General features: G+C 71.9%; 49 protein-coding genes and 2 pseudogenes (1 of these 51 only partly in view). 24 read left to right on the top strand and 27 right to left on the bottom strand.

Translation table 11 applies throughout. The annotated features are described in order from the left end of the window. The 3 genes from ACFYW9_RS12535 to ACFYW9_RS12525 form a co-directional block, all read right to left on the bottom strand. Positions 1–1,271, bottom strand: the 5' portion of a protein-coding gene (locus tag ACFYW9_RS12535) for a hypothetical protein (RefSeq protein WP_389148277.1). The gene continues 376 nt to the left of window position 1, outside the view; 1,271 of the gene's 1,647 nt are visible here — the first part of the coding sequence; its start codon is at positions 1,269–1,271; the stop codon falls past the left edge of the window. A gap of 122 nt (positions 1,272–1,393) precedes the next feature. Continuing rightward, positions 1,394–2,689 carry a M18 family aminopeptidase gene (locus tag ACFYW9_RS12530; protein ID WP_389148274.1) on the bottom strand — a complete coding sequence of 432 codons (1,296 nt, stop codon included), beginning with the start codon at positions 2,687–2,689 and terminating at the stop codon, positions 1,394–1,396. A gap of 151 nt (positions 2,690–2,840) precedes the next feature. After that, positions 2,841–4,667 (bottom strand): acyl-CoA dehydrogenase, encoded by a 1,827-nt coding sequence (locus ACFYW9_RS12525; protein ID WP_389148361.1) that lies wholly within the window; start codon positions 4,665–4,667, stop codon positions 2,841–2,843. 142 nt (positions 4,668–4,809) lie between these two features. On the opposite strand from ACFYW9_RS12525, the gene ACFYW9_RS12520 reads away from it, so the two are divergent. The 3 genes from ACFYW9_RS12520 (at position 4,810) to ACFYW9_RS12510 (ending at position 7,738) form a co-directional block, all read left to right on the top strand. Continuing rightward, complete coding sequence (locus tag ACFYW9_RS12520; RefSeq protein ID WP_326786670.1) at positions 4,810–5,301, top strand: SseB family protein; 492 nt, start codon at positions 4,810–4,812, stop codon at positions 5,299–5,301. A gap of 177 nt (positions 5,302–5,478) precedes the next feature. Beyond that, positions 5,479–6,450 (top strand): pirin family protein, encoded by a 972-nt coding sequence (locus ACFYW9_RS12515; protein WP_351871121.1) that lies wholly within the window; start codon positions 5,479–5,481, stop codon positions 6,448–6,450. Between the two features lie 151 nt (positions 6,451–6,601). Then, on the top strand, positions 6,602–7,738 hold the full coding sequence (locus ACFYW9_RS12510) for an AI-2E family transporter (protein WP_389148270.1): 1,137 nt from the start codon (positions 6,602–6,604) through the stop codon (positions 7,736–7,738). 71 nt (positions 7,739–7,809) lie between these two features. Here the strand turns inward: ACFYW9_RS12510 and ACFYW9_RS12505 are convergent. Further along, positions 7,810–10,041: pseudogene (locus tag ACFYW9_RS12505) on the bottom strand (SpoIIE family protein phosphatase); the annotation flags it as partial. Positions 10,042–10,208: 167 nt separating this feature from the next. Here ACFYW9_RS12505 and aspS point away from each other — a divergent pair. The 5 genes and pseudogenes from aspS to ACFYW9_RS12480 all read left to right on the top strand — a co-directional run bounded on the left by aspS (position 10,209) and on the right by ACFYW9_RS12480 (position 14,842). Continuing rightward, complete coding sequence (gene aspS / locus ACFYW9_RS12500; protein WP_351871117.1) at positions 10,209–11,972, top strand: aspartate--tRNA ligase; 1,764 nt, start codon at positions 10,209–10,211, stop codon at positions 11,970–11,972. 194 nt (positions 11,973–12,166) lie between these two features. Beyond that, the gene (locus ACFYW9_RS12495) at positions 12,167–13,129 is read left to right on the top strand and encodes an intradiol ring-cleavage dioxygenase (RefSeq protein ID WP_389148267.1); all 963 of its coding nucleotides are present in this window, start codon (positions 12,167–12,169) and stop codon (positions 13,127–13,129) included. A gap of 185 nt (positions 13,130–13,314) precedes the next feature. Continuing rightward, the gene (locus ACFYW9_RS12490) at positions 13,315–14,298 is read left to right on the top strand and encodes an intradiol ring-cleavage dioxygenase (protein ID WP_389148264.1); all 984 of its coding nucleotides are present in this window, start codon (positions 13,315–13,317) and stop codon (positions 14,296–14,298) included. 196 nt (positions 14,299–14,494) lie between these two features. After that, a pseudogene (locus tag ACFYW9_RS12485) lies at positions 14,495–14,650 on the top strand (transcriptional regulator); the annotation flags it as partial. Then, the gene (locus ACFYW9_RS12480) at positions 14,630–14,842 is read left to right on the top strand and encodes a DUF397 domain-containing protein (protein WP_389148358.1); all 213 of its coding nucleotides are present in this window, start codon (positions 14,630–14,632) and stop codon (positions 14,840–14,842) included. The pseudogene ACFYW9_RS12485 and the gene ACFYW9_RS12480, both read left to right, overlap by 21 nt. Positions 14,843–14,875: 33 nt before the next feature. Here the strand turns inward: ACFYW9_RS12480 and ACFYW9_RS12475 are convergent, their stop codons facing one another. From ACFYW9_RS12475 to ACFYW9_RS12450, 6 genes are all read right to left on the bottom strand, one after another. Next, positions 14,876–15,352: a hypothetical protein gene (locus ACFYW9_RS12475; RefSeq protein ID WP_387299106.1), complete on the bottom strand. Its 477-nt coding sequence runs from the start codon at positions 15,350–15,352 to the stop codon at positions 14,876–14,878. Positions 15,353–15,596: 244 nt separating this feature from the next. Next, positions 15,597–18,677, bottom strand: coding sequence for an FG-GAP repeat domain-containing protein (locus ACFYW9_RS12470; RefSeq protein WP_389148260.1), 3,081 nt, complete (start codon positions 18,675–18,677; stop codon positions 15,597–15,599). Positions 18,678–18,851: 174 nt separating this feature from the next. Beyond that, positions 18,852–20,576, bottom strand: coding sequence for a methionine--tRNA ligase (gene metG / locus ACFYW9_RS12465; RefSeq protein WP_351871100.1), 1,725 nt, complete (start codon positions 20,574–20,576; stop codon positions 18,852–18,854). 172 nt (positions 20,577–20,748) lie between these two features. Next, positions 20,749–22,557: a VWA domain-containing protein gene (locus ACFYW9_RS12460; protein ID WP_389148256.1), complete on the bottom strand. Its 1,809-nt coding sequence runs from the start codon at positions 22,555–22,557 to the stop codon at positions 20,749–20,751. A gap of 243 nt (positions 22,558–22,800) precedes the next feature. Further along, on the bottom strand, positions 22,801–24,735 hold the full coding sequence (locus ACFYW9_RS12455) for an FUSC family protein (RefSeq protein WP_389148253.1): 1,935 nt from the start codon (positions 24,733–24,735) through the stop codon (positions 22,801–22,803). A 59-nt stretch (positions 24,736–24,794) separates the two neighbouring features. Next, on the bottom strand, positions 24,795–25,694 hold the full coding sequence (locus tag ACFYW9_RS12450; protein ID WP_389148250.1) for a hypothetical protein: 900 nt from the start codon (positions 25,692–25,694) through the stop codon (positions 24,795–24,797). Positions 25,695–26,011: 317 nt separating this feature from the next. On the opposite strand from ACFYW9_RS12450, the gene ACFYW9_RS12445 reads away from it, so the two are divergent. Beyond that, on the top strand, positions 26,012–26,563 hold the full coding sequence (locus ACFYW9_RS12445) for an SH3 domain-containing protein (protein WP_389148248.1): 552 nt from the start codon (positions 26,012–26,014) through the stop codon (positions 26,561–26,563). A gap of 95 nt (positions 26,564–26,658) precedes the next feature. Here ACFYW9_RS12445 and ACFYW9_RS12440 read toward each other — a convergent pair whose 3' ends face one another. Beyond that, entirely contained in the window at positions 26,659–27,093 is a 435-nt protein-coding gene (locus ACFYW9_RS12440) for a hypothetical protein (protein ID WP_351871087.1), read from the bottom strand. 167 nt (positions 27,094–27,260) lie between these two features. Here ACFYW9_RS12440 and ACFYW9_RS12435 point away from each other — a divergent pair, with 167 nt between their 5' ends. From ACFYW9_RS12435 to ACFYW9_RS12425, 3 genes are all read left to right on the top strand, one after another. After that, positions 27,261–27,899 (top strand): NAD(P)H-binding protein, encoded by a 639-nt coding sequence (locus ACFYW9_RS12435; RefSeq protein WP_351871084.1) that lies wholly within the window; start codon positions 27,261–27,263, stop codon positions 27,897–27,899. Positions 27,900–28,023: 124 nt separating this feature from the next. Next, on the top strand, positions 28,024–29,121 hold the full coding sequence (locus tag ACFYW9_RS12430) for a PP2C family protein-serine/threonine phosphatase (protein ID WP_389148244.1): 1,098 nt from the start codon (positions 28,024–28,026) through the stop codon (positions 29,119–29,121). A 124-nt stretch (positions 29,122–29,245) separates the two neighbouring features. Next, the gene (locus ACFYW9_RS12425) at positions 29,246–30,541 is read left to right on the top strand and encodes a hypothetical protein (RefSeq protein ID WP_389148241.1); all 1,296 of its coding nucleotides are present in this window, start codon (positions 29,246–29,248) and stop codon (positions 30,539–30,541) included. Positions 30,542–30,562: 21 nt separating this feature from the next. Here the strand turns inward: ACFYW9_RS12425 and ACFYW9_RS12420 are convergent, their stop codons facing one another. Both ACFYW9_RS12420 and ACFYW9_RS12415 read right to left on the bottom strand, forming a co-directional pair. Further along, complete coding sequence (locus ACFYW9_RS12420) at positions 30,563–31,810, bottom strand: amidohydrolase (protein ID WP_389148238.1); 1,248 nt, start codon at positions 31,808–31,810, stop codon at positions 30,563–30,565. Positions 31,811–31,900: 90 nt separating this feature from the next. Beyond that, positions 31,901–32,056: a hypothetical protein gene (locus tag ACFYW9_RS12415; RefSeq protein ID WP_389148235.1), complete on the bottom strand. Its 156-nt coding sequence runs from the start codon at positions 32,054–32,056 to the stop codon at positions 31,901–31,903. Between the two features lie 150 nt (positions 32,057–32,206). Here ACFYW9_RS12415 and ACFYW9_RS12410 point away from each other — a divergent pair, with 150 nt between their 5' ends. Continuing rightward, positions 32,207–33,550: a helix-turn-helix domain-containing protein gene (locus ACFYW9_RS12410; RefSeq protein ID WP_351871073.1), complete on the top strand. Its 1,344-nt coding sequence runs from the start codon at positions 32,207–32,209 to the stop codon at positions 33,548–33,550. A gap of 113 nt (positions 33,551–33,663) precedes the next feature. On the opposite strand, the gene ACFYW9_RS12405 is transcribed toward ACFYW9_RS12410, so the two are convergent. Both ACFYW9_RS12405 and ACFYW9_RS12400 read right to left on the bottom strand, forming a co-directional pair. Then, positions 33,664–34,371: a hypothetical protein gene (locus tag ACFYW9_RS12405; RefSeq protein WP_389148232.1), complete on the bottom strand. Its 708-nt coding sequence runs from the start codon at positions 34,369–34,371 to the stop codon at positions 33,664–33,666. After that, positions 34,361–34,918, bottom strand: a complete 558-nt coding sequence (locus ACFYW9_RS12400) for a SigE family RNA polymerase sigma factor (RefSeq protein WP_389148229.1) — start codon at positions 34,916–34,918, stop codon at positions 34,361–34,363. Before ACFYW9_RS12400 ends, ACFYW9_RS12405 begins: the two co-directional genes overlap by 11 nt. Before the next feature lie 111 nt (positions 34,919–35,029). Between ACFYW9_RS12400 and ACFYW9_RS12395 the strand changes: the two genes are divergently transcribed. The 3 genes from ACFYW9_RS12395 to ACFYW9_RS12385 all read left to right on the top strand — a co-directional run bounded on the left by ACFYW9_RS12395 (position 35,030) and on the right by ACFYW9_RS12385 (position 37,248). Beyond that, positions 35,030–35,980: a L,D-transpeptidase gene (locus tag ACFYW9_RS12395; RefSeq protein ID WP_389148226.1), complete on the top strand. Its 951-nt coding sequence runs from the start codon at positions 35,030–35,032 to the stop codon at positions 35,978–35,980. Between the two features lie 124 nt (positions 35,981–36,104). Continuing rightward, on the top strand, positions 36,105–36,704 hold the full coding sequence (locus ACFYW9_RS12390) for a hypothetical protein (protein WP_389148223.1): 600 nt from the start codon (positions 36,105–36,107) through the stop codon (positions 36,702–36,704). Positions 36,705–37,026: 322 nt separating this feature from the next. Then, positions 37,027–37,248, top strand: a complete 222-nt coding sequence (locus tag ACFYW9_RS12385; protein WP_037614735.1) for a hypothetical protein — start codon at positions 37,027–37,029, stop codon at positions 37,246–37,248. A gap of 83 nt (positions 37,249–37,331) precedes the next feature. Here ACFYW9_RS12385 and ACFYW9_RS12380 read toward each other — a convergent pair whose 3' ends face one another. Beyond that, positions 37,332–38,360, bottom strand: a complete 1,029-nt coding sequence (locus ACFYW9_RS12380) for a hypothetical protein (protein WP_389148220.1) — start codon at positions 38,358–38,360, stop codon at positions 37,332–37,334. A gap of 18 nt (positions 38,361–38,378) precedes the next feature. Here ACFYW9_RS12380 and ACFYW9_RS12375 point away from each other — a divergent pair, with 18 nt between their 5' ends. Beyond that, entirely contained in the window at positions 38,379–38,693 is a 315-nt protein-coding gene (locus ACFYW9_RS12375) for a MerR family transcriptional regulator (RefSeq protein WP_351871057.1), read from the top strand. Positions 38,694–38,974: 281 nt separating this feature from the next. Continuing rightward, positions 38,975–39,178, top strand: coding sequence for a cold-shock protein (locus ACFYW9_RS12370; protein WP_020871138.1), 204 nt, complete (start codon positions 38,975–38,977; stop codon positions 39,176–39,178). 182 nt (positions 39,179–39,360) lie between these two features. Here ACFYW9_RS12370 and ACFYW9_RS12365 read toward each other — a convergent pair whose 3' ends face one another. Both ACFYW9_RS12365 and ACFYW9_RS12360 read right to left on the bottom strand, forming a co-directional pair. Continuing rightward, a complete protein-coding gene (locus ACFYW9_RS12365) occupies positions 39,361–39,783 on the bottom strand; it encodes an ATP-binding protein (protein WP_326786642.1) in 423 nt (140 codons plus the stop codon). A 192-nt stretch (positions 39,784–39,975) separates the two neighbouring features. Beyond that, positions 39,976–40,434, bottom strand: coding sequence for a cupin domain-containing protein (locus tag ACFYW9_RS12360; protein WP_389148215.1), 459 nt, complete (start codon positions 40,432–40,434; stop codon positions 39,976–39,978). Between the two features lie 81 nt (positions 40,435–40,515). Here ACFYW9_RS12360 and ACFYW9_RS12355 point away from each other — a divergent pair, with 81 nt between their 5' ends. Then, complete coding sequence (locus ACFYW9_RS12355; RefSeq protein WP_351871051.1) at positions 40,516–41,448, top strand: FkbM family methyltransferase; 933 nt, start codon at positions 40,516–40,518, stop codon at positions 41,446–41,448. Positions 41,449–41,532: 84 nt separating this feature from the next. Here the strand turns inward: ACFYW9_RS12355 and ACFYW9_RS12350 are convergent, their stop codons facing one another. The 3 genes from ACFYW9_RS12350 to modA form a co-directional block, all read right to left on the bottom strand. After that, a complete protein-coding gene (locus ACFYW9_RS12350) occupies positions 41,533–42,615 on the bottom strand; it encodes an ABC transporter ATP-binding protein (RefSeq protein WP_389148211.1) in 1,083 nt (360 codons plus the stop codon). A 117-nt stretch (positions 42,616–42,732) separates the two neighbouring features. Further along, entirely contained in the window at positions 42,733–43,602 is an 870-nt protein-coding gene (gene modB / locus ACFYW9_RS12345) for a molybdate ABC transporter permease subunit (RefSeq protein ID WP_389148355.1), read from the bottom strand. 117 nt (positions 43,603–43,719) lie between these two features. Further along, the gene (modA, locus tag ACFYW9_RS12340; RefSeq protein ID WP_389148208.1) at positions 43,720–44,568 is read right to left on the bottom strand and encodes a molybdate ABC transporter substrate-binding protein; all 849 of its coding nucleotides are present in this window, start codon (positions 44,566–44,568) and stop codon (positions 43,720–43,722) included. Positions 44,569–44,785: 217 nt separating this feature from the next. Between modA and ACFYW9_RS12335 the strand changes: the two genes are divergently transcribed. Further along, a complete protein-coding gene (locus ACFYW9_RS12335) occupies positions 44,786–45,283 on the top strand; it encodes a molybdopterin-dependent oxidoreductase (RefSeq protein WP_389148205.1) in 498 nt (165 codons plus the stop codon). A 102-nt stretch (positions 45,284–45,385) separates the two neighbouring features. On the opposite strand, the gene ACFYW9_RS12330 is transcribed toward ACFYW9_RS12335, so the two are convergent. Beyond that, the gene (locus tag ACFYW9_RS12330; RefSeq protein ID WP_389148202.1) at positions 45,386–45,781 is read right to left on the bottom strand and encodes a molybdopterin-binding protein; all 396 of its coding nucleotides are present in this window, start codon (positions 45,779–45,781) and stop codon (positions 45,386–45,388) included. Positions 45,782–45,889: 108 nt separating this feature from the next. Continuing rightward, complete coding sequence (locus tag ACFYW9_RS12325; RefSeq protein WP_389148199.1) at positions 45,890–46,480, bottom strand: hypothetical protein; 591 nt, start codon at positions 46,478–46,480, stop codon at positions 45,890–45,892. 162 nt (positions 46,481–46,642) lie between these two features. Here ACFYW9_RS12325 and ACFYW9_RS12320 point away from each other — a divergent pair, with 162 nt between their 5' ends. Both ACFYW9_RS12320 and ACFYW9_RS12315 read left to right on the top strand, forming a co-directional pair. Then, positions 46,643–48,727: a molybdopterin cofactor-binding domain-containing protein gene (locus tag ACFYW9_RS12320; RefSeq protein WP_389148353.1), complete on the top strand. Its 2,085-nt coding sequence runs from the start codon at positions 46,643–46,645 to the stop codon at positions 48,725–48,727. A gap of 97 nt (positions 48,728–48,824) precedes the next feature. Further along, positions 48,825–49,283 carry a (2Fe-2S)-binding protein gene (locus ACFYW9_RS12315; protein WP_389148350.1) on the top strand — a complete coding sequence of 153 codons (459 nt, stop codon included), beginning with the start codon at positions 48,825–48,827 and terminating at the stop codon, positions 49,281–49,283. Between the two features lie 79 nt (positions 49,284–49,362). Here ACFYW9_RS12315 and ACFYW9_RS12310 read toward each other — a convergent pair whose 3' ends face one another. From ACFYW9_RS12310 to ACFYW9_RS12300, 3 genes are read right to left on the bottom strand one after another with little or no spacing between them, the layout of a single operon-like run. Next, positions 49,363–50,688, bottom strand: coding sequence for a dipeptidase (locus tag ACFYW9_RS12310; protein ID WP_389148347.1), 1,326 nt, complete (start codon positions 50,686–50,688; stop codon positions 49,363–49,365). Between the two features lie 35 nt (positions 50,689–50,723). Continuing rightward, entirely contained in the window at positions 50,724–51,161 is a 438-nt protein-coding gene (locus tag ACFYW9_RS12305) for a hypothetical protein (protein ID WP_351871035.1), read from the bottom strand. Continuing rightward, complete coding sequence (locus ACFYW9_RS12300; protein WP_351871032.1) at positions 51,158–52,627, bottom strand: APC family permease; 1,470 nt, start codon at positions 52,625–52,627, stop codon at positions 51,158–51,160. The genes ACFYW9_RS12305 and ACFYW9_RS12300 overlap by 4 nt, the downstream gene beginning before the upstream one ends. A gap of 332 nt (positions 52,628–52,959) precedes the next feature. Here ACFYW9_RS12300 and ACFYW9_RS12295 point away from each other — a divergent pair, with 332 nt between their 5' ends. After that, positions 52,960–53,289, top strand: coding sequence for a hypothetical protein (locus ACFYW9_RS12295; protein WP_389148194.1), 330 nt, complete (start codon positions 52,960–52,962; stop codon positions 53,287–53,289). Here the strand turns inward: ACFYW9_RS12295 and ACFYW9_RS12290 are convergent. Further along, the gene (locus ACFYW9_RS12290) at positions 53,261–54,757 is read right to left on the bottom strand and encodes a hypothetical protein (RefSeq protein WP_389148344.1); all 1,497 of its coding nucleotides are present in this window, start codon (positions 54,755–54,757) and stop codon (positions 53,261–53,263) included. The two genes, ACFYW9_RS12295 and ACFYW9_RS12290, sit on opposite strands and share 29 nt — an antisense overlap. A 281-nt stretch (positions 54,758–55,038) precedes the next feature. Between ACFYW9_RS12290 and ACFYW9_RS12285 the strand changes: the two genes are divergently transcribed. Further along, positions 55,039–56,322, top strand: a complete 1,284-nt coding sequence (locus ACFYW9_RS12285) for a molybdopterin-dependent oxidoreductase (protein ID WP_389148191.1) — start codon at positions 55,039–55,041, stop codon at positions 56,320–56,322. Positions 56,323–56,381: the final 59 nt, after the last annotated feature.

The following is a 56,381-nucleotide window of genomic DNA, read 5'->3' as shown; positions in this document are numbered from 1 at the left end:
TGCGCCCGGTAGTAGCCCTTGTAGGACGTGGCGAAGGTGCCCTTGAAGTTCGCGCCGACGTCCGGCTCGAAGCTGCCGGGTACGACCGTCTTCATCGTCTTCCAGCCGGTCTTCCCGTCGGCCGAGTACTGGAGGTCGACCTGGTTGTACATGTCCGCCGGGGCGGACCTGCCGCTGTTCAGCAGGCCCTTGGCGGTCAGCTGGGCGTACTTGTCCAGGTTCGCGGTGAAGTTGGTGATCGACGTCTTCTGGGCGACGTGCACCTTGACCAGCTGCAGCTCGCTGAACCTCAGAAACGTCCCGGTGAGCACTCGCACATCGACCGTGCCGGACTTCGGCAGCGTCAGTTCTCCGGTGAAGCGGCCGTCGGCGCCCGTGACGGGCCGCGAGGCCACGCCTCTGGACTCGCTGGACCAGATCTCCTCCACCGTGGCTCCGGCCAGCGGTTTCCACGCCCCGCCGACGTACACCTCGGCGGTCCCGGAGACCTTCACCGCCTGCCCGGCCTTGACGCTCAGTTCGGCGGCGTCCAGGGTCACGCGGGTGTCCGACTGGACGGCCCTGACCTCGACGCCCTGGTTGGCCCAGGGCTGGTACCAGGGCTCGTCCGGCCGCAGCCAGGCGCTGACGGTGTCGCTGGACGGGTCGGTGACGCGGTAGGTGTAGGTGAAACGGCCGTCGGCGCCGGTCCGGGTCGCCGCGCCCGGGACGCTGGAGATCCCCAGGTCCACTCGCGCGTCCACCGCGGGAGTCGTCTCGCCGGTGCGCGGGTCGGTGACCGTGAAGCCGCCGGTGACGGTGACGTCCTGGTGCTCGTAGTCCGGATTCTGCGGGGCGGCCCGCAGATCCGTGAGGTTCGCTTCGAGCTCGTACTCGTACCCGGACGTGTCCTGGGCGGTGGTGGTGTCCCCGTCGGCGTCGGTCAGGTCGACCACGACGCGGTAGACGCCGAGGTCGGCCAGGCGCAGCGGGGTGGTGGTCCGCCACAGGTTCGCGAAGCCGGTGCTGGAGTCACGGGTGAAGTCGCTGACCCGGGCGATCTCCGGGGCGTCGGCGGCGGAGCCCGGCGCGTACAGGTGCGCGGTGATCGAGGTGATGGCGGTGTCGGTGTCGGACGAGGCGGACACCCACACCAGGCCGTCACCGGGGTGGTCACCGCTGCCGACGCCGTACAGCACCGGCGCCGGCGCCGCGTGTGCGGCGGGTACCGGGCCGATCAGCAGGGCGGCCGCGACGGAGGCGCAGGCGAGCGCCAGGGATCTCTTTCGCACGTAGTCCCCCACGAGACCGAGTTCGCAGATCATTGAAGATTGAAGCGCAGCGTACGGTGCGACAATCATCTTTGAACAGGTTCAAAAAATAACGATCTCGCAGGGGGACGGGCGGGCGGGACTCACCCCTCCAGGAACGCCACCAGCGCGTTCGTCAGCAGGAACGGGTCGTCGGCGGCGCAGAGTTCGCGGGCGCTGTGCATGGACAGGATGGCCACGCCGATGTCGACCGTCTTGATGCCGTGCCGTGCCGCCGTGATGGGGCCGATGGTGGTGCCGCAGGGCATGGAGTTGTTGGAGACGAAGGACTGGAACGGCACGCCGGCCTTCTCGCAGGCGGCGGCGAACACGGAGCGGCCCGAACCGTCGGTGGCGTAGCGGTTGTTGACGTTCACCTTGAGAATGGGGCCGCCGCCCGCGCGCGGGTGGTGCGTCGGGTCGTGCCGCTCGGCGTAGTTGGGGTGCACGGCGTGGCCGGTGTCGCAGGAGAGGCAGACGGTGCCGGCGAAGGCGCGCGCCCGGTCCTCGTAGGAACCGCCGCGGGCGAAGACAGAACGTTCCAGCACACTGCCGAGCAGCGGTCCGTCGGCGCCGGTGTCGCTCTGCGAGCCGTTCTCCTCGTGGTCGAAGGCGGCGAGGACCGGGATGTACGACAGTCCGGGTTCGGCCGCCGCGGCCGCCGCCAGCGCGGCCGTGGCCGCGTGCACGGACAGCAGGTTGTCCATGCGCGGCCCGGCGAGCAGCTCGTTGTCGCGGCCCAGGTAGGCGGGGCGCTCGATGGAGTGGGTCATCAGGTCCCAGCCGGTGACCTCGCCCGCGGGCACCCCCGACTCCTCCTCCAGGAAGGCGATCAGATCGCCCTCGCGGGCGTCGCCGAGTCCCCAGACGGGCTGGAGGTGGCGCTGCTTGTCGAGCTTGAGCCCTTCGCTGCTGACGGAACGGTCCAGGTGGATGGCGAGCTGCGGCACGCGCAGCAGGGCGCGGTCGATGTTGACCAGACGGGTCGAGCCGTCGCGCAGCGACAGGCGTCCGGCCAGGCCGAGGTCCCGGTCCAGCCAGGAGTTCAGCAGCGGGCCGCCGTAGATCTCCACGGCGATCTGGCGCCAGCCGTGCGCGCCGGTGTCGGGCAGGGGCTTGACCCGCAGGTTCGGGGAGTCGGTGTGCGCGCCGATGATCCGGAACGGGGTGTGCGGCTCGGCGCCCTCGGGCACGTACCAGGCGATGATCGCCCCTCCGCGCAGCACGTACTTCCCGCCGCTGCTCCCGTCCCACGCGTCGGTCTCGGCGACCTGACGGAACCCGGCCTTCTCCAGCCGCTCGGCGGCGGTCGCCACGGCGTGGTACGGCGTCGGGCTCGCCGCGAGGAAGGACATGAGGTCGTCGGTGTGGCCGCGGTCGAAGCGGGTGGGTGCACTCATGGGTTCACCTTAACGACGCACGAGGGCCCGCTCCCGGGGTTGGGAACGGGCCCTCGTAAGGGGGATGTGAAGGGCGGACACCTCGGGACACCTGAACGCCGGGACAGGTGCCCGGGTCGGTGCCCGCCCGTCGGGACGGGGCCGGCGGCTCTTAGAAGGCGGCCTCGTCCAGCTCCATCAGGTCCAGGTCGACGCCCTCGGCGAGCTTGCGGGCGCCGGTGACGCCCGGCAGCACGTTGGCGGCGAAGAACTTCGCGGCCGCGATCTTGCCGGTGTAGAAGGGCTTGTCCTTGGCGGAGGCGGTCTCCAGCTTCTCGGCGGCGATGGCGGCACCGCGCAGCAGCAGGTAGCCGACGACCACGTCACCGGAGGCCATCAGGAGGCGGGTGGTGTTGAGGCCCACCTTGTAGATGTTCTTGACGTCCTGCTCGGTGGCGGCGAGGTCGGTCAGCATGAGGCCGACGATGGCCTCCAGCTCGACGGCGGCCTTGGCGAGCTGCTCGCGGGCGGTGGACAGCTCCTCGCCGCCCGTGCCGAGGGCCAGGAACTTCTTGATGTCCTCGGAGAGGGAGTTCAGTGCGGCGCCCTGGTTGCGGACGATCTTCCGGAAGAAGAAGTCCTGGCCCTGGATCGCGGTGGTGCCCTCGTACAGCGTGTCGATCTTGGCGTCGCGGATGTACTGCTCGATCGGGTACTCCTGCAGGAAGCCGGAGCCGCCGAAGATCTGGAGCGACTGGGCGAGCAGCTCGTAGCCCTTCTCGGAGCCGTAGCCCTTCACGATCGGCAGGAGGAGGTCGTTCAGGGCCTCGGCGGCGGAGGTGTCCTCGCCGGCGGCCTCCAGGACCTGGATCTCGTCCTGGACAGCGGCGGTGTGCAGGACCAGGGCGCGCATGCCCTCGGCGTACGCCTTCTGCGTCATGAGCGAGCGGCGCACGTCCGGGTGGTGCGTGATGGTGACCTTGGGCGCGGCCTTGTCCATGAAGTCGGCCAGGTCGGTGCCCTGGACGCGCTCCTTGGCGTACTCCAGCGCGTTCAGGTAGCCGGTCGACAGCGTGGAGATGGCCTTCGTGCCGACCATCATGCGGGCGAACTCGATGATGCGGAACATCTGGCGGATGCCGTCGTGCTTGTCGCCGATCAGCCAGCCCTTGGCGGGGTGGCGGTCGCCGAAGGTCATCTCGCAGGTGTTGGAGGCCTTGAGGCCCATCTTGTGCTCGACGTTCGTCGCGTACACGCCGTTGCGCTCGCCCAGCTCGCCGGTCTCGAAGTCGAACTCGTACTTCGGGACGAGGAACAGGGACAGGCCCTTGGTGCCGGGGCCGTGGCCCTCGGGGCGGGCGAGGACGTAGTGGAGGATGTTCTCCTCCATGTCGTGCTCACCGGAGGTGATGAAGCGCTTCACGCCCTCGATGTGCCAGGAGCCGTCGTCCTGCTGGATCGCCTTGGTGCGGCCGGCGCCCACGTCGGAGCCGGCGTCCGGCTCGGTGAGGACCATGGTGGAGCCCCAGCGCTTCTCGACGGCCATCGTCGCGATGTGCTTCTGGACGTCGTTGCCCTCCTCGAAGAGGATGCCCGCGAACGCGGGGCCGCTGGAGTACATCCAGACCGCCGGGTTCGCGCCGAGGATCAGCTCCGCGTAGGCCCAGATCAGGGAGCGGGGCGAGGTGGAGCCGCCGATCTCCTCGGGCACGCCGAGACGCCAGTACTCGGAGTCCATGAACGCCTTGTACGACTTCTTGAAGGAAGCCGGGACCGGCGCGGTGTTGGTCTCCGGGTCGAAGACCGGCGGGTTGCGGTCGGCGTCCGCGAAGGACTCGGCGAGCTCGTTCTCCGAGAGGCGGGTCAGCTCCTCGAGGATGCTCTTGGCGGTGTCCGTGTCCATTTCCGCGAACGGGCCGGTGCCGTACAGCTTGTCGCGCCCGAGCACCTCGAAGAGGTTGAACTCGATGTCGCGGAGATTCGACTTGTAGTGCCCCATGGCGACGGCTCCGTAAGGGATCGGCGAGGCACTGACTCCTCGCATCTTTGTCACGTACCAGCAAGTAGCTACGATGATGCTACCCGCCAGTAATAAGAAGCAACCCCGGGTGGGCCATATGTGGCCCACTACTCTTTGACGCATGTACGGCTACGAGCAGAACGCAGGCGCCCAGCAGGGGTACGTCCCGCCGCAGCAGCAGATGCCCGGCCAGATGCCGGACGGGCAGATGGCGGGCGGATACGGCCAGCAGCCGCCCCTGTACCCGGAGCCGTCCCCGCCGTCCCTGCCGGACGCGGTCCGGGCGTTCACCACGGGCGCCATGGCGGCCGAGGACTTCCAGCAGGTCTTCGCCACCTCGAAGGTCTACTGCCCGCGCGGTGACAACCCCGGATTCCTCGCGCTGCACAACACCCAGCAGCCCGTCATCCCGATGTTCAGCTCGCTCAAGGAGCTGCGCCGATACGCGGGCAAGGAGTCCAAGTACTTCGTGATCACCGGAGCCGAGGTGATCGACCTGCTGCCCACGGGCTACGGCTTCGTGATCGACATGGAGGGCAAGCACCGCATGGTCTTCGACGCGAAGGCCGTGGAGCAGATGGTGGACTTCGCGATGCGCCGTATGTACGGCTGACGGTCCGCCGCGGGTGCCCCGGTGCCCGGCGTCCGGTGTTCCGGCGCCCCGGTGTCCGCTCGGCCGGACGCCTCTCGAACCTGTGCCGCCCGGAGGGAATGTCCTCCGGGCGCGCGTCGTTACGGGTAGCAGAAAGTTCAACTCTCAACTAAACTCGAAGCACAAGGAGGTACCGACATGCCCGCAGTGACTGTCGAGAACCCGCTGGCCCTGCCCCGTGTGGCCGCGCCGGCCGACGCGGTGGACCGTCCCGTGCTCACCGTGACGACCGCGCCCCAGGGCTTCGAGGGCGAGGGTTTCCCGGTCCGCCGTGCGTTCGCCGGGATCAATTACCGGCACCTGGACCCGTTCATCATGATGGACCAGATGGGTGAGGTGGAGTACGCGCCGGGCGAGCCGAAGGGCACCCCCTGGCACCCCCACCGCGGCTTCGAGACCGTGACCTACATCATCGACGGCATCTTCGACCACCAGGACTCCAACGGTGGCGGCGGCACGATCACCAACGGCGACACCCAGTGGATGACGGCCGGGTCCGGCCTGCTCCACATCGAGGCGCCGCCGGAGCACCTGGTGATGTCGGGCGGCCTCTTCCACGGGCTCCAGCTGTGGGTGAACCTGCCGGCCAAGGACAAGATGATGGCCCCGAGGTACCAGGACATCCGGGGCGGCACCGTGCAGCTGCTCAGCACCCCGGACGGCGGCGCGCTCCTGCGGGTCATCGCCGGTGAGCTCGACGGCCACCAGGGACCGGGCATCACGCACACCCCGATCACCATGGTCCACGCCACACTGCGGCCCGGCGCCGAGGTCACCCTGCCGTGGCGCGAGGACTTCAACGGCCTCGCCTACGTGCTGGCCGGACGCGGCAGCGTGGGCGCGGACCGCCGCCCGGTCCACACCGGCCAGACCGCCGTCTTCGGCACGGGCTCCTCGCTGACCGTCCGGGCCGACGAGAAGCAGGACTCCAACACGCCCGACCTGGAGGTCGTGCTGCTCGGAGGCCGGCCGATCCGTGAGCCGATGGCCCACTACGGTCCGTTCGTGATGAACACCCGCGACGAGCTCCAGCAGGCCTTCGAGGACTTCCAGAAGGGCCGCCTGGGGACGATCCCGGCGGTGCACGGGATGTCGGAGGGCGGGCTGTAGGCCCTCATGAGGGACAGCGCACGGCAGAGCCCCGTCCGGCGGACCGGACGGGGCTCTGCCGTGCGCCGGGCGACGGGGGTTCCTCGCGGGATCCTCCCCCGTTCGGACTGCCCGGAGCGCCGGTCCGGCTGACGCATGGTCAGCTGGCGGGGTGCAGCTACTCCCCGAGGGTGCCCGGCGGTTGGCGGCCTGGTGTGTCGTGATCCTGCTGGCCGCCGGGGTCGGATGGGTGGGGATCCTGCTGTGCGGGGAGTTCCGGACGGCGGTGGTGCCGGTGCTGCTCGCGCTGCTCGGGACCGCGCTGCTCGGACCGCTGTACCGGCGGATGGTCAAGGCACGGATCAACCGCTCGCTCGCCGCCGCCCTGACCTGCGTCGCGGTGGCCGTCGTGGTCGGCGGCGCCGTCTACGTCGTCGTCGCCGCGCTCTTCCACACCGGCGCCCAGATCGTGTCCTCGCTCCGGCAGGCCTCGCGTTCCCTCGCCGAGCACTTCGGCGCGGCGGGCACCTCGCTCGACGACATCGCCGCCAACTCCAAGGACCTGCTGGCCAAGTTCGGCGGCACGGCCGCGTCCAACGTCGTCAGCGGCGTCAGCGTCGTGGCCGAGACCCTCGCCATGTGTTTCCTCGCCCTGCTGCTCGTGTTCTTCTTCCTGCGCGACTCGCACAAGGTGGCCGGATCACTGCGGTCGCTCGCGCCACGGGGGACCGCCGACGTCGTCGAGGCCATGGCCCGGCGCGCCTACGCGGCCGTCGAGGGCTTCATGCGCGGGACGACGATCATCGCGCTCATCGACGCCCTCTGCATCACCGTCGGACTCCTGGTCCTGCGCGTCCCGGGCGCCGTCGGGCTCGGCGCGCTGGTCTTCGTGGGGGCGTACATCCCGTATCTCGGCGCCTTCCTCTCCGGCGCGGTGGCCGTCCTGGTCGCGCTCGCCGACCGGGGGTTCGTCATCGCCCTGTGGACGCTCGGGCTCGTGCTCGCGGTCCAGATGCTGGAGGGATACGGCCTCCAGCCGATGATCCAGAGCCGGCAGGTGCAGATGCACCCGGCGGTGGTGCTGCTCGCGATCACGGCGGGCGCCTCCGTGGCGGGCGTCCTCGGCATGCTGCTCGCCGTCCCCCTGACGGCGGCGGCCTTCGGCGTCCTGCACGAACTCCGTGTGCGCTACGAGCCGGAAGGGCCGGAGGGGCCCGAAGGACCGTCGGCTCCGGAGGGCTCGAAGGGACCGGGGACGCCGGGATTCCCCGGAGTGCCGGGGGCGTCGGGACCGGCGGCGGACGCGTAGCCGTCGGCCGGCCGGCCGACGTCGGCGGCACTCCGGCCCTCCACGGCGCCCGGATCCGCCGGTCCGTCGAGGTCCACCGCCTCGGCGAACGTGTCCCACGCTCCCGGCGGCGCGGAGTCCTCCGAGGCCCCGGACCCGCCGGAATCCGTGTCCGGGGTCTCGGAGAACTCGAACCAGATGCTCTTGCCCTGGCCCCGCGGGTCCACCCCCCACGCGTCCGCGAGCATCTCGACGAGCACCAGGCCCCGTCCGGACGACGCCAGCTCCCCGGGATGGCGCCGGTGCGGCAGGGCGTCGCTGCCGTCGGTGACCTCGACCCGTATCCGCCGCTTGCCCGGCTCGCCCGTCACCTCGGCGACGAGCAGCGCGTCCGCGTCGGTGTGCACGAGGACGTTGGTGACCATCTCGGAGACGAGCAGGACCGCGGAGTCGAGCTGGTCGGCGGAGGCCCAGTCGTGCAGGAGCTCCCGCAGCTGCTGACGGGCGTCCGCGATCAGCTCGGGTTCGGCCTGCGCCACGGTCAGCATCGTGCGGCGCAGCAGCGGCCGTACAGGTGGCGCCGTGTCGTCGCCGGCACCCTCCAGGGGCAGCCGGGACAGCAGCAGCACCGCTATGTCGTCCTCGCGCCGGTCGGCCAGCGGACCGGTGGTGTGGTGGGAGGAGGGCCCGTGCACGGCCTGGACGAGCGCGTCGGCGAGGGACTCCATGTCGCCGTCGTGGGATTCGAGCGTCCGGCGGATCCGGCGCCAGCCGGTGTCGAGGTCGTGGCCGCCGGTCTCGATGAGCCCGTCGGTGCAGATCAGCATGGTCTCGCCCGGCTCCAGGACGAGCCGGGTGGTCGGGTAGTCGGCGTCCGGGTCGATGCCGAGCGGCAGCCCGCCCGCCGTGGGCCGCATCAGCACGGTCCCGTCCGCCATCCGTATCGCGGGATCGGGATGCCCGGCGCGCGCGATGTCCAGGGTCCCGGTCTCCGGGTCGACCTCGACGTACAGACAGGTCGCGAAGCGCACATCGGCGGGGTCCGCCGGTTCCTCGTCCGCGTCGGCGCCGCCGCTCGACCCGTAGGTCACCGAGTCGGTGACCCCGTAGAGGAAACGCGCCGCCCGTGACAGCACCGCGTCGGGGCGGTGGCCCTCGGCGGCATAGGCGCGCAGGGCTATCCGGAGCTGGCCCATCAGACCCGCGGCGCGGACGTCGTGGCCCTGCACATCGCCGATGACCAGGGCGTAGCGGCCGGCCGGCAGCGGGATCACGTCGTACCAGTCGCCGCCGACCTGGAGGCCGCCGCCGGTCGGGACATAGCGCGCGGCGACGCTCATGCCCGGCATCCGCGGGCCGAGCGTCGGCATCATCGAGCGCTGGAGGCCGTCGGTCAGCTCCCGCGCGGTCTCGGCGGCTCCGGCGCGCGAGAGGGCCTGCGCGAGCATGCGGGCGACGGTCGTCAGGACCGAGCGCTCGTCGGGCGTGAAGGTGACGGGGTAGGTGAAGGCCGCCATCCACGCGCCCATGGTGCTGCCGGCGACCGTGAGCGGCAGAAACGCCCAGGACTGCCGGCCGAAGTGCTGGGCGAGGGGCCAGGACGCCGGGTAGCGGTCCTTGTACTCGTCGGGGGAGGAGAGGTAGACCGCACGGCCCGTACGGACGACCTCGGCGGCCGGATAGTCCGTGGCCAGCGACATGTGGGAGAAGGGGCCCTCGTCGCCCGGCTGGTGCCCGTGGTGGCCGATGATCGTCAGCCGCTCGCCCTCCGCGCCGAAGACGGCGAGTCCGTCCGGGGAGAATCCGGGCATCGACAGTCCCGCCGCCACCCGCAGCACCTCCGCCGTGGACCGGGCCTCGGCCAGCGCCCGTCCGGCGTCCAGCAGGAACGCCTCCCGCGAGCGGCGCCAGTCCCCGATGACAGGGGTGCGCGCGGCGGCGTCCGGAGGCTGCTCGCTGACCTCCTGGAGGGTGCCGATCAGCTCGTACTGCCCGGTGTCGGGGTCGACGAGCGGCTTGGAGCGGCTGCGGACCGTGCGAAGCACCCGGCCGTGCTCGTCCATGATCCGCATCTGGGCCTCGGCGAGCGTGCCCTCGGCCGCCGCGAGGTGCACCACCCCGTCCATCTCGTTCCAGTCGACGGGGTGGACATGCGAGCGCGCGCCCGCCTCGGTGAGGGTCGTCAGCTCCGCGGGAATGCCGATCAGCCGTGCGGCCTCCGCGTCGAAGGTGACGAGTCCCGAGGAGTTGTCCCAGCGCCACACGCCGGTGGCGAGTGCGGCCAGGACGTCCCCCACGGCGGGCAGGGGCTCACCAGTGCGCATGCGCCCACTGTAGGAACAGGTGATCGGTGCCTGCCACCGATGGCCGTCACCGGCGCCCGTCACGGCGTGGAGCGGCTAATGAGGGGGAGGCGGCCTGGGCTGGCCGGTACCCTGGGGGTGTTTCACGTGAAACAGGCCCCCAATCCGCGAAGACTGGATGAACGACGATGCATCGGTACAGGTCCCACACCTGCGGCGAGCTCCGCGCCTCTGACGTCGGCACCGACGTCCGGCTGAGCGGCTGGCTGCACAATCGCCGAGACCTGGGTGGCATCCTCTTCATCGATCTGCGCGACCACTACGGCATCACGCAGCTCGTCGCCCGCCCCGGCACCCCCGCCTACGAGGCCCTCGACAAGGTCTCGAAGGAGTCGACCGTCCGCGTCGACGGCAAGGTCGTCTCGCGCGGCACGGAGAACGTGAACCCGGAGCTGCCGACCGGTGAGGTCGAGGTCGAGGTGAGCGAGGTCGAGCTGCTCGGCGCCGCCCAGCCGCTGCCGTTCACGATCAACGCCGAGGACGGTGTGAACGAGGAGCGCCGTCTGGAGTACCGCTTCCTCGACCTGCGCCGCGAGCGCATGCACCGCAACATCCTGCTGCGCACGGCCGTGATCTCCGCGATCCGTCACAAGATGACGGCGCTGGGCTTCAACGAGATGGCCACCCCGATCCTCAGTGCCACCTCCCCCGAGGGCGCGCGCGACTTCGTGGTGCCCTCCCGGCTGAACCCCGGCAAGTTCTACGCGCTTCCGCAGGCGCCGCAGCAGTTCAAGCAGCTGCTGATGATCTCCGGCTTCGACCGCTACTTCCAGATCGCGCCCTGCTTCCGCGACGAGGACGCCCGTGCGGACCGTTCGCCGGGCGAGTTCTACCAGCTCGACGTCGAGATGTCCTTCGTCGAGCAGGAGGACGTGTTCCAGCCCATCGAGAAGCTCATGACGGAGCTGTTCGAGGAGTTCGGCGGTGACCGTCACGTCACCTCGCCCTTCCCGCGCATCCCGTTCCGCGAGTCGATGCTGAAGTACGGCTCCGACAAGCCGGACCTGCGCGCCCAGCTCGAGCTCACCGACATCACCGACATCTTCGAGGGCTCCGAGTTCAAGGCCTTCGCCGGCAAGCACGTGCGCGCCCTGGCGGTGCCGGACGTGGCCGGTCAGAGCCGGAAGTTCTTCGACGGCCTCGGTGACTACGCCGTCGAGCAGGGCGCGAAGGGCCTGGCCTGGGTGCGCGTGGGCGAGGACGGCTCGCTGACCGGCCCGATCGCCAAGTTCCTCACCGAGGACAACGTCGCCGAGCTGACCAAGCGCCTCTCCCTGGCCGCCGGTCACGCGGTGTTCTTCGGCGCGGGCGAGTTCGACGAGGTCTCGAAGATCATGGGCGCGGTGCGGGTCGAGGCCGCGAAGCGCTCGGGCAACTTCGAGGAGAACGTCTTCCGCTTCTGCTGGATCGTCGACTTCCCGATGTACGAGAAGGACGAGGACACCGGGAAGATCGACTTCTCGCACAACCCGTTCTCCATGCCGCAGGGCGGTCTGGAGGCCCTGGAGACCCAGGACCCGCTGGACATCCTCGGCTGGCAGTACGACATCGTCTGCAACGGCGTGGAGCTGTCCTCCGGCGCGATCCGTAACCACGAGCCCGAGATCATGCTCAAGGCCTTCGAGATCGCCGGCTACGACCGGGAGACCGTCGAGGAGCAGTTCGCCGGCATGCTGCGCGCCTTCCGCTTCGGCGCCCCGCCGCACGGCGGGATCGCCCCGGGCGTCGACCGCATCGTCATGCTGCTCGCGGACGAGCCGAACATCCGCGAGACGATCGCGTTCCCGCTCAACGGCAACGCGCAGGACCTGATGATGGGCGCGCCCACGGAGCTGGACGAGACCCGCCTGCGCGAACTGCACCTCACGGTGCGCAAGCCGCAGCCGAAGTAGCCGCAGCCGAAGTAGCCGCTGCCGAGGTGGCCGCGGCCGAAGTGGCCGCGGCCGAGGTAAGGCAAGCCTTTCAACTGGCTTGATCGCAAAGGGGCTTGAAGTCGACGTCGATTTCAGGTCCCTTTCGCGTGCCCGTGACAAAGACCGCTGTTTTCTCAGCCTGCTGACAGCCTTCCTGCCTAACTTCCCGGCGCATGACAGCGAATGGGCAGCACCAGGAACCCCAGGTCCCCCAAGTACCCCAGGAAAGCGGTGAACTGACGCGCCGCAAGGTCGTGGCCGTCGGCGCGGGCGCGCTCGCGGTGGCCGGCCTCGGCGGCAGCGCCTTCGCGGCGAACGCGGTCGCGCAGGACAGGGAACCGGCAGCCGGGGAGAGCACCGAGGCCTGCTACCGGCTGACGTCGGAGACGGTCGAGGGCCCGTACTACATCGACGCGGACAAGATCCGCCGGGACGTCAGAGAGGACCGCGAAGGCATCCCCCTGCTCCTCGGCCTCAAGGTGATCGACTCCGAGACCTGCAAACCGATCCGGAACGCGGCCGTCGACATCTGGCACTGCGACGCCGCAGGCGTCTACTCCGGCTACGAGAACCAGGGCAACGGCGGCGGTGGCGGCCCCGCTCCCACCGGCGAGCCGCCGACCGGTGCGCCCACGGGAGCGCCCCCGACCGGCATGCCGGGCGGCGGCCACCAGGAGCCGACGGACGACACACGCTACCTGCGCGGCACCTGGCGTACGGACCGGCACGGCCATGTCTCCTTCAAGACGGTCTTCCCGGGCTGGTACCGGGGCCGCTGCGTCCACATCCACACCAAGGTGCACGTGGACGGCGAGTGGACGGACGCCGGGTACGAGGGCGGGCACGCGTGCCACACCGGCCAGTTCTTCTTCGACGAGGAGTCCGTCCTGGCCTCGGCGGTGGTGGAGCCGTATTCCGCCAACGCCGCCGAGCGCACCACGCTCACCGAGGACACGATCTACGACCAGAGCGGTACCCAGGGCGGCCTGCTCAGGCTGCGCTACGACAAGCGGGACATCACCAAGGGCGTCCATGCGTCGCTCACGGTCGGCGTCGACCCTGACGCGACGGAGGACGGTCAGGGCGGGCCGCCCCAGGCGAGTGCGTCGGCGTCACCATCGGCTTCGGCGAGCTGACGGACGGACGGACCGGCGGTCTCCGGTCCCCGCCCTTCACAGCCGGGGACCGGACCCTCCTGGACACCTCACCGGAGCCCCGCAGGAATCCGGAGGACCTTCCCTCGACGCTCTTTTGCGTGCGCAGGGGATTCCACAGGCCTTTCTCACGTCCCTGACAGGGCCGCCTCCTAGCGTCCCTGCCCATGACGGGAAACGCCGAGAACAGCCATGAGAACGAGCAAGGCCCCAAGCACAAACGCGATCTGACGCGCCGTAAGGTCGTCGTCGCCGGTGCCGGTGCGGTCGCCGCTGTCGCTGTGGGCGGGACGGTCGCCGCCGGCGCCTTCGCCGGGGAGACGAAGGGGAAGGGTGCGACCGCCTCGGCGAGCGCCACCGCCTCCGAGGGCTGCTACAAGCTCACCTCCGAGACCACCGAGGGCCCTTACTACATCGACGCGGACAAGGTCCGCCAGGACATCACCGAGGACGAAGAGGGCATCCCCCTGACCCTCGAGCTCAAGGTGATCGACGCGGACACCTGCAAGCCGGTGAAGAACGCGGCGGTCGACATCTGGCACTGCACCGCGCTGGGCGTCTACTCCGGTTACGAGGCGATGGGCAGCGGCGGTGGCGGTGGCGGCGGCACCCCGCCCTCCGGCTCCCCGTCCGACGCCCCCTCGGGCACGCCCACAGGTGAGCCCCCGTCGGGCGCTCCCTCCGGCGGCACCGGCGGCGGCCACTCGGAGCCGACCGACGACGAGCGCTACCTCCGGGGCACCTGGAAGACCGACAAACACGGCTACGTCACCTTCAAGACGGTCTTCCCGGGCTGGTACCAGGGCCGCGCCGTCCACATCCACACGAAGGTCCACGTCGACGGCACCTGGACCGACGCGGGTTACGAGGGCGGCCACACCTGCCACACCGGCCAGTTCTTCTTCGACGAGAAGTCGGTCCTGGCGTCGGCCGAGGTGTCCCCGTACTCCACGAACACCGCCACCCGCACCACCCTCACCGAGGACACGATCTATCCCCAGAACGGCCATGAGGGTGGCCTGCTGTACCTCAAGTACGACAAGAAGAACATCGCCAAGGGTGTCCAGGCCCACCTGACGATGGGCGTCGCCCCGGACGAGACCCACGACAGCACGGACACCCAGCCGAGCGCGTCGGCCTCGGCGTCCTGACCCCTCCCGGCACACAAGGGGCCCGGAACCCGTGGTGTTCCGGGCCTCTTGACTCCCTGACAGGCAGGGGCCCGGAACACGCTGGTTCCGGGCCCCTGCCCGTGCGGGGCTTGATCAGCTCTGCTCCGAAGTGCTTTTCGGGGACCGGCGAAACGTTCACGCCGCCGTGGTCAGTTCGCACCAGATGAACTTGACAGCGTTGGACACCGCGCAACGGGACGCACCGTACGGCTCGGTCTTCCTGGATGCCTCCGCTCAACTCCTGGCCATGCGAACGCTCTTCCGTAAGGTGGAGTCGGCATCTCTTGAGCCCGCCAAGTCGCGGGACTTCATGCACCGGCTGGCGAAGGAAAACCAAGTCGTGACTCAGTGGCAGAAGTCCTCGTTCTCCGGACCCGGTGATGGCAACGAGTGCGTGGAGCTCGCCCGTGCCGAGGACACCTTGCTGCTCCGTGAGAGCGATGATCCGGAGCGAATACTTTCCGTCACCCCACAGGGGCTGGCCGCGCTTCTGTGCCGACTCGGGGCGGCCCGTACCGGGTGATTTCCGTCAGGGCCGCGCCGGGAAGGGGGCGGCTCAGGTGTCGTACGTGCCGTCCCACGGTTCGGAGAAGCCGAGGCCGTCCGGGTACAGCTCGGCCCAGGCCTCGCCGTCGTCCACGCCCGTCACGAGGCCGAACCGGACGCCGTCGACGGTGAGCTGAAACGGCCGTATCGCGATGTCCGTGTACGAGCGCCGGGGCAGACTGCGGAGCAGTTTCGCCAGGTGGACCCGGGCGCGTGACAGCACCGAGTACTCGCCCTGGACGGCCCGCTGCTGTTCGGCCCAGGTGCCGGCGCACCAGACCTCCGAGTCGCGGTAGCGGCCCTCGGCATCGAAGGTGTGGAGCACCACGTACAGACGTTTGTGCTCTTCCCAGCCGTCGTCGGGACGGAACCCTTCGGGGAAGGCGTACGTGATCGACGCCAGGAACTGACCGTCCGCGTACCGGCCGATGGTCTCGGTGCGGTGCTTCGGTTCGTAGGCGATCGGAATGACCTCGGGGACTGCCATGGCGGAAACCATACGGGTGACCGGGGGGCTTGTGGCGCCGGGGTCCATTACGGATCGGCGGCATCGGGCAGAGGGTCGCTTTCCCGGCTCTTTGCCGGGGCTTCACCGGGCTCTCACCTGGTCTTCCGTGCTGTCCGGCTAGTCCCGGGCGCCGGGGCGGCGGCCTCGGCGCGCAGGGCCCCGCAGACGCGGAAAAGGGGGCACGGACGTGTTGTCCGTGCCCCCTTTCCGGGGGTGAGGAGCCTCAGGAGATCGACCGGTATCCGCCCCAGCCGGTGGCGATCCTCGTGCGCGAGCCGAACGATCCCTTGCCGTCCCCGCTGTTGCGGTACAGGTTGCCGCCGGTGTCCCGGGAGACCAGGTCGGCCCTGCCGTCGTCGGTGATGTCACCGACCCCGATGACGGCGTTGTAGGAGCCGCCCCAGTCGGCGAACACCTTCACGCGGGCGGCGAAGGTTCCGTCCCCCTTGCCGTTGTAGCGGTAGAGGGTGTTGGACGTGTCCTGCGCGAGCAGGTCGCCGATGCCGTCGCCGTTGAGGTCACCGGCCCCGACGATCTTCTTGTAGCCCTTCCAGTTGTCGTAGAGCTTCACGCGGGCGGAGAGCGTTCCCGTGCTCGTCCCCTTGTAGAGGTAGACGGTCCCGCTGGACGCGACGCGCGCGATCAGGTCGGGGCGGCCGTCACCGCTCACGTCGCCGGGCGAGGTCAGGACGTCGTACTGGGTCCAGCCGCTGCTCGCGAGCGTGGTGTACGACGTCGTCGGCTTGACGGCCGCGTTGCAGCCCGGCTTGTACAGGCGCAGGGCCCCGCTGCTCAGCCGGACGAGCACGTCGTTGCAGCGGTCGCCGTTCGCGTCGCCGAAGGGGACCACCTTGACGGACGTGGGCCAGCCGGTGCCGGTGGTCTTCTCGCCGAACTTGCCCGTTCCCGTGCCCTGCTGGACGGTCAGACCGCCGGAGGAGTTGAGGGTGAGCAGGTCACCCCGGCCGTCGGGCCCGTCGACGCTGCCGTAGTCGTGGCGCACGGCGGCGCCCCGGCTGAGGAAGCCCTCGCCGGTGGCGACCGTGACCGCGGTGGAGGTGCCGGTGCCCGTGGCCTTGAGGGTCCAGGTGAAGAGACCGTTGGGGAAGTAGCTGCCGTCCGTCGTCTTGCCGTACCAGTCGGTGGCCACCCGGGCGGCGGACGCGCCGCCGGTCACCGTGGAGGTGGCCCTGCCCTTGGCACCGCTCTGGACCGAGCTGAAGGTGACGGACCAGGAGGTGACCGGGCGGGACAGCAGCCACTCGCCCTCGAAGCGCATGCCCGGTTCGACGTAGCTGCCGGCGCTCGTCACGAAGGACGTCACGGCGGACGGGGCGATGCGGGTCGTGGCGACGTGCGTCTGTTCGAACGCGTCGAACCAGGCGACCATGCCTGTGTACTCGTCCACGGTCCAGCGGTACCGCCGGTCGGTGGCCGTGCCCTTCTCGGGGAGGTCGGAGGCGATGACACGCGTGGTACCGGTGGCCGCCTCGGTCAGGACCAGCAGGCCGGCGGCGTGGTCGTGGCGGATGGTGAAGCCGTCGCCGAGGAGCACGTCACCGGGGGCGACCGAGCGGGACGTGCCGGCCGCGGAGTCGTACACGCCGGCCGAGCTCGTACCGCACGCCCAGTAGACCCAGCGGCCCGCCGCCTGGAGTTCGCCCGGCACGCAGGACAGGCCTGGAACCGTCACCGTCGCGAGGGTCTTGTCCTCGGTCAGGCTGTACGAGGTGAGCTTGCCGGTGGTGGAGGCGCTCCAGAGGGTCGAGCCGTTCAGCGCGGCGGCGCGCACCGACCGCTTCAGCTTCTGGCCCTGGCCGAACTCGCCGATGTACTGCTCGGGGGCGGCGCCCCCGGAGTCGTAGACCGCGTAGTTGTCCGAGACGTCGACGATGTGGCCGCCCGTGGTGCCGAACTCCAGGGTCCAGTCCGAGGAACCGTCCAGCATGGCGGACAGCCTGTCCTTGCCGGACAGACCGGTGCCGAGGAAGGCGTCCCGCGGGTCGTCGCCGTGGTTGCCCCAGAGCATGGAGCAGGCCACGCCCGTGTACGGGCAGCGCGTGAGCACCTTGTCCCCGGCCTCCTGCGCGGAGGCGGTCAGCTGCCCGCCGACCACGGCCAGCGTGCGCAGCGAGGTGGTGTCCATGGTGCCGCTCGGGTCGTCCTCGGCGACGCGCAGACTGCCGCGGCTGAGGGCCAGGCCGGTCTTCGCGTTCTCCGTCGCCGGGATCCGTGCGAGCTGCTCCAGGCCGGGCGTGCCGTCGGCGGCCGCGGCGAAGCGCCGCACCCACCAGTCGCTCGCGCCGGTGCCGCCGGTGACGAGGGCGGTGTTGCCGGACGGGCGGACGATGTACGCCCCCGCCTTGGCCGCCAGGGTCTGTGCGGAGCCGTCCTTCAGGGAGACGGCCCGCAGCTCGCTGGTGCCGGTGCCGGTGTGCAGCGGGAGCAGCAGCCAGTCGCCGGAGAGCACCGGGGCACCGTCGAGCTGGGCACCGGGCGAGGGCAGGTCGATCACCTGCTCGTCGGCGCCCGGGTCCGTGCGCGGTTTGACACGCAGGTTGCCGCCGACCGGGTCGTACCAGCCGATCCGGTCGTCACCGAGGACGGTGTACGGCCGCGCGTCCATGCCGGAGAAGGCCCTGGTGGCGGTGGCCGTGGCCAGGTCGAGGTAGTACAGGCTGCCGCCGACCTTGAACAGCGCGCCGTGCGCGTCGGCGGCGGTGACGGAACCCGAGGTGATCCGGGTGTCGGCCGGTGCGATGGCGCGGGAGCGCCAGGAGCCGTCGACGAGGTCGTGCACCGACCACTCGGTGAGGACCGTCCGTCCGGCGAGCCCCCGGTACGCCTCGTCCGAGGTGAACGACGACGTCGTCCGGGTCGCCGGGTCCCACAGGGCCACGGAACCGGCCGACGGCAGCGCGACCAGGTCGCCGTCGCTGCCGTACCAGGCGGTGGGGCAGGTCGACGAGCCGAGGCTCTCGCAGGCACCCGCGGGCGTGTACACGCCGTCGGCGGTCCGGACGACGGTGCTCGTGCCGGTGGCGTAGTCCGTCCACAGCAGCCCGGTGATCCCCGTCTGCCGGTGCAGGAAGCCGCTCGCGCCGGCCACCAGCGGGCGGTCGGCGCGCGGCTGCGTGTCGGCGGGGTCGGCCAGGGTGATCTCGGAGATGGTCCCGGCCGGCGCGGCCGGGTCCGCCGAGGCGCCGTTCTGCGGCAGAACGGCGATGGTGGCGGCCGCCACGGCGACCGCTACGGAGGAGACGGCCGCGGCAAGGCCGCGCCGTCTCGGGGCGTGTCTGCCCACGTGAACTGTCCCTCCCCGCGAGGGCCCCCGCCCTCGCACAAGTGCGCGGATGGTAGCAGGAGGTGACGGTTGTACAGATCACGAGGTCGGGATGTCGTCGCAGGTGGGAGCGGTTTCCGGCAGGCGAGGAGCCCGGGAACGGTTCGTTCCCGGGCTCCTGTCGAGCGGTCGCCGTTACTCGGGTGCGCCGCCGAAGCGCTCCTTGTACGACTCCAGGTCCTCGTCCGTGATCTTGGCGAAGAGGACCGGGGGAACGGTGAAGGGGGTTCCGGCGGGCAGGAAGGACAGGGCGCGGGCCTCGTCGGCGCTCACCCAGGTCGCCGTGTCGTCCGCGAGGGCGAAGGCCGAGCGCATCGCGCGGGCGGACGCCGGGATGAAGGGTTCCGAGACCACCGAGTACAGGTGGATCAGGTTCATCGCCGTACGGAGCGTCAGCGCGGCGCCCTCGGGGCTGGTCTTGATCTCCAGCCAGGGGGCCTTCTCCTCCAGGTAGGAGTTGCCCGCGGACCACAGGGCGCGCAGCGCGGCGGCCGCCTTGCGGTACTGGAGGGCCTCCATCTGGGTCTCGTACTCCGCGAGCAGGCCCGCGATCTCCGCGCCCAGCTTCGCCTCGGCCTCGCCGGCCTCCGCGCCCGCCGGGACCTCCTCGCCGAAGCGCTTCTTGGAGAAGGACAGGACGCGGTTGACGAAGTTGCCGAGGGTGTCGGCCAGGTCCTTGTTGACCGTGGTGGTGAAGTGCTCCCAGGTGAACGACGAGTCGTCCGACTCGGGGGCGTTGGCGATGAGGAAGTAGCGCCAGTAGTCGGCGGGCAGGATGTCCAGCGCGTGGTCGGTGAAGACGCCGCGCTTCTGGGACGTGGAGAACTTCCCGCCGTAGTACGTCAGCCAGTTGAAGGCCTTGACGTAGTCGACCTTCTTCCACGGCTCGCGCACGCCCAGCTCGGTGGCCGGGAACATCACGGTGTGGAAGGGCACGTTGTCCTTCGCCATGAACTGCGTGTAGCGGACCGGGTTCTCGCCGGAGTCCGCGTCGTACCACCAGGACTTCCAGTCACGGTTCTCCGTGTCCTGGTCGGACCACTCCTTCGTCGCGCCGATGTACTCGATCGGGGCGTCGAACCAGACGTAGAAGACCTTGCCCTCGGCGGCCAGCTCCGGCCAGGTGTCGGCCGGGACCGGGACGCCCCAGTCCAGGTCACGGGTGATCGCGCGGTCGTGCAGGCCCTCGGTCAGCCACTTGCGGGCGATGGAGGAGGCGAGCTGAGGCCACTCGGACTCGTGGCGGGCCACCCACTCCTCGACCTCGTGCTGGAGCTTCGACTGGAGGAGGAACAGGTGCTTGGTCTCGCGGACCTCCAGGTCCGTCGAGCCGGAGATCGCCGAACGCGGGTCGATCAGGTCCGTGGGGTCGAGCACGCGCGTGCAGTTCTCGCACTGGTCGCCGCGGGCCCTGTCGTAACCGCAGTGCGGGCAGGTGCCCTCCACGTAGCGGTCCGGCAGGAAACGGCCGTCGGTGGGCGAGTACACCTGACGGATCGCGCGCTCCTCGATGAAGCCGTTCTCGTTCAGGCGGCGCGCGAAGTGCTGCGTGATGTCGCGGTTCTCCGGGCTGGAGCTGCGGCCGAAGTAGTCGAAGGCCAGCTCGAAGCCGTCGTACACGGCCTTCTGCGCGTCGTGCGCCTGCGCGCAGAACTCGTCGACCGGCAGGCCGCGCTCCTTGGCCGCCAGCTCGGCGGGGGTGCCGTGCTCGTCCGTCGCGCAGATGTACAGGACGTCGTGGCCACGCTGGCGGAGGTACCGGGAGTACACGTCCGCCGGGAGCATGGACCCCACCATGTTGCCCAGGTGCTTGATCCCGTTGATGTACGGAAGGGCGCTGGTGATGAGGTGTCGAGCCATCGCGGGCTGCTCCCAGGTCGCTGCGTGGGGCGACGATCGCCTCGGATTTCCGGTGGGCGGGCCGTCGCCGGTGAACCTTGAAATCGTAGCCGACATGGGTGGGCCGCCCGCTTCCCGTTTTGAGGCGTGGGAAGGGGCGGCCCGGGTGGTGCGGTGTACGCGGGCGTACGGGTTACGGGCGCCAGTTCTCCAGGACGCCGTCGTAGACCTCGACGTCCGTCAGCTCGCGCGGGGCCGGGCCCGCGTGGAAGAAGGCCGTGTTCCCGGTCTTCAGCTTGCGCAGGTAGTCGAAGGCCTTGTTGTCGTACTCGCCGAAGGCGACGAACGAGAAGAAGACGCCCGGGTGGTCCTTCGCCGCGTCCGTGAGGGACTGGGTGGCGGGGGTCTTGGCGTCCGGGGCGCCGTCCGTCTGGAAGATCACCAGGGCGGGGTCGCCGCCGCCCGACCGCTGGTGGTGGGTGACGACCTCCTCCACGGCGACGTGGTAGCTCGTACGGCCCATGCGGCCGAGGCCGGCGTGCAGGTCGTCGACCTTGTTCTCGTGCTCGGTGAGCGTGAGGGCGCCGGTGCCGTCCAGCTCGGTGGAGAAGAAGACGACGTGGACGGTCGCCTCCGGGTCCAGGTGGGCGGCGAGGGCGAGGGCCTGCTCGCCGAGGGCCTGGGCGGAGCCGTCCTTGTAGTAGGCGCGCATGGACGACGAGCGGTCGAGTACGAGGTAGACCTTGGCGCGCTTGCCGGTGAGGTCCCGCTTCTGGAGCGCGGTGCCCGCTTCCTGGTATGCCGTGACCAGGCCCGGAGCCTCTGTCTTGACCTCGCTCAGCGCGACGGCGGAGTCTCCCGCGGGCTGGGTCTCCGTTTCCGCTTCCGCCTCGGCTTCGCCTTCGGCGTCGTCGTTCCCGCCCGCACCACCCGTGCTGGTCTCGTCTTCGGCTGCTGGTGCCGCCTGTGGGGCCTCCTCGCCGTCGGCGGCCGCGGGCTCGTCGACCTGCGCGGCCACGGGCACCTCGGCCTCGGCCTCGGGCGCGGCCTCAGCCTCGACCTCGGGCTCGACCGCGGCCTCGGCGACCGGCTCGGCCTCGGTGACCGGCTCGGCCGGGGTCTCCGCTTCCGCCTCGGCTTCGCCTTCGGCGTCGTCGTTCCCGCCCGCACCACCCGTGCTGGTCTCGTCTTCGGCTGCTGGTGCCGCCTGTGGGGCTTCCTCGCCATCGGCGGCCGCGGGCTCGTCCACCTGCGCGGCCACGGGCACCTCGGCAACAGCCTCAGCCTCGGGCTCAACCGTGGCCTCGGCTTCCGCCTCGGCGGCGACCTCGGCCTCGGCGACCGGCTCGGGCTCCGCCTCGGCGACCGGAGCCGCGTCCACGACGGGCTCGGCCTCGGCGACGGGCTCGGGGATGACCTCGGCCTCGGGCTCAACGACGGCCTCGGGCTCGACGGCGGCCTCGGGCTCGACGGCGGCCTCGGGCTCAACGACGGGCTCGGCCTCGGCGACGGGCTCGGGGATGACCTCGGCCTCGGGCTCGGCGGTGACGGGCTCCGGCTCTTCCTCGGTCTCGGGCTCCGCGACCGACTCGACCTCGGCCTCGGCGGCGGGCTCGGCTTCCGAGACGGCTTCCGCCTCGGCGGCGGGCTCGGCGACCGGTTCCTCCGCCTGCTCGGCGGCGGCCTCGGGCTCGGTGGTGGGTTCGGGTGTGGGTTCGGCCTCCGGGGAGGAGGTCGTGGTCTGCTTCGGTACCGTCACGTTGTCGAAGGCGGCCGACACCAGCTCCTCGACGACGGAGGGCTCGGACGCGGGAGCCGGAATCTTCGGCTCGGCCTCCGGGGCGGCGGTCGAGGCCGGCTCGGCCTCGGGAGAAAGTGTCGGCTCCGCGGCGGGAGCCGGGACCGTCGCGGTCGACGTGGCCTCTCGCGAGGTCTCCGCGTCCGCGTCACGACCCTTGCGTGAGCGGCCGAACGCATTCCGCAGGAGAGTGAGAATGCCCATGTGCGCAACCCTTCGCGTGAGTTGATCCCGTCAATCCCTGGCCAGGACGGACACGTAAGGTTAGCGGCCATAGATGGTGATCTTCGGCAGGGGCCGCGCACCGGACAACCGCCGCGTCAACCCCTTTACAGCGCCCACGGGTTCACTTTCCTACCACGGTGATTTGTCGGAATTCTAACTTTCGTCCGTCCCGCGCGTGGAGTCGGGACGATGGCCGAATAGTCGGTGCCGACGCCGCCCGTGTCAATGCGGTGAGGTGATCGCCCTGGCCGCCGCGACCTCCTGCCGCACCGGTTCGAGGACGCTGCCCTCGGGTCCGGTGAGGTCGGTGCGGACGGCGAAGAGCACGTCCGTCTCGCGCAGTCCCTCGGACAGCTCCCGCAGCTGGCGCGCGATGGTGGAGATCTCGGCGGCGGACGGCTCGGCCGCGCCCTGCCGGACACGGACCCGGGCCGCGGTCGTCGCGTCCACGATCCGCTCGACGGCGACGACGAGCGGCATCCAGGCCGCGGCGCGGCGCCCGTTCGGCGGCGGTTCGGTCAGCGCGCGCTGGAATTCCGTCCGGATGGAGGAGAGGTCGCGGTACAGCCGGCGCCTGCTCCGGGCGCGGGCCGACGGCTCGGCGGCGTCCCCGAAGGCCAGCTCGACATAGCCGGCGGTGTCGGCGACCGCGTCCGCGAGCCGGTCCCCGACCCGGGCGTGCCAGCTCTCCGGCCAGAGCAGGTATCCGGCCACCAGGGCGATGCCGCAGCCGATCAGGGAGTCGATCAGGCGGGGGACGATGAGCCCGGTGCCCTGGTGGTTGAGGATGTCGGACAACAGCAGGATCACCGGGGTGATGGCGGCGGTCTGGTACCCGTAGCCGCGCGGGGTCAGGGCCGGGATGAGCGCGGCGAGCACCGTCAGCACGGGCACGTCCCACCAGCCGCGCGGCACCAGGGTCAGCACGGTCGCCGCGACCACGAGGCCCGCGACCGTGCCGAGGGCGCGCAGCAGGGCCCGGGAGAAGACGGAACCGTAGTCGGGCTTCATGACGAAGGTGATGGTGAGCGCGACCCAGTAGGAGCGCGGCACCTCGACGGTGGAGACGAGCACCTGGCCGAGGCCGATGCACAGGGCGAGGCGGGTGCCGTAGCGCCAGGAGGCCGCCGACAGCAGGACGTTTCGGGTGGCGCGGGAGGCGCGGACGCGCAGGCGGGCGGGCCGGCCGAGGCGGTCGTCGAGGGTGCGCGGGTCGGGGGACCGGTCGGTCACGACACCGGCGGCGTGCCGCAGGGCGTGGTCGACGGCACGCCCCGTCGCGTCGGCCGGGGCGGGCAGCCGCAGTTCGAGGGGGCCGGTGCCGCCGGTCTCGATGGTGTCGGCGAGCAGGCTCACGGCGGCGGGGATCGCGGCGGGCAGCGGTTCGCCCCGCTGGTGGGCGGCGGGGGCGGCCTCGACGACCGGCGTGACGGCGTTGAGCTGGGCGAGCAGCCGGACGAGGTCGGGGCTGCTGCCGTGGTGGAACGCCCGCCGGGCGAGGACGAGGTCGTACGACTCGTTCAGGGACCGGGTGACGGCGACGCGGAGGCGCTCGTAGTCGTCGGTGCCTCCGGCGGCGAGCAGGTCCGCGACCGTGCGGTAGGTGCTCGCGACGGAGGACCGCTCCGGCACCCCCGAGCGCAGCGGCCAGGCGAGCAGGGTCAGCGCGAGGACGAGGAGCCCGCCGCCGGACATCAGCAGCGGCGCGAGCCACCAGGCGCCGGGCAGCGGAAGTCCGGCGCCGATCACGCAGTTGAGGAGCAGCAGCAGTCCGGTGACGGAGGCGACGGCGCCGATCGACGAGATCATCCCGGACACCAGGGCGATCAGGGTCACCGTCACGACGGTGGTCCAGCCGTGCCCGAAGACCGCGGCGCCGATCGTGACGCCGATCGCGCCGAAGAACTGCGGGACGGCGATGTTGAGGATCCGCAGGCGGTACGCGTCCGCGGTGTCGCTGATGACTCCGGACAGGGCTCCCATGGAGGCCAGGGCGCCGTACGCGGGCTGTCCGCAGGCGAGGCCGATCGCGAGGGGGAGCGACAGGGCCACGGCGGCGCGGGCGGCGGCGGCCCGGTTGACGGGGACCCGCTGCGGTTGGAGGTTCCTGACCAGCCAGTCGGGAGGGGTGAGGCCGATGGGGAACGCGCGGGACATGCCCCAAGTATGTCGGTTTTCCCGGGGCGGACCCGGGTGAGGTCCCGCCGGGCCCCGGGTCAGGCGCCCACGTGGGTCGACTGCTCGGCGGGAATCTGACGGGGCGTCTCGGCCCGCCGCCGCCGGCGGGCGTACGCACCGGCGAGCGCGGCGGTCAGAGCCACCGTCAGACCCATGGCCAGCAGCAGCCAGCTGACGAACCGGAGGGTCTCGGTGAGAGCGTCGTACACCGCGCCCGCGGCCGTACGGGACACATCGGGCGGCAGGTCGTCGAGGGTGAGCCTGCGGCCGACGGTGATCGCGACACCGAGCAGCGCGGCGCCCAGAGCGGTGCCGAGGCCCGTCGCGAGGACCGCCCGGCGGCGGCGCACGGCGATGACGATGCCCGTCGCCGCGAAGACGACCGACGCCGACGGGAGCCAGAATCCGGCGACTTCGAGCACGTGGAACCCCTTCCGGAGCCGGGCCAGGTCCTCGGCCTCGAGCACGGTGACCTCGGTGTGCGCGACCGGGATCCGGCCGGCCAACGGCATGTGGTCGTCGGCCAGCCGGCGCTTGACCCGCTCGGTGACGAGCGCGAGATCGACGGTCACCGCACCCTCGCGGTCCTCGCGCAGCGCCCGCATCACGGCGTCGTGCGCGGCCATGTTGGCGGCCTCCCACGCCGTGCGGTACGCCTCGGTCTCGGTGAACGAGCGCACGGCGTCCCGTACGAAGTGGTTCACCGGCCCCTGGAGTCTTGGCCGGACGTGGACCTCGCGCAGGATGTCGTCGGTGACGCCGGCCGCGATGGCGTCCCGGACGTCGTCGTCGCCGGCGAGCGGCGCCATGGTGGCCTCGTACCGCTCGGAGTCGCCGAGACCGTACGTCGCCCAGGCCGACAGCGCGCCGAGCGGCGCGAGGAGGCAGGCGAGCGCGATCAGCACGGCCGACAGGGCGCTCCGGACACGAGGGGACACGTCTTCAGGCAAGGCCTCCCGGACCCCGTACGCGACCGGGCCGACTGCAAATGGGCGCATGTGACAAGCCGTACGGGGAGCTGCCGCACCCGCCCCGCAGGGCCGGACCACGGCCCCCGCCGGCAGCCCGCCCGATTCCGGCGGCACCCGGTCCGTGCCCCGCCGTTACGCCGTCGGACGGCCGTGCGGGTTCCGCCGGCGCCCTCCGGGACTTCCGCTCACCCCCGTGCATCCCTGTGGCCCCAAGGGCTTTGGCCGCTCAGGTGGAGCCCTCACCCGAACGGGTGTTTCCTGGATCTGGGGAAAAGGAGGCCGATATGCGCACCACCCCAGCCCCGCGGACTCTTGCCGCGGCCCTGCTCAGCGGCGGTGTACTGACCGTCCTGGCCGCCGGTCCCTCCATGGCGGCGACCGGGTCGGCGTCGACCGGCGACGGCTCCGGAAGCTCCGTCCGGGGCACCGTCGTCTCCCGTGGAGAACTGAACCTGCGGCTTCAGCCCAGCACGAACTCGCCCGTCGTCGGCGCGCTCTCCCCGGGCAGCCAGGACCGCGTCCAGTGCGCGGTGAACGGGCAGAGCGTGCTCGGCACCACCGTCTGGTACTGGCTCGTCGGCGCCCATGCCTGGGCCAGCGCGGCCTTCGTCGACACCGACGGCCGGTGGGTGCCGAGTTGCTCGGACCCGTGCCCCGACCAGAAGGACGGGACGTGGCACAACGCGCACTGGGACGACGGGCGCAACCCGCGCAACGACCCCGGATGGAGCGTGACCGCCTCCGGCTCCTGGAGCTTCACCGTCTCCAGCGCGTGGAGCTGGACCGTGTCGGGCTCCTCCTCGAACTCCTGGGACTGGGTCCCAGGTGGTGGGTGAGTAGGTGAGTGAGGGAGACGCATGAGGCCCCGGCGGTGCCGGGGCCTCATGTGCGTGTGCGCCGTCGCGACGAGCGACGGCGCACACGAACGACGTCAGTTCGCCTTTCCCGCCGCGTCCTCGTGGGTGTAATAGCGGTAGAAGGCCACCGCGAACACGCCCACCGCCACCGGCAGCGACATGAACACGGACCGCAGAATGGTCGCGTCGGTCTGGCTGTACAGGAAACCGAACGCGCAGCCCGCGAACACGGCCCACACCAGCGCGTGCGTCTCGCGCCGCATCAGCGGTGCCACCGTCCGGGCGCCCATGTAGGCCGCCGCGAACGCGATGGCGCACACGAAGCCGAACAGCACGTTCCAGCCCGTGATGGCACCTGCGTCCCGGTTGATGGCGGCGGCCCAGTAGCCGTAGACGAGTCCGCCGCCGACGGGCACGGCCCACTTCGCCATCGTGTGGGTCCGTTCCCCGAAGACGTCGGTCGATCCGGATGTACCTGGTGTCCCTGACACGGGTGCGGCTTGAGCCATGGAAGGACTCCTCTCTGCTCGCCCCCGCCTTCCAGGTCACACCTCGCCGCAGCCCCTGGCAAGTCGGGGTCCGCACCCCCACGGCACCCCTCCACTGCACCCCACGACACCCTCCGCGCCGCTTCGCCGGGATGCGGTGATCATGGTCGCGTGCTTCGCTGAGGTGCATGAAGCTCGTACTCTTCGGTGCCACCGGCATGGTCGGCAGCCGTATCGCCACGGAGGCGTCGGCGCGCGGACACCAGGTCGTCGCGGTCAGCCGGTCCGGCCAGTCCCCGGTTCCCGGGGTCACCGCGGCGGCGGCCGACGCCGCGGACCCGGCGAAGGTCGCCGAGCTCGTGGCCGGCGCGGACGCGGTGGGGTCGGCGTGCGTCCCGCCCCGGGACGGCTCGGATCCCCGCGAACCCTTCCTCGCCCTCAACCACTCCCTGGTGGAGGGCGTCCGTGAGGCCGGGGTGCACCGGCTCGTGATCGTCGGCGGGGCGGGGACCCTGGAGGTCGCCCCCGGTGAGGCCGCGTGCGACCAGCCGGACTTCCCCGAGGCCTACCTTCCCGAGGCCCTCGCCCACCGTGACGCCCTCACCTATCTGAGGGCCGACGTCGACGATCTCGACTGGACCTACATCTCACCCGCCGCCGAGATCGGCCCCGGCGAACGCACGGGCGAGTTCAGGATCGGCGGCGACCGCATGCTCACCGACGCGGGCGGCCAGAGCAGGATCAGTGCCGAGGACTACGCGATGGCCTTCGTCGACCAGCTGGAGATGCCCGTCCACCCGCACGGCCGTATGTCCGTCGCCTACTGAGACAACGAGACGGAGGCGGTACGGCGAGGTGGCCGACCGGAGATCCCTATACGACCGGTTACGGCACGCCCTGCGGCCGCGCACCGGGGTGCAGGACGCTTTCCGGCAGTCGACGCCGCTGCGGGTGAACGGGCGCAGCGTCGCCTGGGTGCCCCCGCTGCTGCTGCTCATCGGCATCGCGCTGCTCGACGTCAACACCTCCGGCCGGTTCCGGATCATCTCCTGGCTCGTGCTCGTGCCGGTCATCGCCGCGGCGATCTGCGGAGTGCTGGGCACCCTGGCGTTCGCCGCGCTGTCGCTGCTCGTCTACGGCGCCGTGGACACGTCGTGGCCACACCCGTACCAGAACGGCCTGCCCGATTTCGTCCTGGTCATGGTCGGCAGCGGCCTGGCCGCCCTCGCCTGTTCCGTGCGGCTGCGCGCCGAGCGGCGCATGCTGCACATGCGGGACATCGCCGAGACGACCCGGCGTACCGTGCTGCGCCCGATGGCTCCGGGCTGGGGCGGCCTCGACCACGCGGCCGTCTACCTCGCCGCCGACAGCGAGGCCCGGGTCGGCGGCGACTTCTACGACATCCAGCCCGGCCGGCACGGCACCCGCGTGCTGCTCGGAGACGTCCAGGGCAAGGGACTCGCGGCGGTCGAGGCGGCGGCCGCGCTGCTCAGCACCTTCCGCGAGGCGGGGTACCACGAGCCGGACCTCGCCACGGTCGCCGCCCGGCTGGAGGTCCGGATGCTGCGGCACAACCGCTACCGCGTGGCGCTCGGCCGCAGCGACAGCGACCGTTTCGCGACGGGCGTCCTGGTCGCCTTCCCCGAGGACGCCCCGGTCACCGTGGAGGTCGTCAACTTCGGCCACGAACCGCCGCTCGTGGTCACCCCCGACGGGGTGCGGAGCCTGCCGGCCGGGGACGGACTCCCGCTCGGCATGGGCGAGTTGGCGCCGGCGCCGCCACCGGTGCTCCGGGTCCCGCTCGCCCCCGGCGAGACCCTGCTCCTGGTCACCGACGGGGTGACCGAGGCCCGCGACACGGCGGGCGACTTCTTCCCGCTCCGTGACACCCTCACGAAGGCGCTGCCACGGGACCCGCGCATCGCCGACCCGCAGCGGCTCGTCCGGTTCGTGCGCGACGGCACCCTGGTCCACTGCGGCGGCAGGCTGGCCGACGACACGACGATCTTCGCCGTACGGCGTCGGGCGGGCGGCGGACGAGGGACGTAGCCGTGGTGGCGGACGCGGACTTCGGGGTTCTCGGCCGGGTGGGGGGTTCGTCCTCTTCACGTCCCCTCTTTGCATGCGCAGCCGTTACGGTGCTGATGTGTCCGATCGATGGGGGAGGCAACCTGTGCCCGGAACCGTGCTGCTCCTCGCGGCCTCGCCGGTGGGCAGGGGGTGTCTGGTGGACGCGGCCTCCGTGCTCCCCGTGCTCGCGGCCGTCGCTCCTGCGGTGCTGTCGGGCACCGAGACGGCCAATGTCGTCGAACTGGCCGACCCGCTGGAGCCGCAGGCCGTCCTGACCCGGCTGCGCGCGGCGGCGACGGCGCCCGGACCGCTGACCATGTTCGTGACGGGACAGCTCCAACTGGACCGCCGCCAGCGGCTTCCGCACCTCGCGCTGGCCCGCACCACCCCGGCGACGGTCCGCTACACGGCCTTCCCCTGGCGCTGGGTCGCCGACGAACTCCGGCTGCGCCCACCGGGTTCGACGACCGTCTTCGTCGACCTGCACGCGGACGCGGACACCTGGGAGTTCCTCGCCGGGCGCCCCCTCACGGCGGGCCCGTCGACCGAGCTGTACGGCCGGGTCGCCCCGCCGCCGTCGCGCCGGACGGTGGCACAGCCGGCGTACATGAGAGCCGTCGCCACGCTGCTCCGCAGCGGCCACCGCCCTTCCCCCGACCAGCTTCACCAGCAGGCTCTGACGAGGATCCCGGGCGAGGAGAACGCCCGGCCGGGAGCGGCGGACCTGGTGCTCGCGCCCGGGCGGGCGTGGGCCGGGCAACCCTGGCCCCCGGCTCCGGAGTTCACGACTGTCACGGCTCCGCCGCACGCGCACGCGCCCGCGCATCCACCGCACCCACCGGTTCCACCGCCTGTGTCGCCTGTGTCGTCCGTGCCATCCGTGTCCATGCCGACCGTGCCGACCCCACCGCCCGCGCCGTCCGCGCCGTCCGCGCAGCTTCCCGGTCAGGCCGGCCGGCGAGGGAGTCCGGTCCCTCGCGATCCCCACCAGGAGATCACCGCGGCGGTCCGCGACGGACGCCACGACGACGCGTTCGCGCTGGCGGCGCGGTGGGAGCGGGAGGCGCTGCGGACGCACGGGTCCGGGTCCGAGCCGGTGCTGCACTGGATGGAGGTACGGGCCGACCTCGCGATGTTCGCGGGGGACGCCGAGCGCAGCTGCCGCGGCTGGCTGGCCCTCGCGGCGAACCGGCTGGACGCGGGACAGGCGCCGGGCGCCCCGGAGGTGGAGTCCGCCGTGGACCGCGCGCACCACCAGTGGGGCCTTGTCGACGATCCGGCGCGGGCCCGTGAACTCGGGGCGGAACTGGCCCGGTTGAGACAGCGGGTGCCCGGACGCAGGGAGGGCGCACTGGACCATGTCAGGCGCCAGCTCAGCCAGTTGCAGACGCAGACCTGAGCGAACACGGACCGGGAGGGTTCACTTCCCGGCCGACAGCGAGGCCAGCGCCCCCGACACCAGCGTCCGTACGCCCGGCGCGACCGTGGACAGGTCGGGGGCGAAGTGCGGACTGTGGTTGCTGGGCACGGCCTCGAGCCTGGTCATGAGGTCGTCGCCGCCCGGGGCCGCGTTCCAGACGTCGGCCGGGGTGCCGGTCACGAACCAGTAGGAGTAGGGGATCCGGCCGGCCGCGAGCCGCGGGAAGTCCTCGCTGGCCATGGCGGGACCGGGGTCGAGGATCGTCCCGGCGCCGAAGACCTCGCCGTGCACGGCGGCGATCCGGCGGTCGGTGCCGGCGTCGTTGACGGTGACCGGGAAGTCGTCGCCGACGGTGACCGTGGGCTCGGCCGGGCAGCCGGCCGCCGCGCACTCGCCCGCCGCGACGCGCCGCACGGCGGCGATCATCCGCTCCCGCACGTCCGGCGACTGCGTCCGCAGGTTCAGGGCGATCCGGGCCTCGGACGGGATGATGTTGTGCCGGGTGCCGGCCTCGATCCGTCCCACGGTGAGCACGGCGGACTCCCGGGCCGCGATCTCCCGGCTGACGACCGTCTGGAGCCGCGTCACGATGTACGCGGCCGTCACCACCGGGTCGACGGTCGTCTCGGGCCGCGAACCGTGCCCGCCCCGCCCGTGCACGACGATGTCCAGGTCGGTCGAGGCGGACATGATCAGACCCGGGGAGTGCGGGTACAGCCCGGCGGGGCCGGGCACCACGTGCTGGGCGAGCAGGACGTCGGCCACCGGGAAGCGTTCGTGGAGGCCGTCCGCGACCATGCGGGCCGCGCCCCCGCCGGTCTCCTCGGCGGGCTGTCCGACCAGCACCAGCGTGCCGGACCAGGTGTCCCTCCCGGCGGCGAGCGCGTCCGCCGCGCCGGCGAGCCAGGTGACGTGGAGATCGTGACCGCAGGCGTGCATGACCCCGTCGGTCGCCGAGGCGTACGGCAGTCCGGTCTCCTCGGCGACGGGCAGCGCGTCCATGTCGGCGCGCAGCAGGACGGTGGGCCCGTCCCCGTTCCGCAGGACGCCGACGACGCCCGTGCCGCCCACGCCCTCGGTCGTGTCGTACCCGGCTTTCCGCAGCCGTTCCGCGAGGGCGGCGGCCGTACGGTGTTCGCGCAGCGACAGTTCGGGATTCCGGTGCAGATCCCGGTAGAAGTCCTCCAGGGCGAGGACCGGGAGGTCGGCGGTGAGGTCCAGCGCGGTACGAGCGGCGGTAGAGGTCACCGGTTCACTGTAGGCGCCTCGTTTGCCCCGTACGGGGGATTCGCCGCTGTCGTACGGCTCGGGGAGCGCGTGTCGACGGCCCGCCGGGAGTTACCGCTGACCGGTCGTGTGCGCGGTGGTGTGTGCCGTGGGGGCCGCTTCGGCGGCTCTCGCCGGGCCGACGTTCGCCGCCGTGACCAGCGCGGCGACCGCGATGACGGCGGCGAGAAACCCTCTGGAGTAGCGCGCGGAAATACGTCGGAGCACGGTGACCTCGCAACAACAGCGGCGTATTAAGCATGCTTAATCCGGCGCTTAACGTAGAGGCTCCCGGGCTCCCGTCGCAAGAGGGCTCCGAGGCCGGACAGTAGTCAAAAGCCGGACCGGTTCAACTCGGCTTGATGGCATGCTTGGTTCATGGCGGAGCGGGACGACCCTGAGATCATCGGGCGCAGGGTGCAACAGCTGCGCACAGAACGAGGCCTGACGCAGAAGCAGCTCGCGGAGCCCGTGTACACGCCCGCGTACATCTCCACTCTGGAGGCCGGCCGGGTGCGGGCCTCGGAGCCCGCGCTGCGGCACATAGCCGGGCGTCTCGGGATCGCGTACGAGGAGCTGGCGACCGGGCGGCCCGCCCATCTCGCCACCGGCCTGCGGCTGCGGCTGACGGACGCGCAGCGCACGCTGTCCACCGGAGAGGCCGAGGTGGCCGCCGAGGTCTACGCGGTTCTGCTCGCGGAGGCGGAGGCCCACGGACTGGTCGCCGAGCAGGCGGCGGCGCTTCTGGGGCTCGGCGAATGCGCTCTGGACACGGGGGATCTGGAGACGGCGCAGCGGCGCTTCGAGGAATCGGAGCAGCGGATGGGGGACGCGCCGCTGCCGCAGCGGGTGCCCGCCGTACGGGGCCGGGCGGTCTCCCACTACCTCGCCGGTGAACTCCGTTACGCCTGCTACCTGTTCGAGTCCACCCTCGACGAGCTCAACCGGACGGGCCTGCACGATCCCGAGGCGCTGCTTCTCCTCTACACGGGAGTCATCGGGCCCTACATGGACATGGGCGCGCACGCCCGTGCCGCCCAGGCCGCCGAGTTCGCGCTCGCCCTCGCGCCGCAGGTCCAGGACCCGGCGCTGGTGGCGCGGATGCACCGGTCGGTGGCGCGGACGATGATCGCCGAGGGGCGGATCACCGAGGCCGACGCCTCCCTCGCCAAGGCCGCCGAGCTCTACCGGCAGCTCCAGATCCGCACCGAGCTCGCCAACTGCCACTGGATGCGCGGCTATCTGTACGCCCAGAACGGTGAACTGGATCGCGCGGAGGGCGAGTTGCGTGAGGCGCAGGCCATGCTCTCCGCGAAGCGGGCCGCGCTGTACACCAGCCAGGTCGCGGTGGAACTGGCCGACGTGCTGCACCGGCGCGGCAAGTCCGACGAGGCGGACGGACTGCTGCGGCAGGTGCTCGGTGACCTGAGTTCCGAGCGGGGCGCCATCCACGCCGCCGCCGCGCACCGCCTGCTCGGGATCATCGCGGAGGACACCCGCGACACCGAGGCGGCGGAGGAGCACTACGTGCGGGCGATGAGCCTGCTGGAGCGGGCGGGCGCGGCGGGCGACCTGGCGGACCTGTGCCGGCTGCTGGGCGACCTGTTGCGGCGCACCGGCCGGGTGGAAGCGGCTCTGGACGCCTACCGCACCGGCCTCGGCCACCGCACCGCCCCGGGCACGACGACCCTCGGCCCCGCTCCGGCCCAGCCGCCCCTCTGAGGGCACGCGGGCGCCGGTCGTTCCGGTGAGGGCTGAGGGCCGAGGGCTTCGGGGTGCGAGTGCCGCTGGTGCTGCCGGACTCCGGGGCGTGGCCGTCGGCCGCGAAGGCCGCGTCAGCCGCCCGAGGTCCCCGTTCCCGAGCCGGCCGCCGCGCCCGAGCCCGCCGTCGCCGTGCCCCGGTGCGCCGCCGAGGAGGCCGAGGCGTTGGCCGACGGGCGGATCTCGACCACGGCGCCCGGTTCGAGCCGGTCGTACAGCAGCTTGGCGTCGGTCATGTCCAGGCCGATCCAGCCGTGGTCGGGGTTGGAGAAGGTCTGGTCATCGGGCAGGGCTCCCACGTAGTCCGTTCTGCCGTCGGGACCGGCGAGCCTGACCACCCAGGAGGCCTTGAAGGAGTAGCCGCCGTCGAGGCCGACCGTCTTGCCGGAGACCCTCATGTGGGCGTCCTTCTCCGTGACCGTCGTCCGGACCGCCGGCCCGTTCCCGGTCAGGTTGTCGCCGTGGAGCGTCAGTTCGTGGCCCGCGACCGAGATCACGCGCCTGCCCAGATCGACCGTCGCGTCGGGCGGTGCCACCGGCAGGCTCGGGACGGCGGTGGGGCTCGCGGCCGGCGGGGACTTCCGCTGCGCCCCTCCGTCCAGGCCCACCACGACGACCAGGGCGAGCGCGCCCGCGACGCAGACGCCGCCCGCGGCCAGAGCCGTACGGCGGCGGCGCCGTCGGCCCGACGCCCGGCCGCGGATCTCCGCACCGCTCAGCACCGGAGGCCTCTCCGCCTCGTTCGCCAACTCGCGCAGGGCGGAGGCGAGTTCATCGGACACGGTCGTCCTCCCTCTCGCCCTTGCCGGACGCGCCCGCGAAACTCGACGGGCGCGCGGAGCCGGCCAGGTCCGCCGAATCCTCCGAGAGCACCCGCGCCAGCGCCGCCCGGCCCCGTGAGAGCCGGGCCTTGACCGTGCCGACGGGGGCACCGGTTTCGGAGGCTACCTGCTCGACGCTCAAGTCGCACAGATGGTGCAGAACGATCGCCATCCGCTGCGCCTCGGGGAGCGTGCGTAACGCGGTGACGAGCGCGGTGCGTTCGGGTCCCGGGCCCGGGGCGTGGTCGGCCGGAGGCGTGCGCCGCACCAGCTCCAGCCAGCGGCGGGCCCGGCGCCAGCGGCTCACCGCGAGCCGCGTCGCCACGGTCCGTATCCACGCCTCGGGAGCCCCGTCGGCGAGGAACTCGTGCCGCTTGTCCCAGGCGCGGACGAACGCCTCCTGGACGACGTCCTGCGCCTCGCCGTGGTCCCCCGTGAACGCGTAGAGCTGGCCGGTCAGCCGGGGGAACGCGGTCGCGTAGAACGCGTCGAACTCTTCCTCGGTCATGCCCCCCGCCCGAATGTCCGAAGTTTTTCCGGCCGTGTGCAACCCGGTCGTCCCGGCCGTGCGTACAGGTCCCGTACGTCGCACATCGAAACACACCACAGGGGGATCACCATGACCACGGGACTGCGGGGCCGCGGAGGCCGGTTGGCCCGCGCATGGAGCGCGGCGGCCGTGTGCGTGCTCGCGCTCGCCGGGTGTTCGGCGCAGGCGCTGGCCGACGGCGGGGGCAAGGGGGCCGAGCCGGGGGGCCGGCCTGCCGCCGGAACGGCCGGGGCCACGGGCAAGGCCCGGCCGAAGCCCTCCGCCGCACCGCTCAAGTCCCTGACAGGGGCGCACGTCAACATCGCCGACGGGCAGACCGTGGGTGTCGGCATGCCGATCTCGGTGACCTTCGACCGCCCGATACCCGTGGTCGAACGGGCCGATGTGGAACGGCAGTTGAAGGTGACCGCCGACGTCGAGGGGTCCTGGGGGTGGATCAGGGACCGTAACCTCCTCGACGGACAGCGCGTCGACTTCCGGCCCCGCGCGTACTGGAAGCCCGGAACGGCGGTCACCGTCCGGGCCGGAGCCGGGATCACCAGGCATTTCACGGTGGGCCGCTCCCTCGTCGCCACAGTGGATGTCCGTACACACTTCATGACGCTCGAAACGGCCGGATCGTCGCGCCGCGTCCCGATCACCGCGGGCGCGCCGGGCATGGACACCTGGAACGGCACGATGGTCGTCTCCGACAAGGCGTCCAAGGTCTTCATGGACTCGCGATCGGTCGGCTACGGCGACGCGTACGCGGATTACTACTACTACGCCGTCCACCTCACCGCCTCGGGCACCTACCTCCACCAGAACCCGAAGGCGAACATCCACGGCGGCCGTCGGAACGTCACGCACGGCTGCGTCGGACTCGCCACCGGCGGTCCCGCGAAGCGGTTCTTCGACGAGGTCATCCCCGGCGACGTCGTCAAGGTCGTCGGCTCCCGCGACACGGTCGCCGTCGGCAACGGCTACGGCGACTGGAACCTGACCTGGGACCAGTGGCGGGCGGCGAGCGCCCTCGACTGACGCGCGTCCGCGCGGAGAAGCTCCGGCCGGTGTCGTCCGGCCGGCGGGCGCCAGGAGTCTCCACGGGGGAGCGGCGCCCCTGCACCATCCGAACACCGTTCACATCACGAGGAGTTGTCCGTTCATGGCAGGTACGAAGAAGTACGCGGCGGTCGCCGCGGTCGCCGTCGCGCTGATCGCGGTGCCCACGGCGGCCCACAGCGCCCCGCAGGGGAAGGGGGCGCCCGCCGCCGTCCTGTCGGCGCACGTCACCGGCCACCCGGCGCACGCTCCCGCCCTCCCGGTCGCGAAGACCGCTCCCACGGCCCGGATCGTCGCCCCGGGCGAGCACGTCACGGAGCCCGGCGGCGCCGAGTTCTGGCTGACGGCCGAGGGCAAGCACTGGACGACGCTCGACAACACCGATCCCCAGTTCAGGAGCGTGGTCGACGGGAACATCGACCTCGGCACGCCCGGCGTCTCGGCGCAGGTCGAGGGCACCGCCCAAGGGCACGTCACGCTCTCCGGCCTGTACTACGGCGGCAAGGGCACCGCCTCGCGGGTCACGGTGCGGACCACGGCCGGGACCCTGCGCGCCGAGCTCCTGGAGCTCGCGGGCGACCCCGGCTGGGGCGTCTGGTACGTCAGCACCGACCTGCCCGCCTCCGACGAGGACTTCGGCGTCAAGCACATCGTCGTCCGCGACACCGAGGGCGGGATCTACTCCCGGCTGGACCTGAGCTGAGCACTCGGGCGCGGGGGCCGGCCCTTTCCGGCCGGCTCCCGCGCCCCGCCGCTCCCCCGGTACCGGACGGCCCGGGAACGCGCCGTCGCGGGTTGTCCGGTCCCCGACAGGCTCGCCCGGCGGACGGCTCCGCGCACCGGAAAGATCGTGGAGCCGGAGCCCCGGCGGATGACCTCACGGAACGCGCGGCCGGCCGGGCGGGGAAGGTGCGAGGGGACGCCCGCCCGCCGTGGCCCGGAGTCCGCGGGGACGCCGAGTCGGAGCGGGATCGAGACCATCAAGCCCTACCGCCCGCCGGAATAGGGCCCATACTGGAATCACGATGAGTAAATCCTCCGCGCCCCGGCGCCACCTGCCCACCAGCCCCTTCGCTGCACCCGTCGTCCCCGTGGCCAAGGAGTTCAGCCTCGGAGACCGCGTCTCCCACGACCAGTACGGCCTGGGCACGATCGTCGGCGTCGAAGAGGGCATCGCGATGCTCGTCGACTTCGGCGCCCGCCAGGTCCGCGTCCTGAGCCCCTACACCCGGATGGACCGGCTCTGACGCGCATCCTCTGAACACCTCCGGCCCGCGGCAACCCCGTAACAGGTTGCCCGGGCTGTGGTGTGCCCGGGGCCTGTCGTGACTCAGCCCTGGGTCGGGGCGGGCGACTTTCCGGCCAGCACGTCCTTCAGGCGGTTCGTACCCGCTTCGACTGCCTGTTCAGTGGACTGGTGTTCGGTTCCCGAGAGGCCGCCGTTGGTGAGGGACAGGGCGCTGTCGCCGACCCGCACCGCCGCGAAGTCGAGCGTCAGGGTCTCGGGGTCGCCCTCCAGCTCGCCGCTCATCGTCACCCGGAAGCCCTGGCGGGCGTCCCCCACATCGGGCAGACCGGTCGAGACGACCTGGACCGTCTGCCGGTCGCCCTCGCCGTTGACCGCCGTGAACTGGTCACAGATGTCCGGCAGCGTCTCCAGCCACTTCAGCCGCGTGTCCAGGGCGCTCTTCCCGTACGAGGCGACCTCGTAGCGCATCTGGGCGTCGTTGTCGCTGTCGTCGAAGCCGGTGACGGCGCCGGCCCCCTGCGGCTTGCCCAGCAGGTCCTCCGTGTACAGGCCGTCCAGCAGCTTCTGGCACTCCTCGGCGTCGCCCTTGTCGGTGACGAAGGCCGACGCGTCGACCTTGCTCTTGAGCAGCGCGTCGCGCCAGGCCGCCACGCCCTTCGACTCGTCCCACTGCGACCCCAGGTCGGAGTTGGTGATCAGTGCCGCCCGTGCCTCGGCCTTCGTGAGCGCGCGCACGGAAGGGGAGGGCGAGGCCGACGCGGCGCCGGGCTCCTCGGCGACGGGAGAGGCCGGGACCGTGGAGGCGGGGGACGCGGGGGAGTCCGTGCGGCCGGAGCCGCCGCCGTCACCTCCGCCGTTCGAGCAGGCGGCCGTCGAGAGCAGCATCCCCGCGGTCAGGGCGGAGGCGAGGAGACAGGACGGACGGATCATGCGAGGGCCTCCCGAGGACGGTCCCGAGGACGGGCTGTGTCCCTCCACGCCACCACCGGCCACGGTCCCCCACCAGCGCACCGGGCCGTCCGGGTGAGTGCGGCGGCGGATGTCACCGGGCAGGTGCCGGGTGCCCGGGTCGGCACCGGCGGGGATCTGCCAGAGTGGAAGGTGATGCACGCGCCCCAGGGAAGCACCATGAGCCCCACCGACCGGTTCGAAGACGACGACTACCCCGCCTACACGATGGGACGTGCGGCCGAGCTGATCGGCGCCACCCCCGCGTTCCTGCGGGCCGTCGGGGAGGCCGGGCTGATCACACCGCTCCGTTCCGAGGGCGGCCACCGGCGGTACTCCCGCAACCAGCTCAGGATCGCCGCCCGCGCCCGGGACCTCGTCGACCAGGGCACGCCCGTCGAGGCCGCCTGCAGAATCGTCACGCTGGAGGACAGCCTCGACGAGGCTCTGCGGATCAACGAGGAGCTGCGCGGCTCCACACCGCAGGGCGCGTGAAGGGGACGGCAGAGGCCCTCTGGCGGCGTTTTCCCGACGGGGCCCGGATATCTGCTCCGGCCGGTACAGAATTTGGTGCACGGGCCCACGAGGTTTTGATATTCCCCGCGCCGGAGTGAGATAGTGCGCCCGCTTCGGGACGGTCGACGTGCTACTGTCGATTTCAGTTGCAGTTGTGGTTCCCAAAGTTTTTACCGGTGCATTCCGGTTGGGGCAATCATTGCGGCGACGCAGGTCCACACAGTGTGGACCTTCGAGCTTTGCCCCGAAGGAGATTTGACATGGCTACTGGCACCGTGAAGTGGTTCAACGCGGAAAAGGGCTTCGGCTTCATCGAGCAGGACGGCGGCGGCGCCGACGTCTTCGCTCACTACTCGAACATCGCCACCTCTGGCTTCCGTGAGCTCCAGGAAGGCCAGAAGGTTACCTTCGACGTCACGCAGGGCCAGAAGGGCCCGCAGGCGGAGAACATCGTCCCCGCCTAGTCAGGGACACCGGACGGCCGGCGTCCGCACCTCAGGGTGCGGGCACCGGCCGTTCGTTTTTTTGCGGTCATGGAAATTGCGATGAATTTTCGGTGCCCGTTCCCATTTTCGGCGGCGTCAAACCTGGATCGCCGGCTTGATCGCCGTGAAGGAATCGCCGGGCACACGCCGCTAAGGCACCGCTAACGCACCGCCAGGACCGCGCGTACGGTCTTGCCGCCGAAGCCCGTACTGACGATCTCCAGGCTGTGGGCGAGCTGCTGGACCATGGCCAGGCCCCGGCCGTTTTCCGATTCCGTGTCCAGCGCGCCGATCCGCGGTCGTCCGGGACTGTCGTCGTGCACCTCGACGGTCACCCGCCCGTGCCCCAGTTGCAGCCGCAGCCGGCAGCCGCTGCGGCCGTGCCGCACGGCGTTGGCGACGAGCTCCGAGGCGATCAGTGTGGCGTCGTCCACCTGGTCCGCGGTCGGCGACGCGAGCCGTGGCCGTGGCCGGGTCAAGAACGCCGTCGTCAGCTTGCGGGCCCTGCCCGCCGAGACGGCCGTACGCGGCAGTGTGTACTCCACGCGGGCGGTCGGCCGGACGGTGCGCTGGTGCGCACGCATGACTGACACCTCTCTTCCCCCTCCAGGACAACCGGCACCCGGCCGACGGCTCCGTCCCCGTCGACCGGGACCCCGCGCGAAACGGTGCGCGGCCGGTCCTGCCCTCGGGTGATGCCCCACCCGAACGGCCCGCAACCAACGACCTGCGTCACAAAGCCGCCAAGAGAGGTCCGAGGGCGCTCAACGGCCGCTTCAGCGACCGGAGTCCAGCAGGCGGAAGTCGTCGTAGTCGAAGCCGGGCGCCACCACGCAGCTGACCAGAACCTCCTCGTCGCCGGCCGGCCGGGCGGACTGCCAGACGCCGCCGGGGACGAGGACCTGAGGGCGCTCCCCCGCCTCGACACGCGGGCCGAGCCGGACGACCTGCGGGGTGGACTGGGGGCTGGTCCCGTCGCCGCCGAGCAGCACGTCGAGGGGGCCGCCCCGGTGCCACAGCCAGAGTTCGTCCGAACGGACGGTGTGCCAGGCGGAGGTGTCACCGGGCGTGAGAAGGAAGTAGATGGCGGAGGCGGCGGCGCGCGGTCCGGGGTAGCCGTCGGGCAGGAAGGCCTGCGGCGCCGTCCAGGTCTCGACGAACCAGCCGCCCTCCGGGTGGGGGTGCATGCCCAGGGCGGCGGCCAGGTCCGGGATTTCGGTCTCAGGAGAGGTCACCCCCTGCCTCTATCACGTGGGCGAAAGGGGGTTCAACCAACTCCCGGTGGACACGCGTGGATGTCTGACAGGGTGTGGTCCATGGCGACCCTTCACAGAAAGCTGCTCGGTCTGCTTCCCCGCGTAGGGGTGCAGGTGCTGGATCTCGGATCGGGAGCCGCGGTGGTCTACCGGCGCGGAGTGCGCAGACGGGTCGCCCTGGGCAAGGGCGCCGATCTGGTGCTGCGGGGGCGGACGGCGGCCTGGAAGCAGGTGCCGCTCGGCGGCACCGGTGCCCGGCTCCTGCTCGACGAGAAGGAGACGGCGGCCGACGAACGCAAGTTCCAGCTCTCGGCCGCTTCCTATCTCTGCGGGCAGCACGTCACGGCGCTGCTGGACAGGTACGAGGTGAACTGCGTCTTCGACGTGGGCGCCAACTCCGGCCAGTACGGACGTCAGTTGCGCCGCCTCGGCTACACCGGCCGCATCGTCTCGTTCGAGCCGACGGCGGAGGCCTTCGGAAAGCTCCGGCAGGCGGCCGAGGGAGACCCCGACTGGCAGGTGCACCGGATCGGTCTCGGCCGCGAGGACACCACCCAGTCCATTCATGTGGGCTGGAACACCATGAACTCCCTTCTTCCGCCCAGCGATTACGGCAAGGACCGCTACAAGCGCTTCGCCAAGACCCGTACCGAGGACATCGAAGTCCGGCGTCTCGACGGGATGATGGACACGGCCCTCGCCGGGATCGACGACCCCCGCCCCTATCTGAAGATGGACACCCAGGGCTACGACCTGGAGGTGTTCGCGGGCGCCGGGGACCGTGCGGAGGACTTCGTCGGGATGCAGTCGGAGGTCGCGACACTGCGGCTGTACGAGGGCAGTCCCCGCATGGGCGAGGCCATAGCCGTGTACGAGGAGCGCGGCTTCGAGATCACCGGCATGTACCCGGTGTCACGGGAGGAGGCGACCGGCCGGGTGGTGGAGTTCGACTGCGTGATGGTCCGCGCGACGGCGGTCCCGGCGGGCGAGTAGGCGTCCCGGGGCCTGTCCCGTGTCTCCGGCCGGTCCGCCGGAGGCGCTTGGCCCACCGGAGGCGCGCTTGGTCCGCCGGAGGCGCTAAGCCGGATAGGCGTGCGTCTGGGCCGCCTTCACCGTGGCCCAGACGGCGGAGCCGGCGTGCAGGCCGAGTTCCGCCGCGGCGACCGTCGTCAGGTCGGCGGCGAGCGGGAGTTCGCCGGACAGGGCCACACGGATCTGGTCGCCGTGCGTCTCCAGACCCGCGACGCGGCACTGCCACAGGTTGCGGGCGCTGGAGCCGGTGGGGCGGTCGCGGTGGAGGGTCACGGCGCCCGGCGGGAACGCCACGAACACGGGCCCGTCCAGCCGCTCGGTCGTGGTGATCGCCGGGCCCGCCTCCAGCCGTACGGTGTGCCCCTCGGCCTCGCCCCGGTAGAGGTTGAGCCCGACCAGCCGGGCGATGTAGTCGGTGCGCGGCCTGCGGGCGATGTCCGACGGCCCGCCCTCCTGGACCACCCGCCCGTCCTCGACGACCACGAGCCGGTCGGCCAGCACCATCGCGTCCAGCGGATCGTGCGTCACGAGGACGGCGACGGCCTCGAAGTCGGCCAGATGGTGCCGGAGCTGGGCCCGCACGTCCAGCCGCGTACGGGCGTCGAGCGCGGCGAGCGGTTCGTCGAGCAGCAGCAGCCGGGGGCGGGTGGCGAGGGCGCGGGCGACGGCGACGCGCTGCGCCTGTCCGCCGGAGAGCCGGCGCGGCCTGGTCCCGGCGAACTCGGCGAGGCCCATGCGCTCCAGCCACGCGGCGGCCTGGATCCGGGCCTCCGCCTTGGGCAGGCCCTGGCAGCGCGGTCCGAAGGCGACGTTGTCGAGCGCGGACAGATGCGGGAAGAGCAGGTAGTCCTGGAAGACCACGCCGACCGGGCGGGACTCCGGCGGCGTACGGTCCAGACGGGCGCCGTCCAGCCACAGCCGGCCGCCCTCGGACAGCGGGGTGAGCCCGGCCAGCGCGCGCAGCGCGGTCGTCTTGCCCGCGCCGTTCGGACCGAGCAGCGCGACGACGTCACCGGGGGCGGCGGACAGTGCGATGTCGAGGTGGAACGAGCCGCGCCGGACGACGAGCCGGGCGTCGAGGCCCTTGCCGGACGGCGCGGCCGCCGCTTTCGGGTTCGCCTCGGTCATGACGCGATCACCTCACCCTCGTACGCACGGCGTCCGTCGTACGCGTACCTGTGTCCGTGTCCGCACCTGTGTCCGCGCCTGTGCGCGTGCCGGTGTCCGTGTCCGTGTCCGTGTCCGTCATGAGGCAGCCGTCATCCAGCGGTCGCGCAGTCCGGCGAGAACCGCGATCGACACCAGGAGCAGGACCAGACTCAGGGCGATCGCGGCGTCGGGGTCGCTCTGCAGGGCCAGATAGACGGCCAGCGGCATGGTCTGGGTACGGCCCGGGAAATTGCCCGCGAAGGTGATCGTCGCGCCGAACTCGCCGAGGGCGCGGGCCCAGGCCAGCACCGAGCCGGCGGCGATGCCCGGCGCGATGAGGGGCAGGGTGACCCGGCGGAACGCGGTGAAGCGGGAGGCGCCGAGGGTCATGGCGGCCTCCTCGTACCGCGGGTCGGCCGCCCGCAGGGTGCCTTCCACGCTGATCACCAGGAAGGGCATCGCCACGAAGGCCTCGGCCACGACCACCCCGGCCGTCGTGAACGGCAGCGTGATCCCGAACCAGGAGTCGAGCAGTTTCCCGACGACGCCGTTGCGGCCGAGGGCCAGCAGCAGCGCGACACCGCCGACCACCGGGGGCAGCACGAGGGGCAGGGTGACCAGGGCCCGGACGAGTCCGCGGCCGGGGAACTCCGTGCGCGCCAGCAGCCAGGCGAGCGGCACCCCGAGCACCAGGCTCACCGCGGTGGCCGCCGTGGCCGAGAACAGGGACAGCTGGAGGGCCTGCCACACCTCGGGCTTGGACAGCTGTTCCGGCATGCTGCGCCAGGGCGCCCGTACGAGCAGCGCGACCAGCGGGAGGAGCAGGAACACGAGCCCGACGAGGGCGGGCAGCAGCAGGGGAAGCGGGGCCCCGCCCCGCATCCGGCCCGGTGTCCGGCCGCGCCCGCGCCGCGGCCCACCGGCGAGGGTGTCGGCCGGGGCGCCGGACGGGTCGGGCGGGGTCACGGAATCACTCACGGCTTCAGGAGACGGGGTGCGGCGCGTCCGTTTCAAGGGGCGCGCCGCACGGGAGAGGCGCCGTGCGGCGGGCGCCGGGACACGGTCGGGCGGGGACGGCCGGGGTCAGGACGTGGGCTTCAGGAAGCCGGCCTCCGTCAGCACCTTCTGGCCCTCCGGGGACCGCACCAGCTCGATGAACGCCTTGGCCGCGTCGGTGTTGGGCGCGTCCTTGAGCAGGGCGATCGGGTAGTCGTTGACGGCCTCGGCGGACTCGGGGAACTCCACGCCCTCCACCTTGTCACCCGCGGCCTTCACGTCGGTCTTGTACACGACCGCCGCGTCGGCCTCCTTCAGCTCCACCTTGGTCAGGGCGCTCTTGACGTCCTGCTCGTAGGAGACGGGGGTGAGCTTCAGCTTGCTCGCGTCCAGCGCCTTCTGGGCGGCGGCGCCGCACGGCACGGTCCTGTCGCACAGGACGACCTTGAGGCCGGACTTGGTGAGGTCCTTCAGGGAGGAGATCCTGTCCGGGTTGCCGGGCAGGGTGGCGATCTCCAGCTGGTTGCGCACGAAGGTGGCGGGGGCGGTCGCCGCGTCGCCCTTGTCGGTCACGATGGCCATCGTCTTGGGGCTGGCCGCGGCGAAGACGTCCGCGGGCGCGCCGCCCGTGATGCTCGCGGCGAGGCTGTCGCTGCCGCCGAAGCTGAAGGTGACCTCGGTGCCCGGGTGGGCCTTCTCGAACTGCTCGCCGAGGGCCGTGAAGCTCTCCTTGAGGGAGGCGGCGGCGAACACGGTCACCGTGCCGGAGAGCTTCGGCGAGGAGGACGTCGAGGCCGATCCCTTCGCCTTCTCCGCCGCGTCGGACGAGTCGGAGGAGGAGCAGGCGCTCAGGGCCAGCAGCGCGGCGGCACCGATGCCGGCCACCCGCAGGGGCCGGGTGGTGCGGCGGGTCCGGCGCGTGGATCGGGTCGTCACGGATCTACTCCCTCGAAGACTCTGAGGCTCGCTGAAGCCTCCGTCGTGATCCCAGGTCCTGGGCCCACGTTCTGCCATGGCCTGATCATACTTCCGCATATGCGAGCTGTAAGTCTCCTGTCGCATCGCATGAGCTGTGCCCAATGGCTTCGGATGTACGCATGTGCGTTTGCCTCGGGCCGCCCGCGGGGTACCGTCCACCGGGAGGTGCTGTCCAGTGAGCCAGTCCCTGACACAGCCGACGCCGCCGGCTCCCCCGCTCGCGGAACTCGCTCTGACCGGTGACCTCGCCCGGCCCGCCCTGCTGACCGTGCCGGACCTGCTCGCCTGGCCCCAGCGTCATGTGCGGGTCGCCTTCGAGTGCGCCACCAGCGGGGTGCGGCACCACGGATTCGAGGGCCCGCTGCTGCACGACGTGCTGCGGGACGCCGGTCCCCGCTTCGATCCGTCCCGTCGCAAGGACCGGCTGCGCTTCCTCATCGCGGTGGCGGGCGCGGACGGTCACCACGCACTGCTCACCTGGGCCGAGATCGACCCCGACTTCGCGGACGCTCCGGTGCTGCTCGCGGTCGGCGTCGACGGCACCCCGCTGGACCGGGCGGGACCGCAGCTGGTCCTGCCGCAGGACCGGTGCGGGGCCCGGCACATCAGCGGTGTCGACGGCATCCGGGTGGACGGCCGTTATCCGTCCTGGCCGGCCGGTGCGCCCGGCTGATCCTGATACCCCGGCTGACCGTCGGCGGCCCGCGACCGGCGGCTGACGACCGGCGACCGGCGATCGGCGATCGGCGATCGGCGATCGCCGGCTGACGGTAGGTCAGGCGCGGTCGATGTGCACGTTGGTCGACTTGACCCTGGCCGTGGCCTCCACGCCGACCTCCAGGCCCAGTTCCTCCACGGCCTCCCGGGTCAGCAGGGAGACCAGCCGGTGGGGTCCCGCCTGGATCTCCACCTGGGCCGCGACATCGCCGAGCTTGACGGCGGTGACGATGCCGGGGAAGGCGTTGCGCACGGACGTGTGGGACGTGACGCCCTCCTCGCCACCGGCTCCGGCCAGTTCCACCGAGAACGCGGCGAGGTCGCGGCCCTCGATGAGGCGCCGTCCGCCCTCGTCCCGGTGGGTGGCCACGCGCCCGGCGTCCGCCCAGCGACGGGCGGTGTCGGGGCTCACGCCGAGGAGCCGGGCGGCCTGGCCGATGGTGTAGGACTGCATACGCGCGACGATAGGCAGCCGGTCCTCGCACCTGCAAGCCGGACTCCCCGGAGGGCGCCGGCCGTCCCGGGGCAGGGCGAAGGGCCCCGCCCCGGACCGTCGCCGCCGTCAGTCGAGCCTCGGCTGTCCCGTGCGCTCGACCAGGATGTGCCTCGCCCAGAACTTCCCGAAGGCCTTCTTGAGTACCGGCTCGGCCGCCGCCCGGTCGTCGACGCCGAAGACCACATGGCCACTGCCGTCGAGGCCCACCATGTACAGCTCGAACCGGCCGTCCCAGCGGTCCATGTCGTCGCCGACCCGGTCGACCATGGCGTTGAGCTGCCGCCGGGTGACGTCCGAGTCGTGGATCCGCACCTTCACCCCCTTCTCCGCGTGACCGCAGACGTCCGCGTCGAACGCCTTGGACGGGATGCGGTACACGGTCACGGTGTTCCTGCGCTCGTCGACCGACACGCTGGTGAAGACGCTCCTGTAGCGGGACGCGCCCTGCTTGTCGATGTAGATCGCCACCCTGAGCAGGGAGGATTCCCTACCGGGCAGACTGTGCGTCGGCTTGGTGCCGACGCACACGGTCGTGCGCTCCGCGACGGGCGTCTCCTTGACTCCCGCGCCGCCGCTCGACCCCTGAACCGCCACGAGCGCCACGGCACTTGCCGCCACGACGCCGCCGGTCGCCCTGATCCCGCTCCGCCTGTTCATGTGATCCTCCCCGTCCGCCATCCGGTGGTACGGGGACGCGCCGGACGCCGCATACGTTCAGCGGGAACCGCACGGCCGATCCGCCCCTCCTACCAGTCGTACGCCCCCGAACGGCTCGGAGAGGAGCCTTCGTTGGCCCGTCAGCTGTCCCGCCGCAGGTTCATCGTCCACACCCTGGCCGCGTCCACCCTGACCGTCGCCGCGCCGCTCGGCTGCGACACCTCCCCGGCGGAGGGCGCCGAGCCCACCGCGGGGCCTTCCGGCGTCCTGGTGACCGGCACCGACGACGAGATGCTGGTCCTGGAGGTCACCGCGGCCAACAAGGTCGTCGTCCGGCTGCCGCGGGTCGAGGTCGGCCAGGGCATCACCACCGCGGTCGCCATGATGATCGCCGAGGAACTGGACGCCCGGCTCGCCGACGTCGAGATCCCGCTCGCCGAGGCCCGGAGGAGCGGCAACCAGTTCACCGGCGGCTCGAACTCCGTCGGTTCGCTGTACGGGCCCGCCCGCGCGCTGGCCGCCACCGCGCGCGCCAGACTGGTGACCGCCGCGTCCCGGCGCTGGCACGTGCCCCCGAAGGCGCTGCGCACGCGGGACACCATGGTCGTGGCGCCCGACGGCCGCACGGCCACCTTCGGATCGCTGACCGCGGCCGCCGCCCGGATCCACCGGCCCGCCGTGTCCACCGACCCCAAGCCGGCCTCCCGGCACCGGGTGATCGGGCGGCCGACGTCCCGGATCGACGCGCGGGACATCGTGACCGGCCGGGCGAAGTACACCGGCGACCTGACGGTGGCCGGGGCGAAACCGACCGTGGTGGCCCGGCCGCCGACGCTCGGCGGGAAGGTCCGCTCGCTCGACGACCGGGCGGCCCGCGCGCTGCCCGGTGTCCACGCGGTCGTCAGGATCGAGGGCGGTGTCGCCGTCGTGGCGGACACCTTCCACCACGCCTTCGAGGCCCGGGACGCCCTGCGGATCACCTGGTCGCCCGGCCCGCTCGCCGCACTGTCCGACGCGGCCGTACGGGCCAGGCTGCGGGCCGCCGTCCCGCCGCTCGGCACGCCGCCGCTCGGCACCCGGCAGGTGGGCGGCGAGTTCGAGTTCGCCTTCGTCGGGCACGCCCCGATGGAGGTGCTGACCGCGGTCGCGGACGTACGGGAGCACAGTGCCGAGATCTGGTTCTCCTCCCAGACGCCGATGGACGCGCGCGACACGATCGCCTCGGTGACCGGGCTCCCCGCGTCGAAGGTCCGGGTCCATGTCCTGCGCGGCGGAGGCTCGTTCGGGCGGCGGCTCACCCACGACGCCGCCGTCGAGGCCGCCCTCGTCTCCAAGGCGGCCCGCCGTCCGGTGAAGCTGATGTGGAGCCGCGCGGACGACATGCGGCACGGCCGGATGCGCCCGGCCAGTCACCACCGCATCCGGGCCAGCCACGCGGGCGGCCGGGTGGTGGCGTTCACGCACATGACGGCGTCGGTGAGCGAGTCGTACGAGAAGCCGGGTGCCACCGCGCAGGGCGGTGTCACCACCACGGGCGCCCGGGCCGCCGGCCCGCTGCCCAGCGACAGCGGCCTCTACGACTTCGGCCGTGTCTCCGGGGATTCGGGCTCGGTGGGCCTCGCGATGCCGCTGGGCGCCTGGCGGTCGGTGGACTCCGGGACCATGCGGACCGCGGAGGAGATCGTCGTCGACGACATCGCGCGGGCCCTCGGACAGGACCCGGTCGCCTTCCGGCGTACGACGCTGCGCGGCAAGGCGGTCAGGGCCGTGCTCGACCGGGCGGCGGAGGCCGGGCACTGGGGCCGGAGCATGCCGGCCGGACAGGCCCAGGGCATGGCCGTGCACGAGGAGTACGGCTCCTGCGTGGCCTGTCTCGTCGAGATCGACGTCCGTGACCCGAAGAACCCGCGGGTCACCAAGGTCGTGATGGCCGCCGACGTCGGAACGGCCGTCAACCCGCGCGGACTCGAGGCCCAGCTCATGGGCACCGCGGTCGACGGCATCTCCACCGTGCTCACGGCCGGCCTGCACCTCGACGCGGGCGCCGTCCGCGAGGGCAGCTTCGCCGACTTCCGCTGGGCCCGTCAGCGGAACGCCCCGCTGCGCTTCGAGGCGCACATCATGCCTTCCGGAGGGGAGCCCGGAGGGGCCGGTGAACTCGGTGTCCCCGCGGCGGCCGGAGCGGTGGCCAACGCCTACGCCCGTGCGACGGGAACCCGTCCCCGCCGTTTCCCGATCGATTTCTGAGACCTCGTTCCGAGGCCTCTTCCCGAGGCTTCTTCCCGACCTGCTTCCGAGACCCGTCAGAGGTGCGAGTACCGATGCCGCTATGGAGAGAGTGCTGATGCCGTCCTACTCCTTCGTCCTCAACGGGGGACAGGTCACCGTCGAGGCACCGGCGGACATGCCGCTGCTGTGGGTGCTGCGCGACCTGCTGGATGTGACCGGGCCCAAGTACGGCTGCGGTGTCGGGGTCTGCCGGGCCTGCACCAGCCATCTCGACGGTGCGGAGATCCAGCCCTGTGTCGTCCCGGTCGCGGACTGCGCGGACCGCGAGGTCACCACCATCGAGGGCCTCGCCGACGGCGACCGCCTGCATCCCGTGCAGCAGGCCTGGCTCGACTGCGACGTCTCCCAGTGCGGTTTCTGCCAGCCCGGCCAGATCATGGCCGCCGCGGCCCTGCTCGAGAAGACGGCGCACCCCACGGACGCCGAGATCGACCGTATCGAGAACGTGTGCCGCTGCGGCACCTACTCCCGTATCCGCGAGGCGATCAAGAAGGCTTCCGCGCACGGCGGTTGAGTGCGCCGCGCGCGGGACGGGGGCGGGATCGCGGCCGTACGCGACGGCCGTGATCCCGCGGGGAGCGATCCGGCCGGGGTCAGCGGCCGCGGCCCCCGGTGGCCGCGTAGGCGCGCAGGAACAGCGCCTCGACATGGGCCATGTGCTCGATCTCGGCCGGGTCGACGCTCTCGTTGGGCGCGTGGATGAGGCACTTGGGTTCCTCCACGCCCATGAGGATGATCTCGGCGCGGGGGTAGGTCTCGGCGAGGACGTTGCACAGCGGGATGGAGCCGCCCTGGCCGAGGAAGGCCATGGGCCTGCCGTAGACCTCGTGCACGGCGCGGCCGAGCGCCGCGTAGGCGGGGCCGTCGGTGGCCGCTCTGAAGGGGGCGCCGGCGCTCTCGTCCTCGATTCCGACCCGGACGCCCCAGGGCGCGGCCCCGGTGAGGTGCCGGGTGAGGGCCGCGCGGGCCGCCGCCGGGTCCGTGCCGGGCGGGATCCGCAGGCTCACCCGGGCCCGTGCGGTGGGCGGTACGGCGGCGGCGGAGCCGACCACCGGGGGGCAGTCGATGCCGAGGACGGTGACGGCGGGGCGGGCCCACAGCCGGTCGGCGACCGTGCCGGTCCCGGTGAGACGGACGCCGTCCAGGACGCCGGCGTCGGCGCGGAACCGCTCCTCGTCGTAGCCGGCGCCCTCCCACTCGCCCTCGCAGTCGAGTCCGTCGACGCGAGTGGCGCCGGTGGCCGGGTCGCGCAGGGTGGAGAGCATCTGGACCAGCGCGGCGAGCGCGTCCGGGGCGGGGCCGCCGAACATGCCCGAGTGCACCTCTCCGGCGAGCGTGTCGACGGTGACGACGATGTTGGCGAGGCCGCGCAGGGTGACGGTGGCGGTGCCCGTGCCGACCTCCGCGTTGCCGGTGTCGCACACCAGCAGCGCGTCGGCGAGGAACTGCTCCGGGTGCTGGGCCACGTAACTCTCCAGCCCGCCCGTGCCCTGCTCCTCCGACCCCTCGGCGACGAACTTCAGGCCGACCGGGATGTCGTCGCCGAGCGCCCGCAGGGCGGTCAGGTGCATCACGATGTTGCCCTTGCAGTCCGCCGTGCCGCGCCCGTACCAGCGGCCGTCGCGTTCGGTGAGGGCGAAGGGCGGTGTGGTCCAGGCGTCGTCGTCCAGCGGCGGCTGCACGTCGTAGTGGCAGTAGAGCAGGACGGTGGGGGCGCCGGGGGGCGGCGGGCGGTGGCCGATGACCGCGTGGCTCCCGTCGGGCGTCTCGGCGAGGTGGACGTCCCGGAGCCCCGCCTCGGTGAAGGCGTCCGCCACCCACTGCGCGGCCCGGTGGCATTCCTCGGGCGGGTACTGGCGCGGGTCGGCGACGGACGGGATCGCGACCAGCTCGGCCAGGTCCGCCCTGGCCCGCCCCATCAACCCGGTGATCTTCTCGGCGAGTCCGGACACGGTCACCGCCTCACCGTGTCGTCGGTCTTCAGGTCGTCGAGCTTGTCCTGGATCTTGTCCAGCTTCTCGGGGCAGTAGACCTCGATGATCGTGGCCTCCGCCCGGAGGGCCCTGCCGTCTCCGATGACGGGCCGCTGCCCGACGAACGCGGCTCCGTTGGACACGTTGATCTTCCACAGCGCCGACTTGAGGGCGCTGGCCGGATCGTCGCAGACCAGGCCGCCGTCGGTGCCCAGGAGGCTCGCGACCAACTCGGTGTCCGGGCGCGGCAGTCCGGCCTCCACCGCGGCGTCGGCGAGCTGGTTGGCCTTGCTCACGGCCTTGTTGTTCGTCGTGATGGCCGAGTAGCGCACGAGCCCGGCCACGACGAGACCGAGCAGCACGACGATCGCGCCGTAGTAGATCCACTTGTGCTCGGATGCGAACCGGGTGGGACTCATGCCCCCGCCTCCTCCTCGCGAGCGGCGTCCGACTGCCAGCCGGGCTTGCGGAACTTCAGGAACGCCCAGGGGATCAGCAGGCCGAGGACGCCGAGACCGGAGCCGATGATGATGACGTACAGCAGGACGCTGTTGCTGCCGAACTGCGAGGGCGGCACGAAACCGATGACCATGGCCGCGGCCGAGGCCAGGAAACCGACGACGCACACCAGTGTGAGCGCAGGGACGCGGTAGCCGCGCGGGTGGTCGGCCTGGTTCTTCCGCAGCCGGATCGCCGCGACGAACATCAGCAGGTAGACGATGAGGTACACCTGCGTGGTGATCGTCGAGAAGATCCAGTACACGTTGGAGACGTTCGGGATGAACGCGTAGCCCAGCGCGATCACCGTGGTCACGACGCCCTGGGTCACCAGGATGTTCTGCTGGATGCCGAACCGGTTCAACTGCTGCAGGAACGGGGGCAGATAGCCCTCGCTGCGGGAGATCTCCAGAAGGCCCTTGGAGGGTCCGGCGAGCCAGGTCAGCATGCCGGCCAGCGACGCGGAGATCAGCATGACCGCCGCGATCGGGGTCATCCAGCCGATGTCGAAGTACGAGAAGAACGCGTCGAACGCCTGCATGACACCGGCGGTGAGGCTGGTCTGGTCGGCGGGCACCACCCAGCTGATGGCCAGTGCGGGAAGGATGAAGATCAGCAGCACCAGGCCCATCGCCAGGAACATCGACTTCGGGTATTCCTTCGCCGGGTCCTTCAGCGACGACACGTGGACGGCGTTCATCTCCATGCCGGAGTACGAGAGGAAGTTGTTGACGATCAGCACGAGACTGGCGAGGCCCGTCCAGGCCGGCAGCAGATGACTGGCCGTCATGGGTGCCGCCGAGGGGTTGCCCTGGGCCAGGAAGACCATGCCGAGCACGACGAGGATCGTGCCGGGTACCAGGGTGCCGATGACCAGGCCCCAACTGGACAGTCCCGCCAGGGCCTTGGTGCCGCGCGAGGAGACCCAGACGCCGGTCCAGTACAGGACCACGATGACGATCGCCGTGTAGAGGCCGCTGGAGGCCAGGGCCGGGTCGATGATGTACGCGATGGTGCTCGCCACGAAGGCCAGCAGGCTCGGGTAGTAGAAGATCGTCATCGCGAACTGGCACCACACGGCGAGGAATCCGAGCGGCTTGGACAGTCCCTCGCTCACCCAGCGGTAGACACCGCCGTTCCAGCCCGAGGCCAGCTCCGCCGAGACCAGGGCGGTCGGCAGCAGGAACACGATCGCCGGGACCAGGTAGAGGAACACGCAGGCAAGGCCGTACACCGCCATCGTGGGGGCGGCCCGCAGACTCGCGACCGAGGCGGTCGTCATGAGCGCCAGCGTCAGCCAGGTGAGTCTCGGCGCCGCCGGAGCCGTGGCCCGGGCGGCCCGCGCCGTCTCCCGTGGCGCGTCCGCGGGCATGTCCATCGAGCTCATCGGACGCCTCCCTGTTCCCGTGTCGAAGCGATGGGGCCAGCCTCCGTGCGGGTGACCGGCACCGCGCGGTGGGTGGCCCGTGCGGGTGAGTGGTACCGCGCGGTGGGTGGCCCGTGCGGGTGAGTGGCACCGCGCGGCGGGTGGCCTGTCCGGGTGAGCGGCGGTGCCGATCGGGGGCCGGCGTCGTACGAATCACCCGGACGGGTGCTGGTCCCGCACCGGTTCCGGCGCCGTCTCGCCCGTCCGGGGCAACGGGGGTCCGCCGGCGACGGCGCTCTCCCGCCCCGGCCGGGGCGGGGCCCGGTTCCCGCCGGGCACTGGTGTACGTCACCGTGGCCGTGCAGTCCCTGGCCACCAAGGCGATCGGCGAGACGGGCGGAACGTTCGTCGCGGCGGCCGTCCTGGCCGCCGTCGCGACCCGGCTCGCCCTGCGCCCGGACCGGCCGCCCCGGCTCGTGCTGCTCCTGCCCGGCTTCTTCACCCTCACCGTCGGCTCCCTCGGCATGCGGGGGCTGACCACCCTGGCCGGCGGCCATGTCATCGAGGGCTTCCGCGACCTGCTGAAACTCGTCACGATCGTCACCGCCATCGCCGTCGGCCTGGTCCTCGGAGCGGTCCTCGCCCAGCCGGCGGTCACCAGCCCGTCAGCAGAAGGTGGTTGAGGAGCAGGGCCGACGCGGCCTGGGCGACGAGCCAGGCACGGGGGCGGGGGAGGAACGCGCCCGCCGCCAGCATCCACAGCGCGAACGGCAGCCAGATGCGTTCGGTCTCCGCCTTGCTCATGCCGGAGAGGTCGGCGACGAGCAGGGCCGACAGCGCCCCGATGACGAGGACGGCGAGCCGCGGGGCGGTGCCCGGGGCGGGGCGGAGGGGAGCGGGGCGAAGGGCGGGGCGAACGCCCGTGCCGGCCACGCCGGACACCGGCTCCGCGCCCGGCGCCGTGCCGGGGAGGCGTTCCCGCCCGGTTCCGGGACGGTGTTCCCGCGCGGTGCGCCCCCGGGGGACGAGGCCCGCCCCGATGCGCAGGGCCGCCGCTCCGGCCCTGCGCAGTCCCGCCGCGGTCGCCGGTCCCGTGATGAGCACCGTGCAGGCGAGATTCGCCCAGACCCAGTAGCCGTACGGCCGGATGCCGCCCGCACCTTCGTAGTAGCGGGTGACCAACAGGCGATAGGCCTCCCACCAGTTGAAGCCGAGCAGGGTGAACACCAGCGGTACGACGGTGAGTCCGGCCAGGACGTACGGCAGCGGGCGGAGCCGGGACCGGCGTCCGAGCAGCAGAACGGCGCCGGCGATCACGGCGATCAGGGTCAGGCCGTACGAGAGATACGCGGTGAGCCCGAGGAGGAGACCGGAGGCGAGGCCGGCCGTCCGCGGCCGGCGCCCCGTGACCGCGAGGGCCAGCAGGGCGAGGGCCCAGGCCGCGACGGCCGCGAAGTACCCGTCCGCCGATGTGCCCATCCACACGGCTGCCGGGGCGAGGGCGAGGAAGGGCGCGGCGCGTCGCGCGAGCGCCTCCCCGGCCAGGGCGCGCACGGTGACGAGCACCGCGACCCCGGCCGTCGCGCCGACGGTGATGCACCAGACGCCCGCCCAGGCCCCGCCGCCCAGTCCGACGCGGTCGAGGAGGACGAAGGTGAGGGTGGCGGCCGGAGGATGTCCGGCGATGTGCGCGGGCCAGTGGTCGGGGGAGTGCAACAGGATGTGGTGGGTGAAGTCCCGCAGGGCGGCCGGGATGTCGTGGAAGCGGTCGACCGGGGAGATGACCTGGAGGTACTCGTACCGCGTGGTGAGGCGCCGGGCCACGCCCCGCTCCCAGCCGTCGACCAGCGCGAGGGAGAACGTCCACACCGTCGTCGTGCCCCACACGGCCGCGAGCAGCTTGTGCCAGGGCAGCCGGGCGGCGAGGAGGGGACCGTAGGCCACGACCGCGACGGCCACGGCGACCGAGGCCGCGGTGCCGGGTCCGGCATGCGGTCCCCAGTGCCCGTACAACGGCGCGGCGCTGACGAACAGCGTGCCGTCGCGGTGCTCGATGACGTAGCCGACGACGGCCGCCGTCAGCACGAGCAGGGCCGCGGCCAGAGCGGCGGCCAGGTCGCTCAGGACGGCCCGGGGCCGGTCGCTCAGCAGGGCCCGGGAGAGCCTGGGGTCCCGGGCCCTGTCCCGGGCCCGGCCGAGAGCCGGTGGCAGGCGCCGGGGAACGGCCGGGGGAGGGGCCGTGGGAAGAACCCCGGAAGGGTCTTCGGGGCGGGCGCGGGACGGATCGCGCGGCAGGTCGCGGGGGAGATCGCGGTTCACCCTCGCACGCTAGGCCGGGAGGCCCCGGTGGCAGGGGCCACTGAGGTGGACGTCAGAGTTTCGTCATGGTTTGAGAACCCGTTCGGGGGGTGCCCCAGGCCTACGGTCGGGGCATGCCACGGTCTCCCTCGTCCCCCGCGTTCTGGCGCAGCCCGCTGCGCGGCCCCTGGTTCACCTCCGTGCTGGGAGTCGTGCTGCTCGTCGGGATCACGGTGCTGTTCGTGACCGGACTCCTGTCGTACGCGGCCTACAACCCGGACCTCTCGCCGGTGAACGACAAGACCCCGGACAAGGGGATCCTCGGGTTCTACCTCTTCTCCTGGCCGACCGGCCCGGTCTGGCTGTACCGCCTCACCCAGGGTGTCCACGTCACGCTCGGCATCGCGCTGATCCCCGTCCTGCTGGCGAAGCTGTGGTCGGTCGTGCCGAGACTGTTCGCGCTGCCCCCGGCACGCTCGGTCGCGCACGCCCTGGAACGGCTCTCGCTGCTCCTTCTGGTGGGCGGCGCGCTCTTCGAGTTCACCACCGGTGTGCTCAACATCCAGCTCGACTACGTCTTCCCCGGCTCCTTCTACACCCTGCACTTCTACGGGGCCTGGGTGTTCATCGCGGCGTTCGTCGCGCACGCGGTCCTGCGGGTGCCGGCGGCTCTGCGCAATCTGCGCCGCATGCGCGCTCCCGGCCCGCCGCCCGAGCCGCCGGGCTCGGCGCCCGGCACGGGTGAACCGCCGCGTCCCGAGGACGAGCTGGTGTCGCCGGACCCGCTGCCGCCCACGGTCTCGCGGCGCGGGGCCCTCGGATTCGTCGGGGGCGGAGCTCTGCTGCTGACCGCCACCACGGCGGGCCAGGGCTTCGACGGGCCGCTGCGCGACACGGCGCTGCTGGCTCCGCACGGCGGCGCCGAACCGGGCTCGGGACCGGGTGGCTTCCAGATCAACAAGACCGCCGCGTCCCGCGGTGTCACCGCCGCCGAGACCGGTGAGGAGGCCTGGCGCCTGGTCGTCACGGGGAAGGGCCGGACGGTCCGGCTGAGCCGCGCCGACCTCCGGCGGCTCCCCCTGCACAGTGCCGCGTTGCCCATCGCCTGCGTGGAGGGCTGGTCGACGTCCGACCAGTGGTGGCGGGGTGTGCGGCTGCGGGACCTGGCGGCGCTCGTCGGCCACGAGGCGGACGCGGCCCCCGATGTGCTCGTGGAGTCGCTCCAGCGGCACGGAGCGTTCCGGGTGGCCGCCCTGCGGGACAACCAGGTGCGTGATCCGCGTTCCCTGCTCGCGCTGTTCGTCAACGGCGAGGACCTGACCCCCGATCACGGCTATCCGGCGCGGGTCATCGTTCCGGCCGCGCCCGGCGTGCTGAACACCAAGTGGGTGGCCCGGATGACGTTCGGAGACCTGTGATGCGAAGCCCGGAACCGGGAAGCCCGGAACCCGGAGGCCAAGAACCCGGAGGCCAAGAA

This window comes from Streptomyces sp. NPDC002698, from assembly GCF_042888945.1.
Taxonomy (GTDB): domain Bacteria; phylum Actinomycetota; class Actinomycetes; order Streptomycetales; family Streptomycetaceae; genus Streptomyces.
Note: the sequence above shows the minus strand (reverse complement) of the source record. Positions and strands in the feature narration are given on the sequence as shown.

Bases quoted from the DNA above. Each gene is read 5' to 3' on its own strand.
- ACFYW9_RS12460 (WP_389148256.1), bottom strand. From the start codon at position 22,557: ATGGGCATTCTCACTCTCCTGCGGAATGCGTTCGGCCGCTCACGCAAG.
- ACFYW9_RS12285 (WP_389148191.1), top strand. From the start codon at position 55,039: ATGCCACGGTCTCCCTCGTCCCCCGCGTTCTGGCGCAGCCCGCTGCGC.
- ACFYW9_RS12435 (WP_351871084.1), top strand. From the start codon at position 27,261: ATGAAGCTCGTACTCTTCGGTGCCACCGGCATGGTCGGCAGCCGTATC.
- ACFYW9_RS12370 (WP_020871138.1), top strand. From the start codon at position 38,975: ATGGCTACTGGCACCGTGAAGTGGTTCAACGCGGAAAAGGGCTTCGGC.
- ACFYW9_RS12400 (WP_389148229.1), bottom strand. From the start codon at position 34,918: ATGACCGAGGAAGAGTTCGACGCGTTCTACGCGACCGCGTTCCCCCGG.
- ACFYW9_RS12300 (WP_351871032.1), bottom strand. From the start codon at position 52,627: ATGAGCTCGATGGACATGCCCGCGGACGCGCCACGGGAGACGGCGCGG.
- ACFYW9_RS12325 (WP_389148199.1), bottom strand. From the start codon at position 46,480: ATGAACAGGCGGAGCGGGATCAGGGCGACCGGCGGCGTCGTGGCGGCA.
- ACFYW9_RS12520 (WP_326786670.1), top strand. From the start codon at position 4,810: ATGTACGGCTACGAGCAGAACGCAGGCGCCCAGCAGGGGTACGTCCCG.
- ACFYW9_RS12480 (WP_389148358.1), top strand. From the start codon at position 14,630: ATGCACCGGCTGGCGAAGGAAAACCAAGTCGTGACTCAGTGGCAGAAG.
- ACFYW9_RS12515 (WP_351871121.1), top strand. From the start codon at position 5,479: ATGCCCGCAGTGACTGTCGAGAACCCGCTGGCCCTGCCCCGTGTGGCC.
- ACFYW9_RS12455 (WP_389148253.1), bottom strand. From the start codon at position 24,735: ATGTCCCGCGCGTTCCCCATCGGCCTCACCCCTCCCGACTGGCTGGTC.
- ACFYW9_RS12490 (WP_389148264.1), top strand. From the start codon at position 13,315: ATGACGGGAAACGCCGAGAACAGCCATGAGAACGAGCAAGGCCCCAAG.
- ACFYW9_RS12410 (WP_351871073.1), top strand. From the start codon at position 32,207: ATGGCGGAGCGGGACGACCCTGAGATCATCGGGCGCAGGGTGCAACAG.
- metG (WP_351871100.1), bottom strand. From the start codon at position 20,576: ATGGCTCGACACCTCATCACCAGCGCCCTTCCGTACATCAACGGGATC.
- ACFYW9_RS12530 (WP_389148274.1), bottom strand. From the start codon at position 2,689: ATGAGTGCACCCACCCGCTTCGACCGCGGCCACACCGACGACCTCATG.
- ACFYW9_RS12375 (WP_351871057.1), top strand. From the start codon at position 38,379: ATGAGCCCCACCGACCGGTTCGAAGACGACGACTACCCCGCCTACACG.
- ACFYW9_RS12305 (WP_351871035.1), bottom strand. From the start codon at position 51,161: ATGAGTCCCACCCGGTTCGCATCCGAGCACAAGTGGATCTACTACGGC.
- ACFYW9_RS12445 (WP_389148248.1), top strand. From the start codon at position 26,012: ATGCGCACCACCCCAGCCCCGCGGACTCTTGCCGCGGCCCTGCTCAGC.
- ACFYW9_RS12395 (WP_389148226.1), top strand. From the start codon at position 35,030: ATGACCACGGGACTGCGGGGCCGCGGAGGCCGGTTGGCCCGCGCATGG.
- ACFYW9_RS12355 (WP_351871051.1), top strand. From the start codon at position 40,516: ATGGCGACCCTTCACAGAAAGCTGCTCGGTCTGCTTCCCCGCGTAGGG.
- ACFYW9_RS12475 (WP_387299106.1), bottom strand. From the start codon at position 15,352: ATGGCAGTCCCCGAGGTCATTCCGATCGCCTACGAACCGAAGCACCGC.
- ACFYW9_RS12330 (WP_389148202.1), bottom strand. From the start codon at position 45,781: ATGCAGTCCTACACCATCGGCCAGGCCGCCCGGCTCCTCGGCGTGAGC.
- ACFYW9_RS12350 (WP_389148211.1), bottom strand. From the start codon at position 42,615: ATGACCGAGGCGAACCCGAAAGCGGCGGCCGCGCCGTCCGGCAAGGGC.
- ACFYW9_RS12365 (WP_326786642.1), bottom strand. From the start codon at position 39,783: ATGCGTGCGCACCAGCGCACCGTCCGGCCGACCGCCCGCGTGGAGTAC.
- ACFYW9_RS12310 (WP_389148347.1), bottom strand. From the start codon at position 50,688: ATGGGGCGGGCCAGGGCGGACCTGGCCGAGCTGGTCGCGATCCCGTCC.
- ACFYW9_RS12495 (WP_389148267.1), top strand. From the start codon at position 12,167: ATGACAGCGAATGGGCAGCACCAGGAACCCCAGGTCCCCCAAGTACCC.
- ACFYW9_RS12440 (WP_351871087.1), bottom strand. From the start codon at position 27,093: ATGGCTCAAGCCGCACCCGTGTCAGGGACACCAGGTACATCCGGATCG.
- ACFYW9_RS12390 (WP_389148223.1), top strand. From the start codon at position 36,105: ATGGCAGGTACGAAGAAGTACGCGGCGGTCGCCGCGGTCGCCGTCGCG.
- ACFYW9_RS12385 (WP_037614735.1), top strand. From the start codon at position 37,027: ATGAGTAAATCCTCCGCGCCCCGGCGCCACCTGCCCACCAGCCCCTTC.
- ACFYW9_RS12315 (WP_389148350.1), top strand. From the start codon at position 48,825: ATGCCGTCCTACTCCTTCGTCCTCAACGGGGGACAGGTCACCGTCGAG.
- ACFYW9_RS12525 (WP_389148361.1), bottom strand. From the start codon at position 4,667: ATGGGGCACTACAAGTCGAATCTCCGCGACATCGAGTTCAACCTCTTC.
- aspS (WP_351871117.1), top strand. From the start codon at position 10,209: ATGCATCGGTACAGGTCCCACACCTGCGGCGAGCTCCGCGCCTCTGAC.